Source organism: Pontibacter qinzhouensis (assembly GCF_008017455.1).
GTDB classification, from domain to species: Bacteria; Bacteroidota; Bacteroidia; order Cytophagales; family Hymenobacteraceae; genus Pontibacter; species Pontibacter qinzhouensis.
This window is the reverse complement of record NZ_VRTY01000042.1, coordinates 1-48,176: the sequence shown is the minus strand read 5'-3', so window position 1 is coordinate 48,176 and position 48,176 is coordinate 1. Positions and strand designations below refer to the sequence as shown.

Sequence of the window (48,176 nt, the reverse complement as noted above, 5' to 3'; positions counted from 1 at the left end):
ATGTATACCAGAACCACAAAAAGGACTTGTTGCTCAATAGCCTGCTACCCGCCATTTCAGGTTTCGGATCTTCCACCCAAAATGTAGGTGAGCTTGAAAACAGGGGGTTAGAACTTGCCTTAAATACCGTAAATATCAGGTCTTCCAATTTCACCTGGAACACGAACTTCAATATCAGCATGAATCGGAACAAAGTGCTGGCCTTGAGCTCCACAGGTTCCAGAATAAGTAACTCGGCCTACCAGATAACGGAAGTAGGGCATCCTATTTCAAGCTTCTTTATGCTGCATGCCATCGGGGTGTTCCAAAACCAGGCGGAGGTAGATGCCCTGCCCAAGCAACACCCCAACGTGCAGCCCGGCGATTTAAAGTTTGAGGATGTGAACGGCGATGGTGTGATAACAGATGCTGACAGAACCATTGTAGGAAACCCATGGCCAAAATACACTTTCGGTTTCACGAATAACCTTACCTTTAAAAACCTGACCCTGAGTACGACCATTGTGGGTACGCAAGGAAACCAGGTTTATTTCCAGGGAGGAGAGATCGTACTGAACAGTGCAGGTGTGCAGAACCAGTTGGCCCTGGTGGCCAACCGCTGGAAATCGGAGCAGGAACCGGGAGACGGGATAGTACCCCGAGCCATCCGGAACGACTACGCCAGAGGCCTCAGCTCCAATTCCAGGTATCTGTTCGATGGCTCTTTTGTGAGAATCAGGAACATCAACCTGTCTTACAGGCTGCCCGACAACCTGCTGCAGAGACTGCGGATTCCTGCGCTCACAGTGTTCGGAGATGTGGCGAATGTGTACACCTTTACCGATTACCCGGGCTACGATCCCGAATCAAGCTCAACCGGCGACAATGTGGCGGCCAGTGGGATAGATTATTTTTCGTACCCGCTCCCCAGGATTTTCACACTAGGCTTAAGAGTAACGCTTCAATAAGTTAGTTTAACCTACAGCAACAAAGCCATGAAAAATAAAGCGATCATTATACTGTTCCTGATAGTTGCCTTAACTTCCTGCAAGGATTTTTTAGACCTGCAACCGGAAGCGCAGATAAACGACCAGAATTTCTTTAAGACCGAAAACGACTTCGAAAAAGCCATGATAGGTGTTTACGGAACCTTCCGGGACGTGTACAACACCGATATCTTCTACATAGCTGAACTGGTGTCGGATAATGCGGAGATTTCTATTTCATCTTCCTCCATTACAGAAGTGGAGTTTGATGAAATGAATCTAACACCGGCCAATACCATTGTTCAATCAGTGTGGGACCGACTACTTTATACTGTTTCCCGCTGCAATGTTATTATCAATCGCCTGGAAGGTGCTGACATTAATGAGGCTACCAGGAACAAGATACTGGGAGAGGCAAAATTTATGCGTGCTTACGCCAATTTTATCATGGTGCAGGCTTTTGGGTCTGCCCCCATCAGCCAGGTGGAGTTCCGCAGCCCTGAGCAGATAAAGGCAACGGACTTAACGTTAAAGCCAAAAGAAGAAGTCTATGGTAAGATTATAGAGGACTTGGTAAGTGCAGAAACCCTGCTGCCTGCTGAAGTTAACCCCAACAAAGGGCATGCCTCCCGCGGATCAGTTAAAACTTTGTTGGGGAAAGTATATCTGACCCAGCAGCGCCACGACCTGGCCGCCTCCAAACTGAAAGAAGTAATAGACGCACGCCAGTACACCCTGGCGGAAAATTACAGAAGCATGTTTGTGAAAGGAAACGAAAATCTTCCCGAATCTATTTTTGAGCTGAAGTTTATTTCGGGCGCGAACTTAGGAAATAGCTATTCGGTACAGTTTACACCGGCCTCTACGGGGCTATTGGCCAATAATCAGCAGGGCTCTGGCCGCATAACCCCAACCCTGAGCCTGATGAATGCCTATGAAGCAGACGACAGCAGGAGAGAAGCCTCCGTAGGCGACTCCATTACCTCCAACCTGACCGGAGCAACCGAATACAGCCGCCATGGCCTTAAGTTTGTGGACCTGACCGCTGTAAACCCAAGAGATGGTGCCGTTAATTTCTTAGTCCTGCGCTACGCCGATGTATTGCTGATGTATGCAGAAGCGCTAAATGAGCAGGGGAGCCCGGAATCCGCACAGCAATATGTGAACGAAGTGCGCCGTCGGGCCGGTTTGCAAAGTTTGGAAGGCTTGTCTCAGCCGGAGATGCGGGAGGTGATAATGCAGGAGAGAAGAGTAGAGCTGGCGTACGAAGCGCACCGATGGTTCGACCTGGTAAGAACTGGCAGGGCACAAGAGGTGGTTAATGCCTACTATGCCGGAAAGGGCCTCAACTTTTCTATAGCCCCGCACGAGCTTATCCTGCCTATTCCCAGAAGAGAAATTGAAATAAATCCTGCCATTAAGCAAAATACAGGTTATTAATTAAGAAAGGCACGCGTTGTCTATAACAGAATGGACAAACTATTATGGAAAATCTAATGATCCGTAACCAAGTGCTCCACCATATGGATTTGGAAAAAGGTTTCATGCTGAAAAATCTGCCAGAGAACCTATCTTCCATCATTTCTAATAATTAATTTGAAGCACACCAGTGCCTTATTGCCGATACTGATTTCCTTTTAATTACTGCTTATAACGCTATAACAAAAAATGAATTTTAAGCTTAAACACCGGCTTTGGCTACTCCTGGGGCTTTTAGCCTACAGTTGCACCAGTTCCAAAACCACACCACCACCTCCGCTTCCTGCTCCAACTGCTGCCCAGTCTGCCCCCTTGCCACTGGTAGACACTAGCCTGAGGGGGGAACCGTTTCAGAACATTACGCTGGAGACATCTCTGAAGCCTTTCAAGCAAAACGATGAGGCCTACATCCGGAGGGTGGCGGCAGAGATGTTTACGCAATGGAGCTCTTTGTTACGGCACGCCGATACCATTTCGGTGATGCTCTGGACCTCTGATGGCTCCGAAATTCTGGATTACAACGGCAGCCTGGAGCAGCCGCTGGAGTGGGCAAAATACATTGGTAACCCGAATACCGAACATGAGGTAGGCGTAGGCCCCAAAGAGCTGTCGCTGCATGAGCGGGCTTACCTGTACATGGAAAACCCGCCCAACTTTACTTACCAGGACCTGAAGTTTATTGTGCGGACCTTAAAGGAAACAGGTGAAGCCCTTACGGGTAAGCCTATCCGCATAGGAGCTACTTTTGATCCGGGGCCGGAATTTGCCAAGTCAGATTTTAAGTACGAAAAACACCCTGAGATTCTGGAAGGTAGCGCTATGGGCCACAAATCTTTTGTATTCAGCTACGCCACTTTAAAAGCTGACCAGGATTCTTACGCAGGCTTTCCGAACGGAATACCGGACAATACGCCTTTTGGCACTTTTTTTGGTCGCCAGAGCCAGCATTTCCTCAAAGACCTGGATTTCGACTACATCTGGTTCAGCAACGGTTTTGGGTTTGGCATGGAGCCCTGGGCCTCTACCGGCACTATTTTTACAGGCGAAGGCTTTAACGAAGAAAATCTGACAGACACCAAAGACAAGATCATCAATTTCTGGACCCTTTTCCGGGAGGAATGCCCTGATTTCAGGATCGAGACGCGGGGCACCAACCTGGCTACGGGCATCGACCTGGCCAAAGATGGCGTAGACCTGAAGGCGATTTACGAGGGTGGCTATAATATTCTGCCGCCACCTAACTCGCCCTGGGCCGCGCTGGACGGAGATTTTGGACTGGAGATGGTGGGGTACATGTCACGCATTGCGCAGCTGCCCGACAACCGCTACATTTTCCGCTACTATACCCACGACCCCTGGTGGCTGAACAGCCCCTGGCTCGACCGGTATGGCCGTGAACCACACGACATCTACCTGCCAATGTCAGTGGCCATGATTAACCAGCAGGGTGAGATAAAGCTGCCCACGCACCTCAATTTCCTGACCATCGACGACTCCTTTGGCAATATGCCGACACAGGTGCCCAACGAAGTAACCCCGCACATTCTGAAAGCCCGCTACGACAGCCCGACTGCGCCGGGGCCGCTGGTTTGGGTGTATCCTTTTGAAGAATATCATAGCTGGGCTTACAATGAACAAGACCGGCTGGCAGAAATATATTATGGCGACTGGTTTATCCGGCAGGCCATCAACAATGGTTTTCCGCTTAACACCATTATCTCTACCAAATACTTCGGGTCTGCCCTGCAGCACAAGCCGGACATGTTCGATGCCTCTGTGCTGGTGACCATTGTGCCGGAAGCAGGCTCCGACTTCGAAAAAAGCTTGATCGATTATGTAAAAAACGGCGGTAAGGTGATGGTGTACGGGCCTGCGGACCATGCCAGCCCGGCTTTTGCAGCCTTAATGAACCTGCAGAACACTTCTGCACTGGAAGGAGAGTTTACATTGGCAGACAGCTACAGCAAAGACCGGCTGACAAAAGCAGCACCTGCCGTTATACAGCATGCCGCTCTCTTTTCCGGCGGAGGCCTAAAAACTCAGATCAGAGAACTGAAAGACCCGAACACTAAGGTAAAGGTGAAGATGACGCAGGGCAAAAACACCCGCGACGTGCTATGGGTAAGGGCGCAGCCAGACTGGAAAGGCGGCAAAATAGTGTATGTGAGAGGCACCAATTCCAGCCACTACGAAGGGGGACGACTCCTGAAACCAAATGATCCGGAAAAATATGCGGTGGGCCCGGCCTATCTAAGGCATGCCCTGCAGGAGTTTGGCCTCGAGTACATCGTCGATAAATACGACCCGGCCGTAAAGAGCCCTGTTCTAAGCATTTCGCGCAGCAACAACGGGTATTTCTTGTCTGGATATGTTCCCAACACCTCTGTAAAGCATCGCTTTAAATTTCCGCAGGGAGCACCGGTACTCAATGGTTACGACACGGAGCTGCAGAACGGATATGCTACTTATTTTTTCCCGACTGCCTGGAACAGAGAGGCCCGGGTGTTTGTGGAGCAGAACGAAGGCATTGTATCGTGCAAGGAAATGCACTCCGGTGAACTGGGCATCAGCAGAAGGCTTCAGATATCAGGACTTCAGAACGCTACGGTTCGCGTTTACCCCGATGAGCAGATTACAGACGACGGTATTCATTTTTACGTGAACGCCACCTACCCCTGGAAAAAAGGAAAGATTCCTGCCCAGAAAGGGGAGAAGGAATTCGGGAAAAGTTATGTAGTGAAAAATGTGACCGGAAATCTGGTGGTTTCCTGGTAAATGGCTGTCTGTTGAAAATGAGAAAAACGAACCTGATTGTATTAGCCTTGCTGTTAGCTTTTTCGGCACAGTGCCAGAGCCTGAAAAGCGCAGGCAGTTCTGTTTATTTAAGCGAGGTACAGCAAGAGCTGAAAACGGTATTCCCGAATAACAGGAGAATCAACCTGGTGTTTCATGGTCATTCGGTACCGTCGGGGTACTGGAGCCGGCAGGAGGTGCATACGCTGGAGTCGTACCCGCACCTTTTGTTAAGCAAGCTGAAGCAGGAGTACCCGCATGCGGTTATCAATGTCATTATTACGGCCATAGGAGGGGAGTATGCCGAAAAGGGCCAGCCCCGCCTTGCCACCGACGTGCTACCACACAAACCTGATGTGCTGTTTATAGACTATGCGCTTAACGACATGGGGCCTGGCCTGGAGAGGTCGAAGGTGGCCTGGGAGAAAATGATAGAGGAGGCACTCCGGCACAACATAAAAGTGATTCTAGTAACGCCTTCGCCGGATCAGCGGCAGGATCTGAAAAACCCGGACAATAAGCTGGCCCAGCATGCCAAACAGATCCGGGCTCTGGCGGCCAAATATAAAGTTGGCCTGGCCGATCCGTACGCGGAGTTTGAGAAGATCGCAAAAACCGAAGGAACTGTGGAGCCCTACATGTCGCATGTGAACCACCCGAACCAGCGCGGCCATACGGTTATTGCAGAAGAACTGCTGAAATGGTTTAAATGATCTTCTTTGAAGAACACTTAAACCATTTCAGTCTACCGTACCTGAAAAATTTTCTGTCAGGTTCTGGAGGAATTATACTAATGAAACTAGCCCTCCAGTGGTTACTCCTTCTGCTGATGCTGCTGCTAAAGCTCGAGAAGATAGTTATGTTGTACCCGGTACAGGCCTATAAAATCTTTCACGGGTAAAACTGATCAGCAGCAGGGGCAGCAACACTATCCGGAGGCCCTGTTTAATTAGAATAATTGCAAAATCCGGACCTCTGCCGCTTGGCAAGCTGACCGGACAAAACTTAAATCTATTATCTTTTAATATGAAAATATCAAAATACCCACTGCTCGTTTGCTTTATCACCCAGTGCTTCTTTGCCGGATCAGGCATGGCCCAGTCGGCCATGAATAATTCTTCTGCCATGCCGCCAACCAAACCGGCCCCGCAGCTCGGCCAGAATCCTTTACAGGAGGTGATAGATGCCATGAGCATAGAAGAAAAGTCGCTGATGGTAACCGGGGCCAAAAGACGGGAGGTGGTGCCTGTAGCCACACCCGGGCGGAAACAAAAAAACATTGCGGCAGTAGGAGGCTACACCTATCCGTTTGTGCGCCTGGGCATTCCGGCCATTTACCTCTCTGACGGACCTGCCGGTTTGCGGATTGCTCCCCGGAGAGACAACGACCCGAACTCCTACTACTGCACCGCTTTTCCGGTGGCATCGCTGGTGGCTTCGAGCTGGGACCTGAAACTGGCTGAGCGTGTTGGCAGCGCTATGGGGCACGAGGCGCTGGAGTACGGCGTGGACATTCTGCTTGCCCCGGCGCTGAATATTCACCGGGATCCGCTTGGAGGCCGAAGCTTCGAATATTATTCCGAAGACCCGCTTATCTCCGGTAAAATGACAGCAGCAGCCGTTAAGGGCATTCAATCACAGGGAGTGGGCACTTCCATTAAGCACTTCGCCGCCAATAACCAGGAAACCAGCCGCCGCTTTATCAACACCATTGTAAGCGAGCGGGCGCTGCGCGAAATCTACCTGCAGGGCTTTAAAATTGCGGTAGAGGAAGCTGATCCCTGGACGGTGATGTCGTCCTACAACAAGATCAATGGCGTGTATACCTCCGAAAGCGGGGAACTGCTGGAGACGATTCTGCGCAAGGAATGGGGCTTTAACGGCTTTGTATTGAGCGACTGGTATGGTGGCGAAGACGCCCTGAAGCAGATGCAGGCAGGCAATGATTTGCTGATGCCGGGCCTGGCGGTGTGGTCGAACAAAATAGACAGCGCTGCCCGTAACGGCGCCCTCGATATGAAAGTGCTGGACCATAACATTGGGCGTATCCTGAAGGTGGCCATGCAGACCCCGACGTATAAGAACTACCCGTACTCCGATAAGCCCAACCTGGAGCAAAATGCCCAGCTGGCCCGCGAAGCTGCGGCACAGTCGGTGGTGTTGCTGAAAAATGAGCAGGAGACGCTGCCAATAGCAAATAGCAACCAGAAAATTGCCGCTTTCGGAAACTACTCTTATAAAATGATAGTGGGTGGCACCGGCAGTGGCATGGTAAACAACAAATACAGTGTTTCGCTGACCGAAGGGCTCCAGAAGGCAGGCTACCAGCTCGACAAAGAACTGCAAGCCAGCTACCAGGAATACCTGAAGAAAGGCCGCCCGCGCAACATGAAAGCCGACAGCCTGATCACTGCCATGCCCAAACTGGACAGCATCCTGGGAGAGCAGGCCATTGACGAAAACCTGATCCGAAGAAAGGCACAGGAAGCAGACATGGCGGTGGTAACGCTGATGCGCGTGTTTGGTGAGGGAGGCGACAGGAAGCTGGACAACGATTATTACCTGTCGGCTGAGGAGAAAAAGCTGTTGAAGTCTGTTTCGGAGGCGTTTCGGGCAAAAGGCAAAAAAGTGGTGGTTGTGCTCAACATTGGTGGTGTAATCGAAGTAGCCAGCTGGCGCGACCAGGCTGACGCTATCCTGCTGGCCTGGCAGCCTGGTCAGGAGGGAGGTCATGTCCTGGCCGACCTGATGAGCGGGAAAGTGAACCCATCCGGCAAATTGGCCACCACCTTCCCTATAACGTACCAGGATTCCCCGTCAGCCAAAAACTTTCCGGGCACACCGGCTGGCAAACCTGAAAAAGTGGTGTACGAAGAAGGAATTTACGTCGGCTACCGCTACTACGATGCTTTCAAGGTAAACCCTGCCTATGAGTTTGGCTATGGCCTGTCTTATACCAATTTCGAGTACGGCAAATTAAACCTCAGCGCAGGTAAGTTCAAAGACCAGCTGACGGTAACGCTGGAAGTGAAGAACACTGGTAAAGTAGCTGGCCGGGAAGTAGTGCAGCTGTACCTCAGCGCTCCTGCCAAAACCATGGACAAGCCAGAGAAAGAGCTGAAAGGTTTTGCCAAAACCGGGCTGTTGCAACCAGGTCAGTCAGAGACCATAACCTTTACTTTGGATGCCCGCGCGCTTTCCTCTTTCGATACCAGAAAAACAGCCTGGGTGGCAGAAGCCGGCAAGTACACCGTAAAAGTAGGCGCTTCGTCCAGGAACATCAGGCAGACAGCTGCTTTTAAATTGCCTAAAAGTCTGGTAACCGAGCAGGTAAACAAAGTGCTGGTACCGGAGGTAGCCATCAGCGAACTCAAGGCAAAGCGATAAAACAGCAGCAGCAGCAGAGGGAGTAAGCGCCGGAGGCCCATTTCTATTAGCATAATTTCTCCAAAGCCCCAGTCAGCTTGCCTGGCAGCACTACTTATTACTGGATCTTTATTTAGCATACACTAACTATTACCTATATGATACTTCATGTTAAAATACTGCAGGCTTTTGCTTGCCTGGTGTTGCTCTTAGGTGGCAGCCTAGCAGCTTATGCCCAAAAACACCCCGAAGCCAAACTGGGCTGGGAACTGGGAGCGCAGGCCTATACGTTTAAGAACTTTACCTTTTATGAAGCGCTAAGCAAGATCGACAGCTGTGGCCTGAAATATGTGGAAGCTTACCCGGGGCAGCCGCTGGGCGGTGGCCTGGAAGGCAAGATGGACATTCGGATGGAGGCCGAGAAAAGGCAACAGCTCCTAGCCATGCTGAAGAAGAAAGGAATTAAAATGAAGGCATTCGGTGTGGTTTCGCCGGGCAATGCAGAAGACTGGCGGCAACTGTTTATATTCGCAAAAGCCATGGGCATAGAGACCATTACCTCCGAACCGAAGCTGGAGGACCTGCCGTTGGTATCGCAGCTTTGCGATGAATTTAAAATCAAGGTAGCCATTCATAATCACCCTACACCGTCGCGCTACTGGAACCCTGCTATTGTAGAGGATGCCCTGAAGGGCCAAAGCAAGCGAATGGGTGTGTGCGCCGATATCGGTCATTGGACCCGCTCCGGGATCGATCCTGTTGCCAGCCTGAAGCAGTTAGAAGGCCGGATCTTTCATTTGCATGTAAAGGATTTGCATGAGCAGGACCTGAAAGGGCACGATGTACACTGGGGGCAGGGCGTTACCAACATAGCAGGCGTTATCGGGGAGTTAAAAAGGCAGAAATTCAAGGGCATGCTCTCTGCCGAGTACGAATATAACTGGAACCATAACACACCGGATGTTAAACAAAGTGTGACATATTTCAGAAGTGTGGTTAGCAAAAAATAAGAACGAAATTAGCAGAAAGAAGATTTTATGGACAGACGTTCGGTAATTAAAAACCTGGTTTTATTTTCGGGTGCGGTCGTATTGCTGCCATCCTGCATCACGGAAGAGAAGAAAGCCTCTATTCGCTTAGAAAACCTGGCGGTGTCGGAAGGGCAGGAGAGGGTGCTGGCAGAGGTAGCCGAAACTATACTGCCGGCCACCGACACAGCGGGAGCCAAAGAATTAGGGCTGCACCTGTTTGTGCTGAAAATGCTCGACGATTGCCACAATAAACAAGACCAGAAAGCTTTTATGACCGGACTTGCGCAGTTCGAAGAAATGGTGAAAAAACAATATGGTTCCGCCTTTCCAGATTGCAGCCTGGAGCAGCGGCAGGAGGCGATCGCCGCTCTGAACAATAAGAAGGCACCCCAGGACGTGCTTACCTTCTACAGCATCATGAAAAACGAAACCATCAAAGGATATCTGAATTCAGAATTGGTGATGACGAAACTGCGTGTGTATGAACTCATTCCGGGCAGATACGATGGTTATTATCCTGTAAGTAAAACATTAGTTAGTTAGGCCATGGCAAATTTAAATTTAAAAAGCGTAGAGCAGCGCACCTTCGATGCCATCGTGATTGGCTCCGGCATTAGTGGCGGGTGGGCGGCCAAGGAACTGACAGAAAAAGGACTGAAAACCCTGGTGCTGGAGCGGGGGCGCGACGTAAAGCATCCGGTAGATTACCCTACCACCAACAAAATGCCCTATGAGTTTGAGCACAGGCTGGAGGTGCCTCTTGCCATAAAAGAGAACGAGCCGATCGTGAGCCGATGCTATGCCTTCCGGGAAGACTCTATGCACTTTTTTGTAAAAGACTCGGAGCAGCCTTACGTGCAGGAAAAGCCTTTTGACTGGATTCGTGGTTACCAGGTAGGAGGCAAGTCGCTGCTCTGGGCCAGGCAGACCCAACGCTGGAGCGATTTCGATTTTGAAGGCCCTGCCCGCGATGGTTTTGCCGTAGACTGGCCCATCAGGTACAAAGACATTGCGCCCTGGTACAGTTACGTAGAAAAATTTGCCGGTATTTCCGGAAACACTGACGGTCTGGCTGAACTGCCCGACGGTGATTTTCTGCCCGCTTACCCGCTCAATAGTGTAGAGGCCTATTTTAAGGAACAGTTAAAGACCCAGTACGGAAACCGCCATGTGATCAGCGCCCGCTGCGCGCATCTTTCCAAACCGAACCCGATCCACCTGGAGCAGGGCAGGGCGCAGTGCCAGAACCGCACCTTGTGCCAGCGCGGCTGCCCCTTTGGCGGCTATTTTAGCAGCAACTCGTCCACCTTACCCTGGGCTGCCCGAACTGGCCATCTTACGCTGCACCCGTTTGCCGTAGTAGATTCTATTATCTATGATGAAAAGGCAGGCAAGGCCACAGGTGTGCGGGTAATAGATGCCAACACCCGGGAGGTGACGGAATTCTACGCACAGATTATTTTTGTCAACGCTTCAGCGGTCAATACCAACCAAATCTTGCTGAACTCTACATCCGATCGTTTCCCGGAAGGTTTAGGAAATGATAGTGGGCTGCTGGGTAAGTATTTTGCGTTTCATAACTACAGGGCCAGAATAACGGCGGAGTATGAAGGACTGCTGGAATATACCACAGATGGCCGCAACCCGGCGGCGGGTGGTTACATCCCGAGGTTCAGAAACCTGCACAGACAGGAAACCAATTTCCTGAGAGGATATGCTGGCGCCCTGAATGCCAGGCGTTACGAAGTGGAAGACCGCTCCGGCTTTGGTGCCTCTTTAAAAAAGCAGCTCCTGAACCCCAAATGGAGCAACTGGAAAATCGGTTCGCACATGATGGGAGAAACCATTCCGAAAGAAGAAAGCCAGGTAAGCCTGAGCAAATCCAGGACCGACAAATGGGGTGTTCCGCTGGTGAACATAGCCTTGGACTATGACGAGAACGACCGCAACATGATGGCCGACTACCATGAGCAGTTTACGGAAATGTTCACGAAGGTAGGTTTTTCTAATATCAAGACAATAGACACCGGCCAGGCACCCGGACTGGATATTCATGAAATGGGCGGCGTGCGTATGGGCCACGATCCAAAAACGTCGTTACTCAACAAATATAACCAATTGCACGCCTGCAAAAATGTGTTCGTGACAGATGGCGCCTGCATGACTTCCACCTCCACCCAGAATCCATCCTTAACTTATATGGCCCTGACAGCACGGGCAGCAGATTTCGCAGTAAGTGAGTTGAAAAAGAGAAACCTGTAGTGGATGCAAACCTAAATCAAATCAGTAGCATCAGTAGCATCAGGAGCAGCAGAACTCTATTGAAAGCATTTTTTTATTCAGGGTTTCTGCACCAAAAATGAATATTTTAGTATTAGCGCGATTTTTGGGTGTTTTCTCCCTTTCCAAATTTAGGGAGGTACTCAGGCGTCCTGTTGTGAATTACGTGCCAACCTACATCGGTTCGGGAAACATTTTCTGGAGTTGCAGTTGAGTAATACCAAATAGTAAAAAGAACGTTCCGTATCTTCTGTTTGTTTATCTCCTATGGGAAAAGCACTCACTATAGAGATAAAGGAGAGCCCGGAGGAGCTTTTGCGGTTAAGCCGCAAGCAGAAGCACCCGCTGGCCCAGGCCCGTCTGCGTGCTTTTTACTTGTGCCAGAGCGGGCAGGCCGGCAGCTGCGAGCAGCTAAGTGAGCAGCTAGGCTATGAGCGCCATGCGGTGGGCCGGTGGCTGCGGCTCTACCGGGAGCGGGGGCTGGCCGCGTGCCTGGAAGTGGCCACCACGGGCCGTCCTCGCGGCTCGGTGATAGGGGGCAGGGCCTTGGAGGAGCTGCAGGCAAAGCTATCGGATGCCGGCCATTACTTCACCTCCTACAAGCAGATACAGCGCTGGCTCAAGCAGGAGCACGGCATTGGGCTGAGCTATGAGCACGTGCACCGCTTTGTCCGCTACCGCCTGGGGGCCAAGCTCAAGGTGGTCCGCAGGAGCAACCTGAGGAAGGACGCGGCCTACGAGGAGAAGTTTAAAAAAAACTGAGCCTGCTGCTGCTCTCCTGCTCAGGCGCCACTACGCCCCTGCCGCCAGGGCCGGAAAGGTGACGGGCTGGAAGGTGTACTTCCAGGACGAGAGTTGCTTCGGCCTGCTGACCGTGCTGCGCAGGGCCATCACCCTGCCGGGCGTCAAGCCGGTGGGGGCTTTCCAGCACCGCTTCCCCTACCGCTACTGCTACAGTTTGGTGGACCCGCTGGAGGGGGACCTCTTCTTTGTCACGGCCCCGCAGGTGAACACGCTCTACTTCGAGTACCTGCTCTCAGAGTTCTCCCGCCATGAGCCTCAGACCATGAAGTTCGTCTTCCTGGACAGGGCAGGCTACCACAGGGCAAAGCAGCTACAGGTGCCGGAGAATATCCGCCTGGTCTTCCTGCCCTCCTCCAACCCGGAGCTCAACCCGGTGGAGCGGTTCTGGGAAGACATGAAGGACAGGGTGGCCTTCCACAACTTCAAGGACGAGCAGGAGCTCGAAGAGTGGATTGCCAGCACGGTCAGGGAGTACTCCAAAGAGCAGGTAGCCTCCCTTACCGGATACCCTTACATAAAAAGGGCTGTCAGGGAGGCTACTCAAAATATGGAATGACCTTTTTACTATTTGGTATTATACAAGCGCTACCTGACTGACCTTAGGTTACGATAATCTGTTTTATATTCTCCGCATACCATGCTGCCTTTGCAACAGCTGGTGTTCTGGCTGAGCATTGCCAGGCAGGAGCCTTGAAGGGCTCAGCAGTAGCATTGTTTTTCAAATAATCTGAAGAAGCCCGGAAAATATAAATTCAATATTCATCATAACAACTACTAAAAAGGCTGTGGAAATGTGGTAAAGTCCCTTTGGGAGCTTTTCCATATTTCCACAGCCTCTTTTCTGTGTCTTTCATGCCTTATGTTTAAACCTTCTTAGGCTCCGTCCAGCTCGTCCATCCGTCGCAGGAGCCGCTCTTTCATCAGGTCGAGCAGTTTGGTGCGGCTGTCTTTCTTGCGCTGGCGCATCTCCTGGAAGGTGCGGTAGACGTTGCCCAGTTTCACCTGGAACAGGTGCTCCAGCCGCTCCACGATCTCCATCACGCCGGTGGTGCCGCCGTTGATCTGCCCGGACTCGCACAGGGCGTAGGCCAGCTCGATCAGGTGCACCTTGCAGCCGGTCCAGGATAAGCTGCTTTTTGCAGCGGATTGTAAATTATCCGGGATTTTTCCCCCTTCCAGTAACATCAGCGATTTTACCAGAAAATCCCGCAGGCGCTCGTTCGCCTGGAAGCAGGCGACGAGGTAGTCGTAGTGGGTGGTGAAGCGCGTATCGGTGTCCATGGGGGACATGCTGAGGTTGGAGACGCTGTAATATAGGGGAAAATCACAATTCCCGCGCACGAAGTACTTCGAGTCCAGGAAGGTGGCGCCGGAGTAGAAGTACTGGTAGAACTGGGTGTGGTCATCAAAGAAGTGGCGGATGAGCTGGAGCTCGTTCTCGTAATACCTCCGGAGGTCCCGGAGGTTGCCCAGCGGAAGCCTGAGCTCGAGCAGGGCCAGCCGGGAGTGGTAGATCAGCAGGCTGGTGAACCTGGGCTTGATGTGCCTGAAGAACTTGATCTCCTCCTGCTCCTCGGGGAAGGAGTGGTTGACAACCAGTTTCTTAAGCTCCTGGATGGCTTCGTTTAGGATCCTTAGGTTTGTTTCATGGCGTTGTGCCGGGGTGCCGGCGGGAGCGGCCTCTACCTCCCGCGGCTTTTCCACCAGCTGGTCATAGAGTTTTTCGGCTTGTTGTATCATAACAATGGTTTCATTCTGTTACAGGTGTCACATATGGCTATGATGAATGGGGTTGCGTGCCCCTGCCTCAGAGCCTTGAAATGAAAACAGCTCCCAGGTGACAGAGTATTTTATTATTCATATTTTACTTTTTGTGTCCGGGAAGAATTTCAGCACTGTTGTTCTTCCTGTTGTCAGGTATGGCCAGGGTGCTGGTACATACTTCAATATAAGGCTTTCAAGTGTGAAAAAAATGGAATAAATGCTGATTTGGTAACATGCAAAAAGTTGCCTATATAAGGCTGCCCGTCGACTTGGCGTGCTCGTCTAACATTGCATTTGATGGCGTGCTTTCACAGGCTTTGCAGTCATGGTGAAAGCGAAGTTCTGGTAGGGGAGCCTGTGGTTGTCAACCCGGTGAAGGCGTTGAGGCCAGGACCAGCTGCACCTCCTGTTTTATCCGCACATAGTTCTCGTGTATCGCTGTTGCATCCACCTCCCGGATGAGGGGAACAGGCACATAGGCTTGCTCCTCCCGGGCGATGGCTTTATGGTCGTTGAGGATCTCAGCGTGGAAGGCCTTCAGTGCTATCCGGCACTGCGGGTCGTCGGCCACCATGCCCACGAACTCACCCGAGGAGAGCGAGGCGATGGTGGCGGGGGGGACGGCGGCGTCCAGCTGGGTGGAGCGGCTCACGGAGGTGTCGCTGCTGTTGATCGACACGCTCTCCCGCTGCTGCAGGATCTTGCCGAAGCGCTCGGATAGCTGCTTGGCTGTCTCCCCGGTCACCTGCCCGCTGATGACGTTGCCCACGATGTTCATCACCACCTCGGCCTGCTCCCTTCCATAGTCCTTTTTGAGCTGGCTGTAGTCCTGCACGCCCAGGGTGGTGGCCACCCTGTTGGAGCGGGCCGTGGCGATGAGGCTGTCGATGCCGTTGAAGTAGATGGTGGGGAACTCGTCGAAGACCAAGCTGCTCTTGAGCCTGCCCTTCTGGTTGACCAGCTTGATCGTGCGGGAGACGTAGAGGGAGAGCACCGCCCCGTAGACCTGCTGCTTGAGCGGGTTATTGCCCAGGCAGACGAGCTTGGGGGCCTGCGGGTTGTTGAGGTCCAGCGTGAAGTCGTTGCCCGAGAGCACGTAGTAGAGCTGGGGGGAGACGAGCCGGGCCATGCTGATCTTGGCGCTGGCGATCTGCCCCTCGAGCTGGTCGACGGCCTCCTGCTCGAAGGCGGAGACGAAGGGGTTGATGAGCACCTCGATCTCGGGCTCCGTCCGGAGCAGGGAGAAGAGCTGCCCGTAGGGCGCCTCCATGAGCTCGATGACGTGCGGCAAGGTGCAGTAGCGGCCGCCCCGGTATTTTTTCAGAAACCAGATGATGGCCGTGACAAAGTTGATGGGGGACTCGACGAAGAAGTCCCCCTGCTTTTTGATCCACTCCCGGTTGAGCCCCAGCATGATGGTGCGGGAGGCCTCGGTGGCGTCGGTGATGTCGTTCATGGTGTCCGGGTCGAGCGGGTTGCAGCGGTGGGTGCGGGAGAGGTCGTCGAAGTTGATGACGTAGAAGCTGGGCTTGACCGGGTACTTGTCCTGGTGGCGGAGCAGGGTGTTGTAGGCGATGCGGGTCAGGTCGTCGTACTTGAAGTCGTAGAGGAAGAGGGCAAAGCCTTTGCGGATGTGCTGCGTGATGACGTGGCGGATGACGAAGTAGGACTTGCCGGCCCCAGGCGTGCCGATCACCAGCAGCGCCCGGAAGGGGTTGACGACGTTGATCCAGCTGCTGCGCGTCCTGCCCCGGAGCTGGTACCGGGCCGGCAGGTTGATGGAGTACTCGTTCTCCAGCAGGCGCTCCTCCTGCGGGAAGGACTCGTTGAGGCGGTTGAAGATGTCCCCGTCCAGCTGCAGCTTGATCAGCCGCGAGAGGAGTGTGCCACCGGCCAGGATAAGCAGGTAACCTATTGCCGTGGTGCCTATGTAGAATGGTGCGGCTAAGGTGGCTTCTGCAAAGGTAGTAAGTAGAAATACGGTGCTCACCCAGTAGAGTAGCAGTCCCAGGAGCAGGTAGCTGAGGATGGTGCTTTGTTTGATGTGCTCGTCTTTTTTTCCCTTGGCGCCCAGCAGCGAGATGCATAGCAGGAGCAGGGCCGCGGCCTTCGGCATCAGCAGGCCCTGGAAGAGCGGCAGCCGCTGGGTGTGGAGCAGCATGCGGTCTACGACAGGAGCGGTCAGCTCCCAAGCTGCAAAGGCGGCATGGCAGGCGATGTAGAAATGCAGCAGCAGGATCACCAGGCTCAGCAGCCTGGTGAAGTCGATGATCTGGCGCAGGGCCTGTGTGTTTTCTCCGGTGTTCACTTTCTTTAGTTAAGCGTTAAAAGTTTAGAGCTATGAGTTAAAAGTTCAGGGTTCCGCTAGAGCCGGGGTCTTCGGCGTCGCTTCTTTCTCTTCCGGCGGAGTGCCTCGGGCAGGTAGCCCTGTTGCTCTGCTTTCAGGAGCGTGTCCAGCAGTCCCACCGCCTCCGGTTGTTGCGGATGGACTGTTCCCTGCGCGTGCTGCCTTGGCTGCGAGAAGGACATCGTAACTGTGTGCTGCGGCGGTCCTTCCTGTTTTGTCTGTTCAACCTCATCCCGCTGTTCCACGCGCTGGCGGAAGCGCTCGGTGAGGGCTTTGGCGCTGTAGGCTTTGCCCAGCTCGCTGCCGTTGAAGACGGCCCGGTGCCGGTGGTCGATATAGGTCACGCCATAGGGGAGGCCCTGGCTGTTCTCCCGGAAAAGCACCTGGATCTCCTGCTTTTTCAACCGCTTTATAAAACTGTCCCTGCTGCTGGTGGGATGGCTGCGGAAGGCTTTGTCAATGCTGCTCCGCAGGGCGAGCTGGTAAGGTCGCCGGCTCAGTTTGTTCTGCTCGAACTGCTTTTCCAAGAAGGCCAGGGTGGGCTTGCTGGGGAGGGCGCTGGCTTTGAGGGGCACGCCCTGCTTCTCGCCTCTGTCATTGACGATGCTGTAGACCAGCCCCTTCTTCTGGTGCATCTGCGTGCGCTCGCCTCCCCGGTCTGCCGTCACGCCGAAGTGGCGCAGCACGGCGTTGAGCTCTGCCAGGCTGGTGTAGTTGTAGTGGCGGGTAACGCTCGTGACGATATGGGCGATGCTGCGCTTTGTCTCCGACTTTCCGTATACCGCCTTCTCTAGCTGGAGCGGCTCCAGGGGGAGTTCTTCTCCTTTTTTCATCTTTTCGGCCTGCACCAGCCCGTACTCCAGCTCGATCTCCTTGCGGGCGGGCTCGGAGCGGAGCCTGCCGATGTTGTGGAGGTCGATGCGGCTGCCGTCGGGGCGGATGTTGGTGGTGACGATGTGCAGGTGCGGGTGGGCCGCGTCGTGGTGGCGGTAGACCAGGTAAGGCTGCTCCCCGAAGCCGATCCTGTCCATGTAGCGGATGGCGATGGCCTGCAGCCGCTCCGGCTCCAGCTTCTCGCCGGGGTCGAAGTTGAGGGAGATGTGGAGCGTGTTGGTCCTCACCTGCGGGCTTTTCTCCAGCAGCCGCTCGAAGCGCTGCAGCTTGTCCCGGAACGAGAGCTCCTCTGGCTCCAGCAGGAAGCGGCTGGCGAAGAGGAGCTCCGCCTTTCCCTCCCGCACCTTGTGCTCGTTGTAGTTGAGGGCGCCCTGGATGCTTTTACCGGTGATGATCTTGGCTACCATTTTTTAGCGAGTTGGGAGATGAGCGAGAGGAGCAGGCTGACCTTGGCCTCCACCTTCCGGTACTGCTCCAGGGCCTGGTGGGCCAGCAGCACCCGCTTATTGGCATTGGTGGTGCCGTTGAAGTGGCGGGTGACCTGGTTGATGTTGAGGCCGATGGCCCGCAACTCGGCACGTACGGCCGCCAGCTCCTCCACCACACCATCCATCGAGCTGTCCTTGTGGAACAGCCTGATGGGCTGCCGCGCCAGGATACGCCGGATCACCTCCCCGAGGGAGTGACAGTCGCTCTGGCGGCGGAGGGCCTCCAGCCGCCTGTACTCCTGCTCCATGAGCCGGAGGGCGACGGGGCGGGAGAGGAGCTGCGCGGGCTGTGGGTGCTTCTTTCTGGGCATCGTCAGGCATCAAAAACAGAAACCGAGTTCCGAGGTGAAGGGGCAGCGGGGCGGACCGAAAGGGAGGGGAGGCCGCCTTTTTTGTTTACAAAAATACATCTTGCTGCCTGCACCAGACCGCAGGCTCCCCCTCCTCCGGACCTTGCCGGAGACCTGGTGCTTTTGAGATTTAGAAGCGGATAGCTACCTGGAGGACCGCTGCTTTCCAGGGGCAACAGCTTTGTTTTTTCCAGTTGACCTCTGGCTGGATGGGGTGTTGGTGTAGTGTTTCTTTCCATGGCTTTTTGAGGTGGAAAGGCAAAGATTGGCAGGGGACAGCGGTGCTTTTCACAAGGTCTACCCAACTTGGGGAATATTTTCTATGGCTGTTTCAGGTGAATCGAGGGGGTTGTGAAGGCTGCTTTTGGCTGCCGTTGAGCTTATTCAGGGTACTATTACCTCCATAAGGCAATGCGTTTTGAAGTTTAGCTTCCCTGCTGAGAGGTAAGCGGAATTTTCCCCACCTACGGATGTCCTACTGAAAAATGCTGAGGTGACTTTTACAGTTTTGGAGCCTAACCAAATGTGTAAAATATGTCAGTAGAGATCATCACCAAGGAAGATCTGCAGCACTTCCGGCGGCAGCTGCTCGAGGACCTGCAGCAGCTGCTCAGCAAACGGCAGCCAACTCAAACCCAGAAGCAGGTGCTCAAATCAGCGGAGGTACGCAAGCTGCTCAAGATTTCACCGGCCACCCTGCAGTCCCTGCGCATCAACGGCACCCTGCCCTTCAGCAAGATCGGGGGGACCATCTACTACCGCCAGGAGGATATCGAGAAACTGATGGAAGGGAACAAAAGCAACAACCAAACCGCAGGACTATGAACTACATCACGCACCTGACCGGCTTTTTCGAGCTGGCCTCGAGAGACTACCGGCTCAACCCCACGCACGTGAGCCTCTACATGGCCCTGTTCCAGCAGTGGAACATGGGCCGTTTCAAAAACCCCGTCTCCATCTCGCGGGCGGAGGTGATGGAGATCTCCAAGATCAGCTCCCGCGTCACCTACCACAAGTGCATCAGGGAGCTGCATGGCTGGGGCTACATACACTACGACCCCTCCTACAACCACTTCCGCGGGAGCCTGGTGTACATGCTTGGCTTTGAAGAAAAACTCCCAAAAAAGCAAAAAGAGAACCTGCCTATTTCTTGTACCGGAGCCGAACCGGCTGTGGACGGGTCCTGTGCCGGAGCTGTACGGGTGCTAGGCCCTTCTATAAACAGTATAAACAATAAAAACATAGTAAACAATTTAAACAATAGAGGAGCACCCATTTTTACAACCAGTTCAGAAAATGAACAGGAAGGGAGGGACACTGGAAAATCCGGAAAAGAAAGAAAAGAAAAAAGTTGCGCCAAAAAAGAAAAGAAAGAAAAGCCGAAGGAGCCGCCGGGGCTGGAGGAAGTGCGGGCATTTTTTCTATTGGAGGGCTGGCCGGAGCTGGAGGCCTTCCGATTCTTCCACCACTACAGCGCCAACGGCTGGCAGCTGGGCCGGACGCCGGTGCAGGTCTGGCAGGCAGCCGCGCGGAAATGGATGATCAACGGGATAAACGGAAATGACTATGCAAGCTATCAGAGAAATCTTGCCGCAGAGCCTGCCACAAGCTACAGGGGAGAAACCAAAGACTATAGCGAGCCCCTCTGATGCTATGGAGAAAGCGGCCGTAAACAGGCAGCCGGACCTGGACCGGCGCCTGGCCCTCTTGGAGCGGAAAGGGAAGGAGCTGTACGGGGAGCATTTCAAACTGTACCAGGAGGACCACCCGCTCCTTGAAAAACTTATGGCCTACATGGTGGAGGATCGGGAGAAGGTGGAACAGATGGGGCTGAGCCTGCGCAAGGGGATCCTGCTCCTCGGCCCGACCGGGTGCGGCAAGACCAGCCTGATGACGCTGCTGCGCCTCTTCCGCCCACCGGACGAGTGCTACCGGGTCAAGTCCTGCCGGGTGGTCAGCTTCGAGTTCCACAAGGAGGGTTATGAGGTGATCCGCTGCTACAGCCAGGGCATCCTGTGGAGCCCCTCCAGGAAACCTGGAGCCTACTGTTTCGATGACCTGGGGGCGGAGAGTTGCCTGAAGCACTACGGGAACACCTGTAACGTGATGGGGGAGATCCTCCTGAGCCGCTACGACCTGTTCGTGTCCCAGGGGGTGAAGACGCACCTGACGACCAACCTGACCAGCTCAGAGATAGAGAAAACCTACGGGAGCCGGGTCAGGTCCAGGATGCGGGAGATGTTTAACCTGGTAAGCTTTGAGAAAGGAGCGAGAGACAAGCGGGGGTGACAGGCCAGCGGACAGACTTGGAACAGGAGTCGATCAGTGGTACAAATCATATTCGGTACATCCTGTTTCATAAAAAGTTTCCTGCAGTTCCAGTCGCAGTTACTGCTCCGCACCCTGCCCGGGCAAAAAAGGAGTATATGGCTAAGAGAACAACCCATCCCCTGCCATGTACCGGGTCAACCCTTTTTACTAAACCCGTTACTGAGCAGTTAAATGAAATTTGATTTAGTAAAAGACATTTTTGAAAACAAAAATCCTCAATTCTAGTCAGTATGATCTTATGCCTGCCTTTTGACTGCCTTTTCATTTAAACGAAGGATTAAATAAAAACCTAGTAAGCAGGAGTAGGTCCTAGGTTCATTAGCAAAAGGAAGGGTAGGGGACCATCTATTCTTATTAATAGGTGATCGAAACATAATGTAATAGTTCACATTGATTAGAATGCTTTTCACAGGTGGCTCCCGAAAGTAATTTGTGCTAGATATGACATTATATTCAAATTGAATTTCTGCTCAACATAAAAGGTGTTATCAGATATATTGTCTTCTTTCCACTAAGGGGGCTATAAATAGCCATGATAAGCTTTAGAATGGTGTGCAATAGTTTTTGCCTTCAATTCAGTTTTTTTATTTACTGATATTTATTGATGGTGTTGGGTAGCACTTAGAAGCCATAAAATGACCCTGTCAGTCTCCCTCTCTTTAACCGCTACCCTCTATTTGAGTTGATAGTTTTATTTTAATGCGGTAAAATATCAAAAAGCAGGATTGCTTAATCTGTAGGGCTTAATGTTAATCTTATGTTAATCACGTGGTTATTTTAAGATAATAGCGTAGGCTTAGATTTGTGCTGTATTCAAAACCTATAAACTATCCTATTGTGAAGCTGTACAAAGTCTCCTTATTGGCGATTCTCTTATGGATCGTGAATACCCATCCCTTATTTGCGCAGGAAAAGGTGCATGGAGTTGTAAAGGATGCAAAAAGTAAAAACACCATTCCTGGTGTAAGCATTCAGATTGCCGGTACCCAAAACGGCACCTCTACCGATGTAAATGGCAATTTCTTACTGACACTTGCTCCGGTAACACAAAACAATGGAGTTACGCTTGTTTTCACTGCTGTCGGATATATGCCTGTAAGTAAAGTGCTGAACAGCGCAGACAGAACTGCACTACTCATCATTGAGATGCAGGAAGACATGGTAAAGCTGGATGAGGTGGTAGTAACAGGGCAAGGGCTAAATGTGAGCAAAAGAAGGTTGTCGACAAATGTTACCACCATTTCAGCAGAGCAGATAAAACACCTGCCTGTTAACAGAATCGATCAGCTTTTACAGTCGCAGATTCCTAACGCTCAGATCAAGTTATCGGGTGGGCAGGCTGGTTCCACCACTATCATTCAAAGCCGGGGGCTTAACTCTGCCTTTGCTAATTCTACTCCTATCATCTATGTTGATGGCGTACGGATGGATAATCTGAATACTGCCCCCACTATAGGAATGAGCCTTTCGGGAGGAATTTCGCAGGGAGCAGCCACCAGCGCTCTTGCCGATATCCCTGTTGAAAACATAGAAAGAATTGAGTTCATCAATGGTGGCGCTGCTACTACTTTATATGGTTCGGATGCGGCAAACGGTGTGTTGCAAATCTTTACAAAGAAAAATGGCTCCGGAAAGGCCTCGTTTAATGCAAGTGCGGATGTAGGCAGAGAGTATGCTACAAATGAGTACCTCTACTTCGACAGAACGAAAGACCTGTTATTTCAGGACGGATTTTACAACAGGTATAGTGTTGGAATGGACGGCGGAAACAGCGACTTTGGCTATAGCATGGGCGCTTCTTACAATAAGTCCACCGGCGTGCTCATCCATAACCAGAACCAGTTGGAGAAGATTGACTTCCGGGTAGGTTTTTCGGCGAAGGTGCTGAGCGACCTGACCTACGAGAGCAGCTTCTCTTACAATAACCAGGGTTTAAGGCGGGGCAGAAATGGTAACTCCGGCGGTTATTCCGGCCTTTGGTTTGCCGAAGACGGCGCCTCCAAAATTATTGGCCCCGGTTTTAACCCTGTTCTGGATGAGCTAAGCGAGGCAGAGTTTGCCAGAGTAAAGTCTTTTGTTGACTCTGCAGAAGTGCTCCAGAATAACACCTCGAAGGTTAACCGGTTCACCACCTCGCAATCCTTGAAATTCCAGCCACTCAAAGAGCTGCTGATTAAGGGCGCCTTCGGCATCGATTCTCGCCAGCAAAGAGAGCAGTCGGTTGTTTCTATGGCTTTTAACCGGCATATCCGGTCCAACAATGTTGGGTCACTTTCCAACTACGACAGAAACTATCTGGGTCTGACACTGGATCTTACAGGCCAGTATGATTACCGTATCAACGATTTCTCTTTCCTAACCACTCTCGGCGGGCAGCTTTTCAGAACCGAAGACAGGCAGATCGCCTATATCGGCCAGGACATTCGTGACGGAGCTTTAACAGTGAGCCAGGCTGCTACCCGGACCAGTTCTGAGTTTTATGCCGAGGTAGCCAATTATGGTCTATTTCTGCAAGAGAACATCGGCTTTAAGAACAGATACTTCCTGGACATGGGCATAAGGGGAGATGGAAACTCTGCTTTCGGAAGTTCTATCGGGGTGCAGTATTATCCAAAAGTTGGCTTCTCTTATATTCTAACCTCAGAGCCGTTCTTTGCAGATTGGAACCCTAAATTCATCAACACTATAAAGATAAGAGCCAACTACGGTGTAGCAGGTAATTTCCCTACTCCGTTTGCCAATGAGCGCACCATTGCCTTTGACGGCTTTCTGGGCGGGCAGGCTGCCACTTTCGGCCAGCCTGGCAATCCTGACCTTCGGCCTGAAAAAACCCACTCAAGGGAAGCAGGAGTGGACCTGGGCTTACTGAACAACAAGGTGTCGCTGACAGTGAACTACTTTAACAACAGGACGGAAGATGCCTTGTTCGTAGTTCCTCCGGCCGCATCTTCAGGCGAGCCAAATGTGTTGCGCAACATAGGCGTTATATCTAACAAAGGATGGGAATTCTCTACGACAGTAGCCTTACTGGAAAGAAAAGACTGGGACGTGCGGCTAAGGGCCTCTGCCAATACCATCGATAACCTGGTGGTTAGCACTGGAGGTGCCCCTTCATTTAACCTGAGCGGTATGAGCTCCCGGACTATCCAGATTGTGGTGAAGGAAGGATACCCGGTGGGGTATATAAGTGGCAACTACGGTACTTTCGGACCCGAAGGAACGCTAGTGAGTACTACTCCGCAGTCTTTCCTGGGCTCCACTCTTCCTGAACTTACCGGAAGCGCCGGCTTAAACGTTGCTTATAAAAACCTTTCTTTCTTCGCCAATGCCGACTATCAGGCTGGAGGATATCTGTCTAACTGGGACAAGCAGTTCAGAATTAACTACGGGGCTTCTACGGAAGGTGTGCCGGCAGAGGAGATTGCTATAAACGGCACAGCAAACTGGCTGAACTACTCGCAGCTTTTTGTGGAGAAAAGCGATTTCCTAAAAGTAAGGACAGTAGGGCTTGTTTACGCAGTTGACAAGCGGTTTCTCGGCAACGTGCTGAAAAACCTGAGCATCGGATTCACGGCAGTTAACCCGCTCAACTTTACCGCTTCAGCCTCCGATCCTGAGGCCGTAATGCCTGGCGGCGCCCAGGGCCAGGGTTCTGCCACAACAGGTGGCCTAAACTACGCCGCCTACTCAGCGCCACGTCAGTTTATAGGATCTGTTAAAATCAATTTCTAATACGCGAAAGACATTATCATGCATACTTATATAAAACAACTGCTTTATGCAGCTATCTTAACGGGCTTATCTGGTTGCTCCCTGGTAGAGGTGCAGAACCCCAATGTTACCGACGAATCTTTTCTGGGGACACCTCAGTCGGAAGCCATCTGGCTGAACGGCATGAACCGGCAACTGGCAGTAACGCTGAACAATACGGTTCATTTTACGGAGATAGCATCCGATAACTATTATAACAACAGCTCCCTTTCTAACAAGGTATTTGATATTCCCAACATTCTTTATTCAGACCTTGATGTGGATAACATGCAAAGGTCTATTGCCCGCCTAAGCCAGATGGCAGATTACGGCCTGCACAATGTGGCGCCTGCCAGCCGCGAAACGACAGACAACATCAAAGCGGACATGCACTTTATAGGCGGGTACGCTTATCTGATAGGGGCAGAGCTATACGAGAACCTGCCACTTACAGCTGGTGGGCCCGTGGCAAGTGCCGCAGAACGTTTACAGAAAGCGATCGAATACATTAAGGCAGCGGATGCCTTACAAAATGATCCTGTTAAGAAGCAGCAATATGCCCTGGCGTTGGCAAGAGCCTATTATAACCTGGGAGATAAGCAAAATGCTGTTGCTTATGCCGATAACGTAGTAAAGAATAACCCTATGCTGCTGCTACAGGTTGCATTCGACGGGGTAAACGGTGTGTCTAACACGATGCAAACCTATACTTTCAGCAGTTCCACCAATACCTATGCTCCACTGCCAAGGCTGGACTTTCTGGATCCCAAGTACTATCATGTAGGCAATGCCAGCACAGATCAGAAGCCGATAGCCATTTTAAAAGGGGAGGAGGCTTTTCTGATCCTGGCAGAAGCAGCACTAGGAAACAATAATGTTGATGAAGCTAAAACAGTCTTGAAGAGCCTGCTAGAAGTGGTGAAGCGCAGGCCTGTTGCCTCTATAGATGCAAAATTGGCGCAACGGAAAGGAAACAGAAGTGACTATCCGCTTTTAGCGACCGTAGAGGTGAAATTTGATAAGGCAAGCCCAGCCAGAAGCGGGTTTGTCCTGGACAGGCAAGCCGGAAACATAACAGTCTATACCGTTTCAGGATCCTCCGTGACCGAAGCCGACATAGATGGCGCCACTACCTCTGACCAGGTGTTGTATTTGCTATGTTTAATGCGCCAGGAAATCTTTATGTCTGAAGGAAGAAGAATGACTGACCTTGGTATGCGCTTCCCGGTATCGCAGGTGGAGCAGCAGAACAACAAAAATGTAAATGCGGAGCACACGCAGGCTATTATTCCTTCTTATATACCGGGCCAATTGGGCATGGACGATTTTACATATGATAAAGCAACTGGTTTGGTAACAATGGAGGTGGATATGAACAAGGTGCTTGTGCAGAACAAAACGGCAGACAGGGTTCTCCCGCTGCTTAAGTAATGTCACCCTGGTACTTTACCAAAATAACTGTTTGCAAAACTCTCGCCTCATGGGGAGAGTTTTGCAAACAGTTGACTTCTTAAATTAAAGTTGGACGAGCACGAAGTACATGCAAATAATGCTTGTTGTATCTAGAAGCAATTATTCTAATAAAAAAGCCTTCTAGTGATACTGCTCCAGCTGTTGCTCCCGACAAAACTTACTTGCAAGTACTTGGTGCTGCATAAAGTATAAACTGTCGGATGTTGAAGAACGGCAGCAACAGTAGCGGAAAGCTCTGGAGGGCCCAATCCATTTAAATAATTGCCCAGAACCCGACAAACAATTCTTTAAGCAACACTTGTTTACATTTTAACATAGGTTACATGAAACCACAAATAAAATATGTACTTACTCTTACTATGCTACTGTGCCTGCTGCACCAAGTAGCTACGGCTGCCGCACCTAAGAATGAGGTAAGGACTGCATTTAAAGCTATCATAAAAAAGTATAGCAAAAGCGATAAGATCGCTAAAAGCCTATGGCAGGAGGTGGAGGCAAACTATACCGGCAAAGAAAGGCACTACCATAACCTGGAGCACCTCGATAATTTTTATTCCCAGTTGCTGAAATGCAAAGACCAGATAACGGATTGGGAGACACTTGTACTGGCTATGGTTTATCACGACGTGATTTATGGCTCTCCTGATCACAGGAATGAAGAAAGAAGCGCTGAACTTGCTGTGGAGCACTTAAGACAAGTCAACTACCCGGAAGATAAGATAGCAAAATGCCAGGAACTGATTTTAGCGACCAAGTCGCACGCGTTAAGCAATGATCAGGACACTAATTTATTTAATGACGCTGACATGTCTATTCTTGGTCTGGAGAGAGACATTTACAAAAAGTATGTGCAAAACGTGAGGCTGGAGTATGCCAGTTCACCTCAGTTTGATGCAGGGCGGAAAAGGGTCTTAAACTATTTTTTAGGAATGGACCGAATCTTCAAAACAGACGTTTTCTACAAGCTCTATGAAAGCTCTGCCCGCGAGAACATAAAGTGGGAACTGAGCACACTACCTGAATAAGGTTGGCATTTCAAATTATATCATTTGCATTCAATCATAAAGATGAAAAGAACCTTGTTATTGTTTTTAACCTCATTACTTTGTTTTGGGAGTGCTGTAGGGCAACAGGCAAAGTATGTGGTACTCATCAGCATAGATGGGTTAAGACCGGATTTTTATTTAGATAAATCCTGGCCTGCTCCCAATCTTCACCAGTTGATGGAAGAAGGAGTGTATTCGGAAGGCGTAAGAGGAATTTTTCCTACGGTTACATATCCTTCGCACACCACCATTATTACGGGTGCTCTACCAGCAGCACATGGCATTTATTATAACATTCCTTTCGAGCCTCAAGGAGCTACCGGAAATTGGTTTACGGAAGAAAAACTGATACAAACCGAAACGCTTTGGGATAAAGTGAATAAAGCAGGCATGAAGACAGCTTCCGTATCATGGCCTGTTTCTGTAGGGGCTCCTATACATTACAACCTGCCTGAGAACTTTTCGCTGCAAAGTCCTGGAGACCGCAGAGCGCCGATCAGTGAAGCCGCTACTCCTAAAGGGCTCTTTGAGGAGGTCATGCAAAACGCAACAGGCGCTTTGGAAGCCAATGATTTAAACCTGCGGTACTATAGTATGGATGAGAACATTGGTAGAATGGCAGGTTATATTATCAGGAGGTATAAGCCAAACTTTATAAGTGTTCACATTGTTGGAGTAGATGGCGCACAGCATGCAGAAGGCCGTGAGGGTAAGAATGTGCCTAGAGCAGTAGCCAATGCTGACCATGCGGTGGGTGCCATTCGGGAGGCAGTCGAAAAAGCCGGCATCCTGGACAGCACCGCTTTTGTAATTGTAGGAGATCATGGTTTTGTTGACATCCATACCAGTTTGTCTCCGAATGTGTGGTTAGCGCAGCAAGGGCTCATTTCTAAAGTAGGCATCGAGGTAAAATGGAAAGCAATGTTTCATACAGCTACCGGTTCTGCTTTCTTGCACCTAAAAGATAAGAATGACAAGAAAACCCTAAAACAGGTAAGGGACCTGCTTAACAATTTACCGGAGGAAGAAAGAAAGCTTTTTAGGATTGTGGAGAAGGAGGAACTTGAGAGGATTGGTGCTGCGCCCGATGCAGTTATGGCCTTAGCCGCTGTTAAGGGAGTAGCCTTGAAAAGAGATGTAGACGGCCCAGCCCGTAAAGAAGGAAAAGGGGGAGCCCATGGGTTTTATCCTGATTTCCCTGAAATACAAACTGGATTTATTGCTTCTGGTGCTGGTGTTAATAAAGTTAAACAAACCTTACCCGTAGGCTTAGAGGACATTGCACCGTTTGTAGCTGAACTGTTAGGAATCAACTTTAAACCACCAGTGGGTGTTTCACAGAAGGATAAGAATAACTGATTTACAAGTAGTGCTTTCATTCCCATAGGTTCAGCAACCTATGGTTTTTATGTCAACTTAATGAAAAAGTTTTTACTCTTCTGTTTCAGCACCTTTCTGCTGAACTCGCCCCTCCTGGCCCAGCCAAAGCTGGTGGTGGGGATCGTGGTAGACCAGATGCGTTATGATTATCTCTCTAAATATCAGGGGCAGCTCTCGGAAGGAGGCTTTAGGCGCTTCCTTATCGACGGCTACGTGATGGCCAACCATTATTACAACTACGTGCCTACCTTTACAGGTCCTGGCCATGCAGCCATTTATACGGGGACCACACCTGCTGTTAATGGTATTATAGGCAATGAGTGGTATGACAAAACAACAGGCCAAAGCGTGTATTGCGTTGAAGACAGCAGCGTACAACCTGTAGGTACCGAGAAACCAAGTGCCAGACGCTCTCCGGTGCTGATGCAGTCGACCAGCATCCTGGACCAATGGCGCTTTCATACGTCCATGAAGGCAAAAACCATTGGGGTGGCTATCAAAGATCGTAGCGCCATACTGCCTGCCGGCCATCGTGCGAGCGGCGCATTTTGGATGGATGCAACCTCCGGTGGCTTTGTAACCAGTTCATACTACATGGCGCAGTTACCTGATTGGGTAAAGCGATTCAACGAGCGTAACCTCGCAGAGAAATACCTTAGCCAGAAATGGGACCTACTGCTAAGTGAGAAGCATTATGCAGAGACAGATGATGCTGCCTTCGAGAAGAACTACAAAGGGCTGGACAAACCTGTTTTACCCTACGATCTTCCGCAGATCCGCAAGAATAGCGGGTTAGGCATCCTATCCAGTACTCCATTTGGCAACACCATAACCGTAGACTTCGCCATTGCTGCCATAGAGGGAGAGCAGCTTGGACAGGACAGTATAACGGACATCCTGGCCCTAAGCTTTTCTTCGCCTGACATCATAGGGCACCAGTTCGGACCGCACAGCAGGGAAGTGCACGACACCTATCTGCGCCTGGACCAAGAGATGCAGCGGTTCCTCAAGTACCTGGACAAGAAGTTTGGCATGGATAACGTGCTTATCTTCCTTACCGCTGACCACGGTGCTGCAGATGTTCCGGCATATGTTAAAAGCAACACGGGATATTATTCAGGAAAGAAGATACAGGATGTGCTAAACGGAGCCCTGAAACAGGGGTTAGGAGTGGACGGACTTGTGAGGAATGTCAGCAATGAGCAAGTATTTTTAGACTGGAGCCTGATCAGCAAACATAAAATAGACCTGCAGCAGGTGCTGTTGCTTAGCAAACAGAGTCTGTCTGCCCGGCAGGGGGTTTATGATATCATGCTGGCAAGCGACTTAGGGCAGTGCCGATGGGTTAGCTCGCTCTGCGACCTGGTTAGGAACGGCTATAACCCCCAGCGGAGCGGAGACATGCTGCTGGTCATGCAGCCTGGGTGGATCAGTGACTACTACTCATCGGCCGGAGGCACCACGCACGGAAGTCCCTTTTCCTATGATACACATATACCGATGATGTGGCTGGGATGGAAGGTTCCGAATGGAATTACGTATGAAAGAACAGTTATCCCGGACATAGCCCCGACGCTTTCGCTGCTCTTAGGAAACTCCATGCCTAACGGTACTACAGGAACCCCGATGGTGCCGCTATTGGAAAGCATCAGCACGCAGCGACGTGTAAGTCAAATAATAACAGAGTAGCCCCCTTTCTTTAGGCTTAAACAAGAAGCCGTAAAGTCCTTTGATCAGAGTTGCCCAAACCAGGATGGTTTTACAAACTTGATGCTACTGCTCCTTAAATATTAGTACGTCAGGTTCTTAACAGCTGTACTAACAGGACCGACAAACTCTGTAGTGGCTTTTTAATCTGAATGATTGTACCTGAACTGATAAACAATACTGGATGATGCATTAAGGTTAATTTAATTGGCAACTGGGGTTGTATCTCTGGATTTACGAAATGTGTGTAAGGGCCATGTTAAAGCTTTGGCTAAAGTTTAAGAAAGCATAACATGACCTTTACACAGTTACTGGTGTCTCAAGCGTTACTTTTGTATAATGACAACCAAGGGAATGGAGGATTCAGAGAAAAGGCTCTTCAACAGAGCATTCCTTGATAGTTGGTACAGCAACTATCACAAGCTCAAGGCTTTCTATGAGCAGAACAAACTTAAAGGGGATGCCCCCCCTGGCCGTACACGTCGGCTGGAACACCTTCAATCATATTAGGCGCAAAAGGATACAGGTTATACCAGGTAGTAGTACTCCAGATGCCGCCGTAGCCGTTTCGGAAGCCTCCGAAGCTCTCGTCCTTCTCCTGGTTAAAGAGAATGTTATTGGAAAGCTCCAGCCATTTGTTAGGCTTGAAGGTGACATTGGCCTTCAGGTTGTAACGGTCCATGCCACTATCAGCGATGTTGTTGATCGTTTCCCTGTCGAAGGTCCTCCCGGACAGGTAACCCTTTAACTTTTCGGTGCCGCCAGACACGGAAATATTGTGCATACTTGAATACTGGTACTTCTTGAACAGGTAGTCATACCAGTTGGTGTTGTAGAAGAACTTATAGGTGCCGTTGGGCTGCAACTCGTGGAAAGGCTCAATTTCGCCGTTAGCTACGGGAGTGTAATTTAAACTGTGTCAGTTTATTTTTTTGCTTTACTGTTGCTTTTGCTGTTACGGCTTTAGCCTAACAGTAAAAGCAACACCTTGAAGTGTTTTTTCACTTCAAGTCTAGCTCCATCCTTTCACCAAACCAGATGGATAGCTGCTGGGCCGTCTGACTCCAATTCGCCAGCGGCATCACCCACTTTTTGCTGATGTTCTGGTGGGAGAGGTAGAGGAGCTTCAGCAGGGCCATGTCCGAAGGAAAAGCTCCTTTTGTCTTGGTCACTTTACGTACCTGCCGATGAAAGCCTTCAATAGTGTTAGTCGTATAGATAAGCTTCCTTATCTGCTCTGTATACTTGAAGTACGTGGAGAGTTTCTCCCAGTTACGCTGCCAGCTCTCCATGACCTTTGGGTATTTCTTTCCCCACTTCTCTTCCAACTCCAGCAGCCGTAGCTCGGCCAGTTCCTTGCTCTCTGCTCTGTATACAGGTTTGAGATCCTGCATAAACGCTTTCTGATCTTTAGAGGCTACATACTTGAGGCTGTTTCGGATCTGATGCACAATGCAGCTTTGCACCTCTGCCTGCGGAAAAATACTGGTGATCGCTTCGGCAAAGCCTTTGAGGTTGTCGATGCAGGCAATGAGCATATCCTTTACGCCCCGCTGCTGCAGGTCGGTGAGCACCGAGAGCCAGAAATTAGCACCCTCACTTTCTGATACATACACGCCCAGCAGCTCTTTGTAGCCATTCCGGTCAATGCCCAGGATGTTATAGACAGCTTTAGAAACGGTGCGCCCTTCCTGCCGCACCTTGTAATGCATGGCATCAAGCCAGACGATGCAGTAGAGTGAGTTTAGCGGTCGTGCCTGCCATTCCTTTACCTGAGGCACGATCTTTTCTGTCAGGGCAGAGAGCGTGTCGTGGGAAATGTCCATGTCATACATCTCTTTCAGGTGAGCGGAGATGTCTCGAAAGCTCATCCCCAGCCCGTACATGCTCAGGATGCGGGGCTCCAGGTTCTCGGCCAATATCGTCTCCCGCTTCTTAATAAGCTGCGGCTCAAAGCTAGAGGAGCGGTCACGGGAACTCTCCAGCTCAATCACACCGTCAGAAGTGCGCACCTGCTTGCTCACTTTGCCATTGCGGCGATTGCCTTTCCTTCGCTCTTCCTTATCCAGGTGCACATCCATCTCTGCCTCCAGAGCGGCTTCTAAAAAGTGCTTGAGCAGCGGACCAAGAGCTCCGTCTTTACCAAAGGTAGGTTTGCCGCTTCTGAACTCCTCCAGAAACTGACGCTTGATCTTCTCCAGATCTAAACTGTTGTTCTCTTCCATAATTACTGTGCTAAAATAACAATTCTATTATCTTGACACAGTTTATTTTACAGCCTCATGCTCTCTGTCATTATCAGCATATATTTCATTAGAACTGGTACTCCATTTAGGGAAGTTATAGATATACTACCTAATATAGCCGCTGCCGTTATTCCTTTATATATTCCTATGTTATGGTTTACCTTTGCTGCTAACAAGAAATTGAACCTTTCAAAAAGATTAATTGAAGAGTATACACATAAAGAAGTAATTAGTAAAACCTTTGAAGGTTTATCTACTCAAATTGAAAGCTTGGAAGACAGCAATATATCTAAAGATTTAAAATTAAAACTGCTGTTCAATTTATTAGAGATATCGACTGAAAATCCTGGAAAACTAATTTCTGATTATAAGGATTCAGTACTCTACCCAACTAAAAAATGAGTGTTTTGATAGTATTGAAATTGGCGATTGAGCCATCGGATAAAGATTTCTATCCTCTGGTGCCAATCTTTTGCTTTCATTTTGAGCATTTCCCTTATTTGGTTAAGTCCTGTGCGAAAATAGCTGTTGGCTTTGTAGCCGTGCTTCTTGATTTTGATTTTTTTCACCCTGGCATCCTGGTAAATGCCCAAACTCACGCACAATCCATACGCAATGGAAACCATCGCCACCAGCTTCTTCAGTTTTTCCAGGTCCTTGAGATGCGTGCTCTTCAGGTCAAAGCCCCTGCTCTTGAATGCCTGAAAACAAGCCTCTATCGTCCAGCGGCGGCGATAGACGGTGCCCAGGTGCTTGGCCTCCATCGTGCCAAAGAGGTAAAGCAGATCACCCTGGGCAGTACGCTTGAGGTATACATTTCCCCACACCCCATCCACCAGGCAGTCGGATAGGCTCAGCGGGTGGCTTTTAGCCAGCTCCTGAGCCTGCTGCACACGCCCGTCCAGCCGCTCGATGAGGTGGTGCTTTGGCATCCTGACGCAGAAGTTGATACCGCTATCCTTGAGGTACTTGAGCCATTTATGACCCATAAACTCCCGGTCTGCCACCAGAAGCCCGATGCGGTTGCCCAGCAAATGCAGGCACTTGGCTACCACATCAATGCGGTCCTGCGTAGAAGAATTGCCGCTTTTGTTATCCAGCAGGGACCAGTAAAGCGGCACCTGTATCTTGCCATGGCTGGCCAGCACCATCAGGATGTTGACCTGGCACTTGCCGAAGTCCCACTCGGTGCGGTCGATGCTCAGGCGCACCTTGCCTTTGCGGGGCAGAAACAGGCATAGCAGCATAGCCACCTGCTCGTAATTGAGGACGGCCTGGCGGAAAAAGTCCTGAATGCGGACTTCATTGCAGGCAGCCTTAGTTTTATGGTTGAGGTGCTCAGCCACCTCGCAGAAGTGAACCTTCCGGCTTTTAATCAGACCCAGCACAAAGCTGAAGATGAATTTCTTGCGGGCAAGGTGGCTGACGATCTCTACTTTATCGAATATTTCTTTAATTTTGGTACTGAAGTATTTCTTCATGACAGGAAAGCGAATTTTTAGGTTTGGTCACCACAAAGTTCTGCTTTCCTGTTCTTTTTTAAAACCCCCAATCTCAAACCTCAATTTTTAGTTGGGTAGAGTAAGGATTCAGACCATCCTTTACTTGAAGTTTTAAAACAGCAAACAAAATTTGAGCAGGCCTTAGAGAAGGCAAAGGACTATCCTGGATTAGGCAAATTGAATGAACTCATAATTAATGGGAAATATAAAACCTTAGTGAAGAAAAAAGAGCAGATAGATAAAATTGTTAATGATGCTAAAGAAATAATAGAAGAATAACTACATACGCTAATCTAGTTGATGTTTAGTACTTAACTTACACTTCACTCATAGCCTATATTAGTTGTTACTAGAGTAAATAAAAGGAAGGTTTTCTTTACTCTAATAACACCCCAGTCAGCTAATTAACATTATTACTTAATGTTGCTACTTGTTGTCAATCGGGTGCTAGATAAGAACCGATTTGGAGCAGTGGTTTTGTATCAAAATTAGGTGATGTATTGATACGAAAAACGAGGTTTAACGAACAGTAGGGCTATAGGGTGGTAAGTCTAACCTGTAGGTGTGGCTGGGGATATATTTCTATCTTGTGTTCCTTCTTTTTATAATAAATATTATAACTATTTGATTTTATATAAATGATCTTCAAAAACGAATGACAATACTGAATCTTCAAAAATAGTTGAATATTCAGTATCAAATTCTTCAATTACTTGATATGTAAGAGAAATCATTCGATTCCCTCTCAGAAATACATAATTACGAGTTATGATATAATAATCATCATCAAGAGACTTAATATTTGATTTTACTTTTACATGAAGGCACTTGAGGTTATTGACATAAGTCTTTTTGCTCTCTAGTAATATAGTAATCGGCATAATCTGCTTAAAGCCATTAAGTGCCTCCGAAACAGGAAAATCATGGGCATCTTTTTTGGGAGGATTATCAAAGTGAGTAACATGAACATTCATCGTAGCCATTCCTAAAGGATCGACCGCATTAAATTCAACACCAATAGAATTTGGTTTATTGATTGACCAACTTTTGGGGATTTTAATCCTGTAATGATTTATATCGCTCCTATAAATATTGTTCCCATTGACTTTCGGCTCTAATGAAGCATAGTCTTTTACGGTAAATCCATCCATTTTTATATCTTGAGAAAACGAAGGCACATTAAAGATCAATAAAGCAGAGGTTAAAAATAAGATTGCTTTCATATTCAATGAGTTAACAAGATAATAGATACATGATTTATCTGAGGCTGATGATTACTATTATGTTCAGCAGAATGTTTAAAGGATGAAAGTTCAAAGCACAAATTGCTTTACATAGCAGGTGATTGAGCTTATTACTTCAGTTTCTTGGCTAGAACTAGCTAATATTGCACAAAGTATCTGAAACCTCTTGGTCTCGACTTACTCTGCAGAATTAGGTCGATTGCCAGAAGGCCATCAGGCTGATAGAATACTTCGAAAACGCTCCGATATATAGGGTCATGTAGATGATTGGTTATAAAGAAAGCCTTCTCTGAAAATAGAAGAGTATCTTGTTGAAGTACATCTTTTGGACTAAGAACCGTAACCTTAAAAGTAGGCTGTTCTGCGCTATGAATCCATGTAACTAAAAACCTTTCCTGCGAATTCTGATCCTCAAAGGAATAATACTTTTGATTATCAATCCCATATATATTCTGGTTTGCCTCTATATAAGAGGCAAGCTCTTCGGGTGATAAAAAAATTAGCTCGTTTGCTTCTTCTCTTGTTATGTTTTTTAATCTTTCCATAGTTTAAAGATAACTTAAATATGGAATGCTTTCTAAAGGTGCCATTTCTGCAGTGTAAAAGTGGTGCAGGATTAAGAAGGAATTAGTGTCTTGTACTGACATAGGTTGACAATATTCATCTCAAGAATCGGTGGAATTACGAGCTGTTAAACAGAGCATTTACCGGTGGCTGATAAGCTCTTTTATGTTAAACAGAGAAATATTTCTAGAAGCATGTAATTTAGAGTAGAAACAAAACAGCAAAGCCACCTGCTAGCCGGGAGCTTTGCTATTTAAATCAGGCTCTGCAATAAGTACCTCCAACGGGAAGCGCAGTCCCTGGTGCAAGTTCCGGATCATCACCAGGGGAAGACGAGCGCTTTCGGCTGAGCACCTTAGATACATTGCCTTTATTGCCCATATAAGGCACCAGGTCCTCCATGTGTATCCTGATATATTCAATCGGATCCGACTCCTGAAGAACTTTTGCGCAGAGCAAGAAACGAAAAGGCTAATACAAGCATAGTCCGGAATCTCCACTACATCCCGAAGCTCATACCATTTTTGCCCCAATCAGCACCCGTCGTAAACATAAGCTCTCCTATAAGTGCTTTGTATGGCATGTTTTCTCGGGAGGGAATGCAGCTGAGCAAGCTGGAGGAGCTGAAGAAAAGAGCAGGAAAGACAGCATTATAATCGCATTTTGAAGGATACTACCGGTCATGAATAGCAGGTTTCCAGCTACATCTTAAACGGAGATATGCCTAGTTCACCAGCCCTTTTGTCCGCTTCACTTCCTTTAAGGTTGAATGCCCTTGATAGATATAGGAGCTTTGTTCCAAAATTAAGAAGCAGCTGTGCCCCCCTCAACTTTGTATAATGCTTTATAACCTCATGATTCCCACCAAAACCCTTCGACAGCTCAAGCGACTATGCTTGCTTGGGACGCTGCTTCTGCCGCTTGTCTCCTGCGACGACCCTAACGAAATGGGACTGGAGCTGGAAGATGGCCCTATGTCGGTTTTCTACACCGATACAGTCACGGTGCATGTCTCCACAGTACAGCTCGATTCAGTTGTCACCTCCGGAATGGGAACCATACTGGTTGGTAATTACAGCGACCCATTGGTAAGTAAAACGGCAACACATGCCTACTTTCAGGTAGGGCTGGGAAACAGCTGGGCCCTGGACGAGGAAAGTGTATTCGAGTCGGTAGAGCTGGTGCTGCCCTACACCGGCTACAGCTATGGCGACACGACGCAAGCCATTCAACTGGATGTTCACCGGCTGGTTAATTCAATACAAGAGACTACGTTACCGCCCTATGTAGGTACTGAAACGGCCGGTTCCTATTTCTATACCACCAGCGGACTGTATAACACCAGCAAAACAGCTGTGGCCAGCCAGCCCCTAACCAGCTATACCTTTACTCCACGCCCCGGCAGCCTAGACAGTTTATTTATACCGCTGCCTGATGCACTTGGCGAGGAGTGGTTCAGCCTCCAGCAGCAAAGCAACAACAGTCTACAGAGTACCGAGGCATTCCTGGATTATTTCCGTGGGCTTCGTCTTAGTGCATCAACTGGAGGAGCAGTAGTTGGCTTCAATGCGGCGGGAGCCGTCATCAGGTTGCAATACAGGGTTTCATCCACAGAAGGCAGCACAGGCTATTATCAGGATTTTCCGCTTATCACCGGCAGCACCCAGTATAACCACATCGCAGCTGATTTCTCATCGTCTTACCTGTCAGGTATAGAGCGTGGAGGTGACCCTGTGGCTAGTACAGCAACCGGCAACATGAGCTTTGCCCAGTCGGGTACAGGACTCATGGTCCGGCTGGATTTCCCATACCTGAATGATTTGAAGGAAATCCTGGTCCCGGCTCTGATCAATGGCGTGCAGCTGGAGGTGCAGCCTGTGGCCAACACCATCAAATATCCTTTTGCAGCGCCGGCTACTGTTAGCCTTTACGAAACTGACCTGAACAGCAAACCCCTCAGCCTTCTGCTCCAGGACTACTCAGAGGAGGTGCAGACAGCCGCGCTGAAGGCCGATGATGAATACAGCCTGAACTCTAAGTACTCCTTCAACATCACACACTACCTCATTGGCAGGCTGAATGCCACTCAGCCGCAGGACAGGGCACTCTTACTGGGGGCTCCTGCAGCGGAATTTGTTCAGGCGGTTAACCGGCTCGCGGTAGGTGGGCAGGGTGCTGCTGCAAACAAAGTGAAGCTCAGAATCTACTATACAAAACTCAATTAATAACCGTTTAAAACAAGATGGATACACTTACACGTCACCTGCGCCAGTTGCTGCGTTCAGCCTGCATTCTAATAGCATTACTAAGCTTTTCCTCCTGTGACAGCTCCGAGGAGGAGGAGGAAATCTGGGGTAACTGGATCAGGCAATCCGAGTTTTCCGGAGTGGCCCGAAGCGGGGCGGTTTCCTTCACCATAGGCGATAAGGCCTACGTAGGCACCGGATATGACGGAAGGAACAGGCTACAGGATTTTTGGCAGTACGACCCCACTAAAAGTGCCTGGATCAGGAAAGCCGAGTTCCCGGGTGCAGCCCGTAGTGCAGCCGTTAGTTTTGCCGCCAACGGGAAAGGCTATGTGGGCACGGGCTTCGATGGCGTGAATTATCTCCGCGACTTCTGGGAGTATGACCCTGCCACCGATACCTGGACGCAAATTGCTGACTTCCCTGGTACGGCCCGCTATGGAGCCCTCGCCCTTACCATCCAGGACAAGGGGTATATCGGAGCCGGATATGACGGCAACTACCTCAAGGACTTCTGGCAGTATGACCCGGCAAGTGGGCAATGGACAGAGAAAGTAGGTTTGGGAGGAGCCAAACGCTTAAACGGTTTTGCCTTTGCACAAAACGGTAAAGGCTACGTGGGTGGTGGCCGCAACAACAGCCTCTACGAAACAGATCTCCTGGAGTACGACCCCGTAGCCGATTCCTGGAAGCGCCTGAAAAGCCTGACCAGCGACGAGCGTGACGGAGAAACATATCCTTTGTCCAGGGCATCGGCCATTACCCTGGAAATCAATAACCGCGCTTACCTGGTAACGGGCACAAACGGTTCATTACTCAGCGAAGTATGGGAGTACGATGCCTTGAGCGACCTCTGGACGAGAAAGAATGACTTTGATGGCGGTGCCAGGGAAGGAGCCGTTGGCTTCGTGATTGACAACCGGGGCTATATCTCCACCGGCAACTATAGCACTTACCGTTTCGATGACCTGTGGTTGTTTGACCCGGCAGCAAGTGCTGACTAAAGGGTGGCTCAGACTCATGAAATTTCATTGTTTGTTTCGTAACGGAGAAGCCTGGCGTTTTTGTCAGGCTTTTCTTATGCCTTCTGTCTGCTTGCCCTTTGGATCAAAAATTTATGCTTGTCTATACCTGTAGGCTTGCGGAATCAGAGGTATATTGTGAGGCAACGGCAGCCTTTTGGAGCAGCTTCATGTTTGCCCAAGGCCTTGTTTGCGACTTTAAGTATATTCAACAGCTTGTAAGCTATCGTTTCACGAGATTGGGGCTGGGAGCACAGGCTGCGCAGGAGATTTTTATGATTGATAAACAAAAGAATTACGTCAGGGACCTGCTTCTGGTAGCCTTGGTGACGTCTGTCCTGTTTGGGGCTTTCAGTGTGCTGCACGCACTAATTTCCTCGAACCTCTATTTTGTGGGTCCGCCCCCTCCGCCCCAGGGCATGGGAGGTCTGGGCGGCCCGCCCATGAGGGGAAGGCCTCCCATGAACATATTTACCAATGTGCTGGTGACGACCCTGATGATGCTGGTGCTGTGGGGGATGAACATCCTGTTGTATTCCAGGTTCAGAAGCTTGCAGGGTGCAGAAAAGACCAAGCACATTGTGCGGTACGTCGTTAGTTATGCCATCACGTTTGGCCTGGTTGCCTTATACATTGCTCTGCTGGCGCAACTTGTGCCAGACCCCAGGTATGGCAGGGCTCTTTTCTTCCCGTTGATCGCGGCTTTCACCAACAACACGGTTGTGCTCATTATCCTGGACTTGGTGGTACTGCAGCGAAACAAGGCGCAGATAGAGCTCGAAAACACGCAGTTGAAGATGAACAGCATACAGGCGCAGCATCAGCACCTGAAGCACCAGCTGCAGCCGCATTTCCTCTTTAACTCACTCAACACGCTCAAGACGCTCATCAAGCGGCACCCCCTGGAGGCGGAGGATTACCTTATCAGGCTATCCGAGTTTTTGCGCGCCTCCATCACGGCAGACACGCAGGACACGGTGCCGCTGAAAGAGGAGCTGAAGCTGTGTGTGGACTACCTGGAGATGCAGCAGGTTCGTTTCAAAAATGCTTTCCGGTATCACATCCATATTCCGGATGAACTGATGGAAACAGGCTTCGTACCGGTGTTCTCTCTGCAGCTGCTGGCCGAAAACGCCATAAAGCACAACGGTTTCACCATCGAGGAACCACTTCAGATTGATATCGCTTACACCGGAGACGGTTACATCATGGTGCAAAACAATAAGAAGACAAAGTCTTTAAGCGAACCTTCATCCGGCATAGGCCTGAAAAATCTTTTTGCCCGTTATAAAGTGTTATCAGATAATGAGGTGCTGATTGCTGATACAGCCGATACGTTTACCGTTAAAATCCCCATTCTAAAGAAGTGAAAGTCGTAATCATAGAAGACGAGCCGCTGATGGCGGAGGACCTGGCCGAGACGCTGGTGCAATTGGACAAGTCAATACAGGTGGAGGCGATTCTGCCGTCTGTGCGATCGGCTGTTAGCTACTTCCAGAGAAACAGCCTGCCAGACCTGATTTTCTCGGACATCCAGTTGGGCGATGGTCTGAGCTTTGAGATTTTCAGGCAGATAGAAACCAGCACGCCCGTCGTGTTCTGCACCGCCTACAACGAGTATGCCCTGGATGCTTTCAAAGCCAACGGCATCGATTATGTGCTCAAACCATTTACTACCGCCTCCATCCAGGGCACGCTTCAGAAGTATAAGCAACTCCAGCAGCGCCTTTCGAAACAGGATACTCCTTACCAGCATTTGCTGGAGCTTTTCGAGAACAGGCTGACGCAAAAGCGGAGTTCTATTCTGGTATACCAGCGCGACAAAATCATCCCGCTGCCCATCACCGATATTGCGGTATGTTATGTCGAGAGCCAGCTCACGAAAGTTATTTGCTTCGATCAGAAAAGCTATGTTGTGAATCACACCCTGGATGAACTGGAGAATATGCTGGGGACACAGTTCTTCCGGGCAAACCGGCAGCACCTGGTCAACCACAAGGCGGTGAAAGAAGCCGCTCAGTATTTTGGGCGAAAGCTGCATGTTGCGCTCTCCATTCCGTTTCAGGAGGACGTTATCGTGAGCAAGGCCAAGAGCCCGGCTTTCCTGAACTGGCTGGCTAGTCAGTAATAAGCTTCAAACTTGAAACAGCGCCTGGTGATGTGGTATCACCAGGCGCTGTTTTTTTTATATGCCTGCCATGTAAGGCAAGTGTCACTTCATCCTAAGCCGCTCCTGCGTAGAGCTTGAAGACAAGCGCCATACCCGTTTTTTTCGCAAGAAGTTGACGTCAGACTAATCTTTCAATTCGCGCATGTCCGCTTCATCTCCTACTTTGTCCGTTTCATATTTCTTTGAGTGGCAACCCCTTACAGAATGCTGCATCTTTGATAAACAGTAACTTACTGGTTATGCTATTGATCTCCAGGTATGCTTCTGCATCAGGTATGGATCCCCGCTTAAGTTTCAAAATCATGAAAAGAGCATTTTTGATAATCGTTGCTTTACTTGCTTTCGTGCAGTCGCAGGCCCAGGGCGTGACGATATATGGCAAGGTACAGAGCAGCCAGGACCAGGGTGAGCTGCCGGGTGCCACTGTGGTGCTGACGCGCATCACCTCCGATAACAAAACAGGTATGGCCACCGACGAGAGGGGAGTTTTCCGGTTTAACGGTGTGGAGCCGGGGGCGTATACGGTGGAGGTCAATTACCTGGGTTTTAAGCCACTCTCCAAAAGAGTAGTGGTACAGGACGAAGCCGTCAACCTGGGTACATTCCTGCTGGAAGAGTCCAATACAACCATCAGGGAAGTACAGGTGGTGGGCAAGGTGCCGCTGGGGGAGCAGAAAGGCGATACCGTGCAGTACAACGCTGCCGCGTTCAAGACAGCTCCCGATGCCAGCGCCGAAGACCTGGTACAGAAAATGCCCGGCATCACCATCAGCAACGGAACCATACAGGCACAGGGCCAGGACGTAAAGCAGGTGCTCGTAGACGGTAAGCGCTTTTTCGGAGATGATGCCAGCACGGCGCTGCGCAATTTACCTGCCGACGTAATTGCCAATATCCAGATTTTCGACAAGAAAAGCGACCAGGCCGAGTTGACCGGCGTGGACGACGGCAACCGTGAGAAAACAATCAACATCGTGACAAAAGCAGACCGCCGGAACGGGCAGTTCGGCAAAGCCGCTGCCGCCTACGGCACCGACGAGCGGTATATGGTCGGTGCCAGCATCAACTTTTTCAATGGCGAGAGGCGCCTGACGGTGACAGGGATCACAAACAACATCAACATGCTTGATTTTTCGGTAGGGGAAACACCTGGCGGCGGCATGCGGGGCCGCCGGTCTCCTGTGGGCGGCGGCTCTACTACGGGGCTTATTTCGACTAACACGCTTGGGCTGAACTACAGCGACATGTGGGGCAAGAAGCTGGAGGTAAGCGCTAACTACAACTACAACCAGCGACAAAACCAAAACGACCGGCTTCGGGTGCAGCACTATTTGCTGCCATCCGATTCAGGGCAGGTGTACCAGGAGGCCAGCTACAGCAACACCACCACTGCCAGCCAGCGCCTTAACCTGCGCCTCGACTATAAATTGAACGGGAACAACCGCTTCCTGATAACCCCCAGTCTTAGCCTGCAGCAAAACACCGGGGCAACAGAGCTGGCCGGAGACATGTATAATGCCAACGGCCCCCTGAACGAGACGGAGAATAACGCTGCCAGCGATAACACCACCTACACATTTAACAACACCATCTTCTACAGCCACAAATTCAGCTTGCCAGGCCGCACCATCTCTACCAGCCTGAACACAGGTTTTACAGGAACGGAAGGCGAAAATTCGTTGCTGGCGAACACGTTTTATTTTAATGGGGCGGGGAGGAACATCAACCGGAACCAATACACCAGCCTCTCCGGCAACAGCCTCAGCTGGTCTGGCGAAGGAACCTTTACCGAGCCGGTGGGGCAACACGGGCAGCTGCAGGTACAGTATCGCATCGGCAACCAGCTGCGCGACAATGACCGGAGGACCTACAACTTTGAGGAGCTGACGCAGGGGTACAGTGCGCTGGACACCACCTTGAGCAACACCTTCAGCAGCACCTATCTGACGCAACGCTACGGAACCGGTTATCAGTACACGCTCGACAAGCTGCGCCTTCGGGTAGGGGTAAACTACCAGGTTGCCACGCTGCAGAACGACCAGCTTTTCCCCAGGAATTATGAGCTGAGCCATACGTTTAAAAACGTGCTGCCCACACTGGAATTGGGTTATACCTTTTCCAAAACCCGTAGTCTTGACCTTAACTATAGCACCAGCACCAACCCGCCGTCGGCAGACCAGCTGCAGAACGTGATCGACAACACCAACCCGGTGCAACTGGTGCAGGGCAACCCGGAGCTGCAACAGAGCTACCAGAATAATTTCCGACTGGGTTTTCGAGATTTCGACATGGAAACCAACCGCGTGTTTTTTGTGGGGCTATTCGGCAGCAACACACAAAACCATATTGCCAACAGCATTACCAGGGCCACTGACCAGCCTGTCATGCTTAGCAACGGCGACATGCTGGAGGCCGGGCAGCAGCTTATCCAGCCGGTAAACCTGGATGGCTACTGGAATATCCGGTCTGTGATACACTATGGTCAGCCGGTGAGCCTGCTTAGCTCGAATGTGGGTGTACACGGCGCCATCGGCTATGCCCGTACCCCCGGCCTGAGCAACGGGCAGCTCAACTATGTCAAAGCACCCAACCTGGGCCTGGGCCTTACGCTCAGCAGCAATATCAGTGAGAAAATAGATTTTACGCTGTCCACCAACTCCTCCTACAGCATGGTGCAGAACACGCTTCAGCCGGAGTTGAACAGCAACTACTTTAGCCAGAACACCAGCCTGAAATACAACTGGATTTTCCTCAGAGGCCTGGTGTACCGTACCGAGCTGAACCACCAGCTGAACGCTGGCCTTAGCGAAGGTTACGACAACAATTACCTGCTCTGGAATATGAGCATCAGCAAGAAGCTTCTCAAGAACCAGCAGGGCGAGCTGAGCTTAAGCGTAAATGACCTGCTAAAGCAAAATGTAAGTATCCAGCGCAATGTGCTGGCCCATTACGTGGAGGACGTGCAGTCGAGCGTGCTGCAACGCTATTTTATGCTCACGTTCACCTATAACCTCCGCAACTTCGGGGGCGGGGCAGCCCCTGCAACCGACCCCAGTTTACCAAATAGGCCTCGTGGCGGTTTCCCTGGAGGTGCCCCACCGCGAATGCCCAATGGTTAATTTTAAAAATCAGCTGTCCCTACCTCTATAGCCCCTGCATTGCCATGTAAGAACAAAGGTAGAAGAGATAGTATCCCCAAAGGAGCTGATGCAAAGCAGCAATTACGATAAAGTATTTTTATTAATTATATAACCCTAAAAAAGAAGTAACATGAAAAAATTAGTGATGGCAGCAGCCTTAGCGCTTGCTGTTTCCGGGACCGCCCTGGCACAACAAGGCCCACGCAGCAAACAAAAACAGACCGTAGAGCAAAGGGTGGAGCAGACAACAACTAAACTGAAGGAAACTGCCACCTTGTCTGAAAGCCAGTGGACAGACCTTAACGCCATTTATACGACCTATTACAAGGACCTCGATGCCTTGACCACTGGAGGAACACGTCCTGACCGAGAGAAAATGATGGAACTGACGAAAAATAGGGATGCCAAAATAAAAGAATTGGTAGGCGAAACTGAGTTTGCAAAAATTCAAAAAGTAGAAAGTGCAAATCGTCCTGCAAGGCAGGATGGTGCTGGCAGGCGTCCGGGTGGCGCTAGACCAGGTGGAGGTACTATTTAAGCAGAAAAGGCAGGGAAGCAGCTGGATTAAGGAATATGCAACTTCCCTGCCCTTGCTTTATCACAATGTACGAAAAATTAATCTAACTGAAAACCAGCAACTATATAAAGCAACAACTGTGACATCTCTAAGGCATTTTAACTATTTCAGAATAACCTATATTTTGTTTATACTGGCACTTATATCAGTGAATATGCTTGTTCTGCTGTAAGAATTTACAAAACACTTAACTTTTATAAAATGGGAAAGGCTGCGGTTCTTGAAATTTTAACGGATCCATCCGCCATAAATAAAGTAGCTTGTCAAGAGCCCAGCTTGATGAGCTGGAAGCCATCTACTGCCTTATTTTACGAGCTAACCACGCTCGTCTGTTGTCATGGCTTAGTAGCAGATTACAGGCAATAGCTGCACACCTTGTATAGTATTATGCATCGCGCGTAATACAGTTGAATTTCAGCCTCACAAATACTACCCAGCCATACCTAACCGTAAGTTTTACATTCGTTCAGCCAAGCCCTTAGTAAATTTAAAATTGCATAATTGCCTCGAGTAAAGTATCTACTATTCCTCCTGTTAAGAGAGCATTACTTCTACTAGGCAGTAAGTTCGGCATACATTTGCCCTTAAAAATTTTAGTATATGATCATCTACCAGAATGGATTAATGTTGCTTGATTATAATCCTTCCACAGACATTGTAACTGTAGACCTACCAAATGTAGTGGAAATCGGTGTGTATGAGTTGATGCGTTCTCTGGAGATTGTGGCCGAACACATTCTGAACTATGATATAAAAAGGCTTCTGCTGGACTCAAGTAGAGTGCTGGTAGAGCAGATAGAGGATGAGGATTATAAAGTAGTTGTAGGGAAGTTTCTTGCTCATCTGATGAAGTCTCGCTTAGAGAAAATAGCCCGTGTCAATTCCTCCAGACTTTCTCATGAACAAAGAGTGCTCCATGTTACTGCTGAGGCCACACAAAAACTCGGTACTTCTATCAAGGTGAAGACCTTTAGTGGCAAGAGGGAGGCTTTAAACTGGCTACTTAGCTAAGAACAACTGCTTTTGAAGCACAGGAGCGACAAGTTCGCAACATGACCATTTCATAGTAGTGGTAGTAAAGAAAGATAAATGTCTTAAATAAACATGTACGAAAAGTGGGATACTTAGACCCTGAGTACCTTATCGCTGAAAAAATCAATTTCCCTGTATAAATAGGACTGGCTATTTGAAATCATCCTAGGTGAATTCTCAAGCATTATATGCCTTCAGAAACAAAACTGAACCGCTCATTATCTATATCGGATATAATATTTTTTCACATGAAAGGTTAGCATAAAATTAGAAGGCCGCTTCACCCCACCTTTTGTCTACTTGAAGTTTGTGCTTGTCCGTTTAGCTGAATCCGTGCTGTTTTAGGCGATTCCTGGCATCTGCTTTGCCTTATCCTTTGTAACCAAGGCAACTAAATTTTTAACCATTTAAAGCAAACGGATATGAAAAAGTTAGTAGTAATGATGATGCTAGGATTGGCGGTAGCCGCCACCTCACAGGCACAAAATGGTTCGCAACGCGACAACAGAACAGAGCAAGACCACTATGACAGAGGGAACTCCCGCGACAACCAAGACCGCAAGCCAAATGTTTCGCCGGAACAAATGGCCACCAAGCGCACCGAAGTGCTGCAGCAGAAGCTTGACCTGAACAAGTCTCAGACGAAAAAACTGCAGGCCCTTAACCTGAAGCACGCCCAGCAAGTGCGGGCTCTCCGAGGCCAGTTCGCCAAAGGCGGTGAAAAAAAACCGAAACAGGTAGAGCAGATGCAGCGCCTGAGAGCTGACTGGGACAAGGAGTTCAAGAAAATCGCCAGCAAGAAACAATACGCACAATATGAGCTGGAAAAGAAGCAAATGCAAGCCAGCCGAAGAGGCAAAAGGATCGGCAAACAGCATAGTTGATTCTTGTAGCTGCTTTGAAATTGGATGTGGTAGCACAGAAGCTGCTTTGGATTAAGGACATCAGACACCAGTATAAATACACTGTATTTTGATACTGGTGTCTGATGTATAGCTTCTCCCCTCGCATAGAGCTAGGAATTAAACCTTAATCCTTTCAGATTATCAAAGGGGTGAAATAAATTTTTAAATTAGTTTCAATTGACATGAAAGCGAGAATACTGATGTCCATTATACTTACTGTCGCCTCGGCAATGACGGGGGAGGCTCTACTTGCCCAGAACAGAAGAGACAGGAAGCCGGAGAGAGTGGTCGCTGCTAATCACAGGGCTCCAAAAAAAGTTGTAGTCGTGAGAAGGCCCGTCAGAAAGGTGGTTGTGAGAAAGGCCCATACACGTTACCTTGGAATGCCCAGGTGGGGCGCAACAGTCACTGCGCTGCCTGCCTCCTATATAACCATCAGTTTTGGGGACAGTCAGTTCTTCTACCATAACGGAGTCTACTACTCACGGCGCAACGGTGTTTACGTTGTAACGCGCCCAGTGAGGGGGGTAAGGGTACAAGTGCTGCCTGTTGGGTTCAGGGCTGTCCCAATCGGCCCCAGGACTTACTACTATTACTACGGAACATACTACCTCAAGGCAGCCAAAACGGATGAATACATTGTGGTGAACGCCCCAGAGGGTGCGGTGGTGGATGCATTGCCGGAGGGATACGAAATCAAAGTTGTGGACGGCAATGAGTACTACTTCCTGGATGGTGTTTATTATGCGGAAGTGGATGCCCCTGAATTTGATGACAAGATAGGGTATCAGGTTGTGACCTTCTAATATTCAATTCTAACTAATAGGCCTGAATAAGTGATCGCATGACGACGCTTATTTAGGCTTAATTCTTTATGTAGCTCCCCCATTTATAAGGAAATGCACATTGTCTCTATGGTTACTCTCTTTATTAGGGGATCTCAGTAGCCAGCATGATAAGATCTTGCATGACGAGGGTCGGATATTGTTCAATAACGTTGAAAACCGGCTAAGGCGGTAAGTGCTTTAATCATATAACCATGAGTTTGCTCACGCCATGTATGAGATGGAGAGCAGGCTAGGGCTTTACTTTTAGGGCAACCAGGCATCCCTGCTGCACAAATGACAGTTAGAAAGACCTCTCATAACTTTGGGAGCAAACTGCAGTGACTATCACCCTCCCATTTGAGGAAGACATGATAGGGAGCAAAGGGAGTGTAAACTAAACTGTGTCACTGATTTTGATTTAGTGGCTTTTTTGCTGTTACGGCTTTAGCCTAA

37 protein-coding genes and 1 pseudogene are annotated in these 48,176 nt (G+C 49.7%); 28 read left to right on the top strand and 10 right to left on the bottom strand.

Translation table 11 applies throughout. The annotated features are described in order from the left end of the window. The 10 genes and pseudogenes from FVR03_RS12360 to FVR03_RS12315 form a co-directional block, all read left to right on the top strand. A pseudogene (locus FVR03_RS12360) lies at positions 1 to 947 on the top strand (SusC/RagA family TonB-linked outer membrane protein); the annotation flags it as partial. 27 nt (positions 948 to 974) lie between these two features. Then, entirely contained in the window at positions 975 to 2,405 is a 1,431-nt protein-coding gene (locus FVR03_RS12355) for a RagB/SusD family nutrient uptake outer membrane protein (RefSeq protein ID WP_147922063.1), read from the top strand. A 228-nt stretch (positions 2,406 to 2,633) separates the two neighbouring features. Beyond that, positions 2,634 to 5,219, top strand: a complete 2,586-nt coding sequence (locus FVR03_RS12350) for a hypothetical protein (protein WP_187270147.1) — start codon at positions 2,634 to 2,636, stop codon at positions 5,217 to 5,219. Positions 5,220 to 5,236: 17 nt separating this feature from the next. Beyond that, the gene (locus FVR03_RS12345; RefSeq protein ID WP_147922062.1) at positions 5,237 to 5,950 is read left to right on the top strand and encodes an SGNH/GDSL hydrolase family protein; all 714 of its coding nucleotides are present in this window, start codon (positions 5,237 to 5,239) and stop codon (positions 5,948 to 5,950) included. 313 nt (positions 5,951 to 6,263) lie between these two features. Next, positions 6,264 to 8,624 (top strand): glycoside hydrolase family 3 C-terminal domain-containing protein, encoded by a 2,361-nt coding sequence (locus FVR03_RS12340; protein ID WP_255474195.1) that lies wholly within the window; start codon positions 6,264 to 6,266, stop codon positions 8,622 to 8,624. 137 nt (positions 8,625 to 8,761) lie between these two features. Beyond that, a complete protein-coding gene (locus tag FVR03_RS12335) occupies positions 8,762 to 9,613 on the top strand; it encodes a sugar phosphate isomerase/epimerase family protein (protein WP_147922061.1) in 852 nt (283 codons plus the stop codon). 27 nt (positions 9,614 to 9,640) lie between these two features. Further along, positions 9,641 to 10,177 carry a gluconate 2-dehydrogenase subunit 3 family protein gene (locus FVR03_RS12330; protein ID WP_147922060.1) on the top strand — a complete coding sequence of 179 codons (537 nt, stop codon included), beginning with the start codon at positions 9,641 to 9,643 and terminating at the stop codon, positions 10,175 to 10,177. 3 nt (positions 10,178 to 10,180) lie between these two features. Beyond that, positions 10,181 to 11,896 carry a GMC oxidoreductase gene (locus FVR03_RS12325; RefSeq protein ID WP_147922059.1) on the top strand — a complete coding sequence of 572 codons (1,716 nt, stop codon included), beginning with the start codon at positions 10,181 to 10,183 and terminating at the stop codon, positions 11,894 to 11,896. A 285-nt stretch (positions 11,897 to 12,181) separates the two neighbouring features. Continuing rightward, positions 12,182 to 12,676: a helix-turn-helix domain-containing protein gene (locus FVR03_RS12320; RefSeq protein ID WP_147922058.1), complete on the top strand. Its 495-nt coding sequence runs from the start codon at positions 12,182 to 12,184 to the stop codon at positions 12,674 to 12,676. Positions 12,677 to 12,692: 16 nt separating this feature from the next. Continuing rightward, complete coding sequence (locus FVR03_RS12315) at positions 12,693 to 13,274, top strand: IS630 family transposase (RefSeq protein ID WP_147922057.1); 582 nt, start codon at positions 12,693 to 12,695, stop codon at positions 13,272 to 13,274. Between the two features lie 317 nt (positions 13,275 to 13,591). On the opposite strand, the gene FVR03_RS12310 is transcribed toward FVR03_RS12315, so the two are convergent. The 5 genes from FVR03_RS12310 to FVR03_RS12290 form a co-directional block, all read right to left on the bottom strand. Next, complete coding sequence (locus FVR03_RS12310) at positions 13,592 to 14,458, bottom strand: RteC domain-containing protein (protein ID WP_147922056.1); 867 nt, start codon at positions 14,456 to 14,458, stop codon at positions 13,592 to 13,594. 388 nt (positions 14,459 to 14,846) lie between these two features. Continuing rightward, entirely contained in the window at positions 14,847 to 16,790 is a 1,944-nt protein-coding gene (mobC, locus tag FVR03_RS12305) for a conjugal transfer protein MobC (protein ID WP_147922055.1), read from the bottom strand. 56 nt (positions 16,791 to 16,846) lie between these two features. Beyond that, entirely contained in the window at positions 16,847 to 18,130 is a 1,284-nt protein-coding gene (locus FVR03_RS12300) for a relaxase/mobilization nuclease domain-containing protein (protein ID WP_147922054.1), read from the bottom strand. After that, positions 18,124 to 18,522 carry a plasmid mobilization protein gene (locus tag FVR03_RS12295; RefSeq protein ID WP_147922053.1) on the bottom strand — a complete coding sequence of 133 codons (399 nt, stop codon included), beginning with the start codon at positions 18,520 to 18,522 and terminating at the stop codon, positions 18,124 to 18,126. Before FVR03_RS12295 ends, FVR03_RS12300 begins: the two co-directional genes overlap by 7 nt. 2 nt (positions 18,523 to 18,524) lie before the next feature. Continuing rightward, complete coding sequence (locus FVR03_RS12290) at positions 18,525 to 18,800, bottom strand: hypothetical protein (RefSeq protein WP_147922052.1); 276 nt, start codon at positions 18,798 to 18,800, stop codon at positions 18,525 to 18,527. A gap of 295 nt (positions 18,801 to 19,095) precedes the next feature. On the opposite strand from FVR03_RS12290, the gene FVR03_RS12285 reads away from it, so the two are divergent. From FVR03_RS12285 to pafA, 8 genes are all read left to right on the top strand, one after another. After that, the gene (locus FVR03_RS12285; protein ID WP_147922051.1) at positions 19,096 to 19,386 is read left to right on the top strand and encodes a helix-turn-helix domain-containing protein; all 291 of its coding nucleotides are present in this window, start codon (positions 19,096 to 19,098) and stop codon (positions 19,384 to 19,386) included. Continuing rightward, positions 19,383 to 20,210 (top strand): transcriptional regulator, encoded by an 828-nt coding sequence (locus tag FVR03_RS12280; protein ID WP_147922050.1) that lies wholly within the window; start codon positions 19,383 to 19,385, stop codon positions 20,208 to 20,210. Before FVR03_RS12285 ends, FVR03_RS12280 begins: the two co-directional genes overlap by 4 nt. A 4-nt stretch (positions 20,211 to 20,214) precedes the next feature. Continuing rightward, the gene (locus FVR03_RS12275) at positions 20,215 to 20,850 is read left to right on the top strand and encodes a P-loop NTPase family protein (RefSeq protein WP_147922049.1); all 636 of its coding nucleotides are present in this window, start codon (positions 20,215 to 20,217) and stop codon (positions 20,848 to 20,850) included. 879 nt (positions 20,851 to 21,729) lie between these two features. Next, on the top strand, positions 21,730 to 24,624 hold the full coding sequence (locus FVR03_RS12270) for a TonB-dependent receptor domain-containing protein (RefSeq protein ID WP_222707224.1): 2,895 nt from the start codon (positions 21,730 to 21,732) through the stop codon (positions 24,622 to 24,624). An 18-nt stretch (positions 24,625 to 24,642) separates the two neighbouring features. Then, on the top strand, positions 24,643 to 26,073 hold the full coding sequence (locus tag FVR03_RS12265; RefSeq protein WP_147922047.1) for a tetratricopeptide repeat protein: 1,431 nt from the start codon (positions 24,643 to 24,645) through the stop codon (positions 26,071 to 26,073). A 365-nt stretch (positions 26,074 to 26,438) separates the two neighbouring features. Next, positions 26,439 to 27,140 carry an HD domain-containing protein gene (locus FVR03_RS12260; RefSeq protein WP_147922046.1) on the top strand — a complete coding sequence of 234 codons (702 nt, stop codon included), beginning with the start codon at positions 26,439 to 26,441 and terminating at the stop codon, positions 27,138 to 27,140. 42 nt (positions 27,141 to 27,182) lie between these two features. After that, complete coding sequence (locus FVR03_RS12255) at positions 27,183 to 28,520, top strand: alkaline phosphatase family protein (protein ID WP_147922045.1); 1,338 nt, start codon at positions 27,183 to 27,185, stop codon at positions 28,518 to 28,520. A 60-nt stretch (positions 28,521 to 28,580) separates the two neighbouring features. Then, on the top strand, positions 28,581 to 30,230 hold the full coding sequence (gene pafA / locus FVR03_RS12250) for an alkaline phosphatase PafA (RefSeq protein WP_147922044.1): 1,650 nt from the start codon (positions 28,581 to 28,583) through the stop codon (positions 30,228 to 30,230). A 469-nt stretch (positions 30,231 to 30,699) separates the two neighbouring features. Here pafA and FVR03_RS12245 read toward each other — a convergent pair whose 3' ends face one another. Both FVR03_RS12245 and FVR03_RS12240 read right to left on the bottom strand, forming a co-directional pair. Next, positions 30,700 to 31,113, bottom strand: a complete 414-nt coding sequence (locus FVR03_RS12245; protein WP_187270144.1) for a hypothetical protein — start codon at positions 31,111 to 31,113, stop codon at positions 30,700 to 30,702. Positions 31,114 to 31,249: 136 nt separating this feature from the next. Next, entirely contained in the window at positions 31,250 to 32,473 is a 1,224-nt protein-coding gene (locus tag FVR03_RS12240; protein ID WP_147922043.1) for an IS256 family transposase, read from the bottom strand. Positions 32,474 to 32,530: 57 nt separating this feature from the next. Between FVR03_RS12240 and FVR03_RS12235 the strand changes: the two genes are divergently transcribed. Next, positions 32,531 to 32,896: a hypothetical protein gene (locus FVR03_RS12235; RefSeq protein WP_147922042.1), complete on the top strand. Its 366-nt coding sequence runs from the start codon at positions 32,531 to 32,533 to the stop codon at positions 32,894 to 32,896. Here FVR03_RS12235 and FVR03_RS12230 read toward each other — a convergent pair. The 3 genes from FVR03_RS12230 to FVR03_RS12220 all read right to left on the bottom strand — a co-directional run bounded on the left by FVR03_RS12230 (position 32,878) and on the right by FVR03_RS12220 (position 35,785). Then, positions 32,878 to 33,975, bottom strand: a complete 1,098-nt coding sequence (locus FVR03_RS12230) for an IS4 family transposase (RefSeq protein WP_147922041.1) — start codon at positions 33,973 to 33,975, stop codon at positions 32,878 to 32,880. The two genes, FVR03_RS12235 and FVR03_RS12230, sit on opposite strands and share 19 nt — an antisense overlap. 641 nt (positions 33,976 to 34,616) lie before the next feature. After that, on the bottom strand, positions 34,617 to 35,219 hold the full coding sequence (locus FVR03_RS12225) for a hypothetical protein (RefSeq protein ID WP_147922040.1): 603 nt from the start codon (positions 35,217 to 35,219) through the stop codon (positions 34,617 to 34,619). Positions 35,220 to 35,377: 158 nt separating this feature from the next. Next, complete coding sequence (locus tag FVR03_RS12220) at positions 35,378 to 35,785, bottom strand: hypothetical protein (protein WP_147922039.1); 408 nt, start codon at positions 35,783 to 35,785, stop codon at positions 35,378 to 35,380. Between the two features lie 858 nt (positions 35,786 to 36,643). Between FVR03_RS12220 and FVR03_RS12215 the strand changes: the two genes are divergently transcribed. From FVR03_RS12215 to FVR03_RS12175, 9 genes are all read left to right on the top strand, one after another. Next, positions 36,644 to 38,029: a DUF4270 family protein gene (locus FVR03_RS12215; RefSeq protein WP_147922038.1), complete on the top strand. Its 1,386-nt coding sequence runs from the start codon at positions 36,644 to 36,646 to the stop codon at positions 38,027 to 38,029. 17 nt (positions 38,030 to 38,046) lie between these two features. Then, a complete protein-coding gene (locus tag FVR03_RS12210; RefSeq protein WP_147922037.1) occupies positions 38,047 to 39,054 on the top strand; it encodes a Kelch repeat-containing protein in 1,008 nt (335 codons plus the stop codon). 293 nt (positions 39,055 to 39,347) lie between these two features. Continuing rightward, positions 39,348 to 40,442, top strand: coding sequence for a sensor histidine kinase (locus FVR03_RS12205; RefSeq protein WP_222707223.1), 1,095 nt, complete (start codon positions 39,348 to 39,350; stop codon positions 40,440 to 40,442). Beyond that, positions 40,439 to 41,200: a LytR/AlgR family response regulator transcription factor gene (locus tag FVR03_RS12200; protein ID WP_147922035.1), complete on the top strand. Its 762-nt coding sequence runs from the start codon at positions 40,439 to 40,441 to the stop codon at positions 41,198 to 41,200. The genes FVR03_RS12205 and FVR03_RS12200 overlap by 4 nt, the downstream gene beginning before the upstream one ends. A gap of 344 nt (positions 41,201 to 41,544) precedes the next feature. Beyond that, complete coding sequence (locus FVR03_RS12195; RefSeq protein ID WP_147922034.1) at positions 41,545 to 44,361, top strand: TonB-dependent receptor; 2,817 nt, start codon at positions 41,545 to 41,547, stop codon at positions 44,359 to 44,361. A 151-nt stretch (positions 44,362 to 44,512) separates the two neighbouring features. Further along, the gene (locus FVR03_RS12190; RefSeq protein ID WP_147922033.1) at positions 44,513 to 44,920 is read left to right on the top strand and encodes a hypothetical protein; all 408 of its coding nucleotides are present in this window, start codon (positions 44,513 to 44,515) and stop codon (positions 44,918 to 44,920) included. A gap of 639 nt (positions 44,921 to 45,559) precedes the next feature. Next, complete coding sequence (locus FVR03_RS12185) at positions 45,560 to 45,970, top strand: hypothetical protein (RefSeq protein WP_147922032.1); 411 nt, start codon at positions 45,560 to 45,562, stop codon at positions 45,968 to 45,970. Positions 45,971 to 46,413: 443 nt separating this feature from the next. Continuing rightward, complete coding sequence (locus FVR03_RS12180) at positions 46,414 to 46,875, top strand: DUF4890 domain-containing protein (RefSeq protein ID WP_147922031.1); 462 nt, start codon at positions 46,414 to 46,416, stop codon at positions 46,873 to 46,875. Between the two features lie 203 nt (positions 46,876 to 47,078). Further along, positions 47,079 to 47,702, top strand: a complete 624-nt coding sequence (locus FVR03_RS12175; protein WP_147922030.1) for a DUF6515 family protein — start codon at positions 47,079 to 47,081, stop codon at positions 47,700 to 47,702. The last annotated feature ends 474 nt before the right edge of the window (positions 47,703 to 48,176 follow it).

Coding starts and splice junctions, on each gene's coding strand:
- FVR03_RS12355 (WP_147922063.1), top strand. CDS start 975: ATGAAAAATAAAGCGATCATTATACTGTTCCTGATAGTTGCCTTAACT.
- FVR03_RS12350 (WP_187270147.1), top strand. CDS start 2,634: ATGAATTTTAAGCTTAAACACCGGCTTTGGCTACTCCTGGGGCTTTTA.
- FVR03_RS12345 (WP_147922062.1), top strand. CDS start 5,237: ATGAGAAAAACGAACCTGATTGTATTAGCCTTGCTGTTAGCTTTTTCG.
- FVR03_RS12340 (WP_255474195.1), top strand. CDS start 6,264: ATGAAAATATCAAAATACCCACTGCTCGTTTGCTTTATCACCCAGTGC.
- FVR03_RS12335 (WP_147922061.1), top strand. CDS start 8,762: ATGATACTTCATGTTAAAATACTGCAGGCTTTTGCTTGCCTGGTGTTG.
- FVR03_RS12330 (WP_147922060.1), top strand. CDS start 9,641: ATGGACAGACGTTCGGTAATTAAAAACCTGGTTTTATTTTCGGGTGCG.
- FVR03_RS12325 (WP_147922059.1), top strand. CDS start 10,181: ATGGCAAATTTAAATTTAAAAAGCGTAGAGCAGCGCACCTTCGATGCC.
- FVR03_RS12320 (WP_147922058.1), top strand. CDS start 12,182: ATGGGAAAAGCACTCACTATAGAGATAAAGGAGAGCCCGGAGGAGCTT.
- FVR03_RS12310 (WP_147922056.1), bottom strand. CDS start 14,458: ATGATACAACAAGCCGAAAAACTCTATGACCAGCTGGTGGAAAAGCCG.
- FVR03_RS12300 (WP_147922054.1), bottom strand. CDS start 18,130: ATGGTAGCCAAGATCATCACCGGTAAAAGCATCCAGGGCGCCCTCAAC.
- FVR03_RS12295 (WP_147922053.1), bottom strand. CDS start 18,522: ATGCCCAGAAAGAAGCACCCACAGCCCGCGCAGCTCCTCTCCCGCCCC.
- FVR03_RS12290 (WP_147922052.1), bottom strand. CDS start 18,800: ATGGAAAGAAACACTACACCAACACCCCATCCAGCCAGAGGTCAACTG.
- FVR03_RS12285 (WP_147922051.1), top strand. CDS start 19,096: ATGTCAGTAGAGATCATCACCAAGGAAGATCTGCAGCACTTCCGGCGG.
- FVR03_RS12280 (WP_147922050.1), top strand. CDS start 19,383: ATGAACTACATCACGCACCTGACCGGCTTTTTCGAGCTGGCCTCGAGA.
- FVR03_RS12275 (WP_147922049.1), top strand. CDS start 20,215: ATGGAGAAAGCGGCCGTAAACAGGCAGCCGGACCTGGACCGGCGCCTG.
- FVR03_RS12265 (WP_147922047.1), top strand. CDS start 24,643: ATGCATACTTATATAAAACAACTGCTTTATGCAGCTATCTTAACGGGC.
- FVR03_RS12260 (WP_147922046.1), top strand. CDS start 26,439: ATGAAACCACAAATAAAATATGTACTTACTCTTACTATGCTACTGTGC.
- FVR03_RS12255 (WP_147922045.1), top strand. CDS start 27,183: ATGAAAAGAACCTTGTTATTGTTTTTAACCTCATTACTTTGTTTTGGG.
- pafA (WP_147922044.1), top strand. CDS start 28,581: ATGAAAAAGTTTTTACTCTTCTGTTTCAGCACCTTTCTGCTGAACTCG.
- FVR03_RS12240 (WP_147922043.1), bottom strand. CDS start 32,473: ATGGAAGAGAACAACAGTTTAGATCTGGAGAAGATCAAGCGTCAGTTT.
- FVR03_RS12235 (WP_147922042.1), top strand. CDS start 32,531: ATGCTCTCTGTCATTATCAGCATATATTTCATTAGAACTGGTACTCCA.
- FVR03_RS12230 (WP_147922041.1), bottom strand. CDS start 33,975: ATGAAGAAATACTTCAGTACCAAAATTAAAGAAATATTCGATAAAGTA.
- FVR03_RS12225 (WP_147922040.1), bottom strand. CDS start 35,219: ATGAAAGCAATCTTATTTTTAACCTCTGCTTTATTGATCTTTAATGTG.
- FVR03_RS12220 (WP_147922039.1), bottom strand. CDS start 35,785: ATGGAAAGATTAAAAAACATAACAAGAGAAGAAGCAAACGAGCTAATT.
- FVR03_RS12215 (WP_147922038.1), top strand. CDS start 36,644: ATGCTTTATAACCTCATGATTCCCACCAAAACCCTTCGACAGCTCAAG.
- FVR03_RS12210 (WP_147922037.1), top strand. CDS start 38,047: ATGGATACACTTACACGTCACCTGCGCCAGTTGCTGCGTTCAGCCTGC.
- FVR03_RS12205 (WP_222707223.1), top strand. CDS start 39,348: ATGATTGATAAACAAAAGAATTACGTCAGGGACCTGCTTCTGGTAGCC.
- FVR03_RS12195 (WP_147922034.1), top strand. CDS start 41,545: ATGAAAAGAGCATTTTTGATAATCGTTGCTTTACTTGCTTTCGTGCAG.
- FVR03_RS12190 (WP_147922033.1), top strand. CDS start 44,513: ATGAAAAAATTAGTGATGGCAGCAGCCTTAGCGCTTGCTGTTTCCGGG.
- FVR03_RS12185 (WP_147922032.1), top strand. CDS start 45,560: ATGATCATCTACCAGAATGGATTAATGTTGCTTGATTATAATCCTTCC.
- FVR03_RS12180 (WP_147922031.1), top strand. CDS start 46,414: ATGAAAAAGTTAGTAGTAATGATGATGCTAGGATTGGCGGTAGCCGCC.
- FVR03_RS12175 (WP_147922030.1), top strand. CDS start 47,079: ATGAAAGCGAGAATACTGATGTCCATTATACTTACTGTCGCCTCGGCA.